Below are 57,314 nucleotides of genomic sequence, written 5' to 3' on the forward strand. Positions count from 1 at the left end.
AGGACCTTGGTGTCCGAGGTGCTCGCGACGATCTGCGCGGTCGCCTCCAGGCCGTCCATCTCCGGCATCCGTACGTCCATCAGCACGACGTCCGGGCGCAGCTCGGCGACCCTGGCGAGGGCTTCGACGCCGTCCGCCGCGGTACCGGCGATCTCGATGCCGGGCTGGGACGCCAGGAGCACGGCGAAACCCTCGCGCACCATCTCCTGGTCGTCAGCGATCAGGACTCTCACGGGGGACGGCTCAGCCATGGTCGGCGTCCTCTTCGCCGGCCTGCGTCACATCGGGCAGGAACGCGGTGACATCGAATCCGCCTTCGGCGGTCGGCCGCGTCGTCAGCCGCCCCCGGAGCATGGTGATCCGCTCGCGCATCCCGATGAGACCGTGGCCGGCGCCCGGCGAGGCCTGTGCCGGACGCTGCGCGGGACCGTTGACCACCCGCAGTCCGAGACCGGTCGTCACATAGGAGAGTTCGACGGTCACCGCCGCGCCGGGCGCGTGCCGCAGGACATTGCTGAGCGCTTCCTGCACGATCCGGTAGGCGGACAGTTCCACCCCCGGTGCCAGTACGCGCACCTTGCCGGTCACCGTCTTCGTCACCTCCGCCCCCGAGGCGCGCACCCCGGCGATCACCGGGCCGAGCCGGGCGAGGGTGGGCTGCGGAGCCCGGTTCCCGGGACCCGTCCCGGGCTCCGTGTCCGCCCGGATGACGCCCAGGATCCGGCGCATCTCGGCGAGTGCGAGCACGGCGTTCTCCCGGAGGGTGGCGAAGGTCTCCGTCAGCTCGGGAGGGGGGTTCTTCACCCGGTACTGGGCCGCCTCCGCCTGAATCGCGACCACCGACATGTGATGGGCGACGACATCGTGGAGCTCCCGGGCGATGGCGGTGCGTTCCTCCAGCCCGGCACGCCGGTCGCGCTCGTCCCGCGCGGCCGACGTCTGCTCGGCCGCGCGCCTTCCGGCCCGCTGCCAGCCGCCCATCAGTACGGCGAGGACTCCGGCGAGAGCGAGGGCGAGAACCTGGAACGACAGGGGTGTACCGATGCCGAGAACTCCACCGCCCCCGACCACGAATGCCCCGGTGATCAGCCACATCCAGACGGCGGCCCATGACCCCAGCCGCAGCGAGGCCACCACGAGCACCACCGGGCACGTGAGAAGCAGGAGTGACAGCCCCATGCCCCCGAGGTTCGCCAGGTCGACCGACCCGACGACGATCGCGAGCATCGTCAGCCACCAGGCCCCCACCGGCATCACCAGCGTCAGCAACACAGGTGCGCCGGTCAGCAGGAGGACGGGGAACCCGTGGGCGAAGCCCGAGATCCGGAACGCGGCCACCACCGCCAGCAGGGCGAGCACGGCGACCGCGAGGTGCGGTGCCCAGCGGGCGGCGTCGCGCAGTCCGGCCGGCAGTACCGAGCGGGCGCGGACCAGCGCGGGCGAATCGCTCAGCGGGGGGAGGGGACGGACGGTGAACGCGTGACGGAAGAGGTCGTCGCGCAGCGCGGCGAAGGCCGGGGAACGGCCGCCGCCCGCGGCGCTCTTCGTACCGCTGGGTGTGCCGCGCACCATGGCCGCCGTCCGGGGTGGTTCGAGGAGATCGGGTTTCACAGGAACGACGCTAAGAGAAGCCGCTCGTCGCGGCATCAGTCGCAGGTCCCGTTCGCCGATCTCATACTCACGACCTACGCGGGCGGCACCCGGCCGGCAGGCCGTTCCCCGGCTCCCCGGCTCACCGGCTCACCGGCCCGGTCGGCCGCGGGGAGGCCCCGGGGAGGCCACGGTCGGCCCGGGGTGCTCCGGGCCGAGGCCGCTATTCGTCGAACATCGAGATCCTGAAGATCGTGCGGGCGGTGGCCCCGTCGATGTGCCGCGACAACTCCGAGAGCGCCGACTCCCCGTACCGCAGATACCCGTGCGCCTGCGACGAACGGGCCGCCGTGTCCACCAGGTGCCAGAGCGCGGGGTTCGCGGCCAGCACCCGCGGGTCCAGCTCGGTCAGGCCCCCGTCGGCATCGCGGATGACGAGCCGGCGGACGACGCCACCGGACCAGCGGGCCGAGACGAGCAGGTCGGTCCGCACCCGCTGCCTGCGCAACGGACCGCGCGACTCCAGCCAGCCGTGTCCCGCGGTCACCCGGGGAGGCAGCAGGATCACGAACAGCAGCAGTGCCAGCCCGGACCAGAGGGCCACGCGTGGCGCGGTCAGTCCGCCGTCGCCCCCGTCGACGGTGAGCAGCAGTCCCAGGAAGAGCACCGCACAGCCGCACGCCGCCCGGAACTCACCCGGCCAGTGGCTGTCGTGGACCGTGCCGGGTACCGCAGGATCGTCATCGGGCGGCCGGATGTGCCGGGATGCGGGGCGTTGTCGCATGAGGCGACACTAGGAACGCTTCGCCGGGATCCGGAACGGTCTGATGCGCCTTTGACGCCGCGGTCGCCTGTCTTGACGGATATCTGACACCGCCGGCGCCCCGGCCCTGTCGCCCAGGCTGTCCACGGGGCGGGCCGTGCGGTTCCCAAGGGGCTCCCGTACCGAGCGCGTGGACAGACTCCTCGCGCGAATTGCTCTGAATGCGCCACTTCTGTGCAGGTTCCTCCCCGGCGCGCCCTACGTTGGCACTGTGCTCAACGTGCCGGAACTCCTCAAGCGCCTGGTGGTCGGCCGGGCGATGCGCAGCGAGGCACTGGGCGGGACGCTGCTCACCAAACGGCTGGCCCTGCCGATCTTCGCCTCCGACCCGCTGTCCTCGGTGGCGTACGCGACCCAGGAGATCCTGCTGGTCCTGACCCTCGGCGGTCTGGCGTACCTCCACTTCACGCCGTGGATCGCTGCCGCCGTCGTGGGCCTGATGACGGTGGTGGTCCTCTCCTACCGTCAGGTCGTGCACGCCTATCCGAGCGGCGGCGGCTCGTACGAGGTGGCCTCGACGAACCTGGGGCCGTCGGCGGGCCTGGTGGTGGCCGCCTCGCTGATGGTCGATTACGTCATGACGGTGGCCGTGTCCGTGGCCTCGGGCGTGGACAACATCATCTCGGCCGTGCCCCGGCTGGCCGAATACCGGGTGCCGATGGCGCTGGTCTTCGTCGCTCTGCTGAGCGCGATGAACCTGCGCGGAGTGCGGGAGTCCGGCCGCGCGTTCGCCGCCCCCACCTATCTGTTCATCGGCGGTGTGCTGATCATGGTCGCCACCGGGCTGTTCCGCTACGCGCTGGGCGACGCGCCGGTGTCGGAGAGCGCGGCGTACGGCGTCACACCCCGGCCGGGGGACGCCGATCTCATGGGCCTGGCCCTGGTGATGCTGGTCCTGCGGGCGTTCTCCAGCGGTTGTACGGCCCTGACGGGCGTGGAGGCGATCTCCAACGGCGTCCCCGCCTTTCGCCGTCCCAAGCCGAGGAACGCCGCGACCACCCTGGCCGCCATGGGCGTCATCGCGGTCACCATGTTCGTCGGTGTGACCGCGCTCGCGCTGATCACCGACGTCCACATCACCGACGACGCCTGCCGGCTCACCGGCCTCGATGGCGACTGCGCGGACCACACCCAGCGCACGGTCATCGCCCAGGTGGCCTCCGCCGTGTTCGGCAGCGACAGCGTCGGCTTCTACTTCATCCAGGCGGCCACCGCGCTGGTCCTGATCCTGGCCGCGAACACCGCGTACAACGGCTTCCCGTTGCTCACCTCGATCCTCGCCCAGCACCGCTACCTGCCGCGGCAACTGCACAACCGCGGCGACCGGCTCGCCTTCTCCAACGGCATCCTGGCGCTGGCCCTCGCCGCCGGTCTGCTGCTGTGGGGCTTCGGGGCCAATGTGACCAGCCTGATCCACCTCTACATCCTCGGCGTCTTCACCTCCTTCACGCTCTCCCAGTCGGGCATGGTCCGGCACTGGAACCGTGAACTGCGCACCGAGACCGGCGAGGCCGTGCGGCGCGGTCACCGGATCGCCCGTGTCATCAACGCCACCGGCGCGGTCGTCACGGGGCTGGTCCTGGTCATCGTGCTGGCCACCAAGTTCACCCAGGGCGCGTGGCTGGCCGTGCTCGCCGCGATCCTGCTGTGGCTGATGATGCGGGCCGTACGCCGTCACTACGACAGCGTCGCCGCCGAACTGGCCGTCACCGACGCGCACAGCGAACTCGCCCCTCCCTCCAGGGTGTTCGCGATCGTGCTCGTCTCCACCGTGCACAAGCCGACGATGCGGGCCCTGGCCTACGCCCGCGCCTTCCGTCCGGACCGGCTGGAGGCGCTGACCGTGGCGGTCGACCCGGAGGGGGTGGCCGAGGTCCGGAGCAAGTGGCAGGAGTACGACATCCAGGTGCCTCTCAAGGTCCTCGACTCCCCGTACCGCGAGATCACCCGGCCGGTGGTGGCGTACGTCCGCTCGATCCGGCGCGCCGGGCCGCGCGACGTCGTGGCGGTCTTCATCCCCGAGTACGTCGTCGGACGCTGGTGGGAGAACGCGCTGCACAACCAGACGGCACTGTGGCTGAAGAGCCGTCTGCTCTTCACCCCCGGGGTGATGGTCATCAGCGTGCCCTGGCAGCTGCACTCCTCCCGCCATGCCGACCGTCCGGCGGGCCGTGCCCCGGGCGCGGTCCGCCGCGGCGAACCCGCCCCGCCGGACCCGTCCGGCGGGGAGCCGGTGCGCCACGACGGCCCGGCCTGACCCCGCCTGCTCCTGACCCGGCCCGACCCCGCCTCCTGCCGGTGCTCCGGTGTCCGCCTCCGTTCCGCGCCCCGCCGGGCCCGGGGTCAGAGCCGCCGGCAGTGCAGGAACAGGTGCGGCTCGGGTTCCCCCTCCGGATGGTCGGGTGTGAACAGACTGCTCTGCTGCCACTCGATCGCGAACCCGGCTTCCTTCACCAGCGCGGTGAACTCCTCCGCGCCGAAACTGGTCACCCGCACCGGCTGCCCCATGAACACGACGCCCACGTCCTCCACGTCCAGCGGCACCGTCGCCACGACCAGCCGCCCGCCGGGCTTCAGCGACCGGCGGAACCTGTGCAGCAGCCGGGACTGGTCACCGCGCGGCATCTGGAGCAGCGAGAAATACGCACAGACCGCGTCGAACCCCGCGCCCGACTCCCCGCCCGCGCCCGCCTCCGCATCGGCTCCGTCCAGCGGCAGCGTACGGATGTCGGCGCACCGGAAGACCGCGTTCGGTACCTGCCGGGCCGCGATCTTGGTCATGACCGGTGAGACATCGACGCCCAGCACCCGGTGTCCCGCATCCGCCAGCGTCTGCGCGGTCGGCCGCCCCGTACCGCTTCCCACGTCCAGGACCCTGCTGCCGGGCGCGAGCTGTTCCCCCAGCCGGCGCAGCGAGTCGTGGTGGGCCGGTGAGGCGGCGAAGGCCCGCTCGTACGCGGCTCCCAGCGCGTCGAACGCGGCTGCGGCCGAGAGTTCGTGACCTTCACCCATGAAGACGATCCTTACGTCGGTCCGGCATTCCCCGGGATCGTCGCACCGATCGCTCCGGCCTTCAACGTCCTCCGGGGAACGGGCCGTTCCCACCGGGAGGCGGCTGCCGGCGCGGTGCGACACGGACGAGCCCCGTCCGGTAGGCGACGACCACCAGCTGGGCCCGGTCCCGCGCGTGCAGCTTGGACATCGCCCGGTGGACATGGGTCCGCACGGTCAGCGGGCTCAGATGCATGAGCTCGGCGATCTCCGTGTTCGACAGGCCCTCGGCCGCCTGAGCCATCACCTGGCGCTCGCGTGCCGTCAGCACGGCGAGGGCGTCCGGCGAGGAGATCCCGGCCGGCTCGGGGCGCGCGAGGTAACGGCCGATGAGCGCCCGGGTCGCGGCGGGGGAGAGGAGGGAGTCCCCGGCATCCACCGTGCGGATGGCGGTCAGGAGCGCCTCGGGGCCGACGTCCTTGCCGAGGAAGCCGCTGGCGCCCGCGCGCAGCGCCTGCGCCACGTACTCGTCGATCTCGAACGTCGTGAGAATGAGGACCCTCGTCGATCCGAGGGAGTCGTCGGCGCAGATCTCGGCCGTCGCCGCCAGGCCGTCGACACCCGGCATCCGGATGTCCATGACGATCACATCGGGGTGTGTCTCGCGCGCCTTGTCCACCGCCTCCCGGCCGTCGGCGGCGATGCCGACGACCTCCATGTCGTCGCAGGAGTCGATCAGCAGCCGGAAGGTGCCCGCCAGCAGTGCCTGGTCATCGGCCAGCAGTACGCGGATGGTCATGGGGCCGTACCCTCGCTCTCCTCGCCGCGACGCGCGTCGCTGCCCGCGCCGGCACTCGTGCCGGAATCCGCACGGCCGTCCGCAGCCGTGCTCCCGGTGGCCTGCCCGGTCCGCAGGGGCAGCTCCGTGGTCACCTCGAACCCGCCCTCCGCCCGGCGTCCGGCAAGCAACAGGCCGCCCACCGAAGCGGCCCGCTCCCGCATGCCGATCAGACCGTACCCCGGCTCCGACGCCGCCCCCGGCGTGCGCGGTGGCCGGCCCCTGTCGGTGACGGAGAGGGCCAACCGGTCGTGGGTGTAGGTGAGACGCACCGTCGCCGCCGACGTACCGGCGTGCTTGGAGACATTGGTCAGGGCTTCCTGGACGATCCGGTACGCCGTCAGGTCCACGCCCGGCGACAGGGGCCGCTCCTCCCCCTCCGTGACCACGGACACCACCAGACCGGACCGTCCGAACGAGTCGACCAGCGACGGGAGCCGGCCGAGCCCCGGAGCGGGGTCCAGCGGCGCCTCGGCGTCACCGCTCTGCCGCAGCAGCCCGACGGTCGCCTTGAGCTCGCGCAGCGCGGAGGAGGTGGTTTCCGCGAGGTGGTCCATGACCTGCTGGGCCCGCCCGGGGTCGGCGCGCATCAGATACGAGGCGGTGCCCGCCTGGGCGTTGGCGAGGGCGATGTGGTGCGCGACGACATCGTGGAGGTCGCGTGCGATCCGGATCCGCTCCTCGCCGACCCTCCGCCGCGCCTCGTCCTCCCGGGTCCGCTCGGCGAGCTCGGCCCGTGCCTCGACGGCCGCGACGTAGTCGCGTCTCGTCCGCACGGCGTCGCCCACCGCACCCGGCAGCAGGGCCCAGGCGATCAGCCCGATCTGATCGACGACGAAGACCGTTCCGGGCCCGAAGGCCATGGTGAGCGGCAGCAGGACGAGGATGGCAGCCAGCGTGAAGGTCCGGGACGTGCGGCGGTCGGTGCGGACGGCGAGCGAGTACAGGGCCACGACGACCGGGCCCGAGGTGAACACGGTCAGGGCGAATCCCAGCGACGCCAGTGCCGCGCTGCACAGCGCGGTCACGACCGTGACGGTACGCGGGTGGCTGCGGTGCCACATCAGCGCGGCGCTGGAGACCGCGCCGAGAAGGACGACGGGCACATACGGCGAGCCGCCGGAGCCGGTCCTCTGCCCGGCCCCGTCGAACGAGCCGACCAGGAACGTCAGGCCGAACAGGGCCAGCGCGAGTGCGGCGTCGGCCGTCCGGGGATGCCGGAGGGCCGGCTGCCGCCAGTCGGTGATCATGTGCGTTCCTTCAGTCGGTTCCGGACCATGGTCGGCCATGAACGGGGCAGTTCCCAAAGGCCACGGCCGCAGGCCGCGCGGCGCAGGCGGGGCGGTCGTGAGGCGCGGGCCGTGGTCCTTGGGCCCGTGGCCCGTGGCCCGTGGAGCACGGACCATGGGCCGCCCGCGTCGCGCGGGCGGCCCAGCGGACAGCTGTCGCCGTACCGGGGAGGTCAGACCCGGGTGGGCTCGGGCTCCGTACTGCTCCCCGGTCCGGGGGCGGCCGTCCGCCGGCGGCTGAGCCCCTCACCCTCGATGTCCACGTTCGGCAGGATTCTCCCGAGCCGTCGCGGCAGCCACCACGCCCGGTCGCCGAGCAGGGCGAGGACCGCCGGGACGATGGTCATCCGGACGACGAACGCGTCGAAGAAGACGGCGGAGGCGAGACCGAGCCCCATCATCTTGACCATCGAGTCGCTCATCCCGATGAACCCGGCGAAGACGGCGATCATGATCACCGCGGCGGCCACGACGACCCGTGCGCTGTGCCGGAAACCCGTCACGATCGCCTGCCCCGGGCGCTCCCCGTGGACGTACGCCTCCCGCATCCGGGTGACGAGGAAGACCTCGTAGTCCATGGCCAGGCCGAAGACGACCCCGATCAGGAAGATCGGCATCAGGCTCGACACCGGGCCGGTCTCCTGGATGCCCAGCGTCCCGGCGAGCCAGCCCCACTGGAAGACCGCGACGATGACTCCGAACGAAGCCCCCACGGACAGCAGGAAGCCGACCGCGGCCTTCACCGGCACCAGGAGCGAGCGGAAGACGACCATCAGCAGCAGCACGGCCAGACCCACGACGACCGCCAGATACGGCACGAGCGCGTCGGTGACCTTCTGCGACACATCGATGTTCACCGCGGTCGTGCCGGTGACGAGCAGGGTGGCGCCCGTGCCGGACTCCGGACCGGCCGCCTCGTCGCGGATCGTGCCGACGAGCTCCTTGGTCCCGGTGGAGCTGGGGCCGGTGCCGGGCGTGGCGGTGATCACGGCGGTGTCGCCGGCCTCGTTGAACGCCGCGGGGGAGACCGAGACGATCCCCTCGGTCGCGGCGAGGTCCTCGGCGGCCTTCGCGGCAGCTGCCTTCGGGTCGTCGGAGCCCTTCGCGTCGACGACGACGGTGAGCGGTCCGTTGAAGCCGGGGCCGAAGCCGTCGGCCAGCGCGTCATAGGCACGGCGCTCGGTGGTCGAGGTGGACTTCGTCTCGTCGCCCGGCATGCCGAGCCGCAGATCGAATGCCGGTACGGCGATCACACCGAGGCCCAGGACGGCGAGGACGAGAACGCCGAGGGGACGCCGGATGACCATGCGCGCCCAGAGCGTTCCCATGGCGGCCTTCTCCCGGGCGGGGTCCTGAGCACCGGACTTCGTCCGGCGCGCCCCGCGTGCGCCGCCCACCGGGCGCGCGGAGGCCGCCGAGCCCGGCTCGCGCGAGGCGCGCGGCAGCACCGCCCGCTGGGCGAAACCGAGCAGGGCCGGCAGCAGGGTCAGGGCGATCACGACGGAGATCACCACGGTCCCGGCGGCGGCCACACCCATCTTGGTCAGGACGGGGATGCCGACGACGGACAGTCCCATGAGCGCGATCACGACGGTGAGACCGGCGAAGACGACGGCGGAACCCGCGGTCCCGTTGGCGCGTGCCGCGGCCTCCTCGGCCGTGTGACCCTCCGCCCGCTCCGACCGGAAGCGGGAGACGATGAACACGGCGTAGTCGATGCCGACGGCGAGGCCCAGCATCATGGCGAGCGTGGCCGTCGTCGGCGAGAACCCGAAGGCGCTGCCCAGCGCGGTGATCGCGGCGATGCCCAGCCCGACGCCGATCAGCGCGGTGAGCAGCGGCAGCCCGGCCGCCGCCAGCGACCCGAAGGTGATCAGAAGGACGACCGCTGCGACGGCGACGCCGATGATCTCGGTCGCCCCCATCTCGGCTTCGGGCGTCAGCGCGGAACCGCCCATCTCCACGGTGAGCCCGGCCTCGCGGCCCGACTCCGCCGCGTCCGTGAGCGCTTCCCTGGTGGTGTCCGTGAGGTCGCTGGTCTTCGCCTTGTAGCTGACGGTGGCGTACGCCGTCGTGCCGTCCTTGCTCACCGCTCCGGTGTCGAAGGGGCTGAGAGCGGCGGCTACCTGCGAGCCGCCGCCCACCTCTTCGACGACGTGCTCGACGGCCGCCCTGTTCGCGCTCGCGGTGATCTTCTGGCCGTCCGGGACGACGAACACGATCCGGGCCTCGGCCCCGTCTGAGTTCACACCGGGGAAGCGCTGGTCCAGCAGGTCGAAGGCCTTCTGCGACTCCGTACCGGGAATCGAGACGCCGTCGTCCGCCGCCGCGGGCGCCTTGACCGCCGCGAACGTGCCGGCGGCGAGCAGCGCCAGCCAGATCAGGACGACGAGCCGTCGTCTCCGGAAGGACAGCCGGCCTAGCCGATGGAGGAAGGTAGCCACGAAGGAAGCGCTCCAGTCTGGATCGTGCGACGGGACGGTGCGGGGACACCCGCGGCCGGGCGACCGCCACGCGACAAGGCGGGACGGAACCGGATCCGGGGGAGTACCGCAATCCTTCGTGAAAGGGGGCGCCGCGTCGTCGTGCGCACGCAGGCAGTCCCCGCTACTGCCATCGCCGTACCTGTGGACCGGCGCGGACCGGGCGAAAGGCGTGCACGCGGCGTCCGGCGGGTGCGGGTCCCGGTGCGGCGGCGCCCCGGCCTGAGTACCCGCCGGGGCGGGACTGAGTATCCTGCCCGATCCACCGGGGCCCGGAAGCTGTTGGGATGAGGGCATGAACAACGACTCCGGGTCGCTGCGGCACCCCCGCATCCAGCACGTCACGACCGCCGGATCCGCCCTGGCGGTGACGCTGCTGCCGCTCGTGATCGGAGTCCTGCTGGCCAGGACGATGGCGGCGGACCCCATGACGTCGGTCAACGCGCTGGTCACCAACGGCGGGCATCGTGCCCGTGTGTCGCCGAATCAGTGGCGCACCTGCGGCCGGCACGCGCTGCGGCGGTGGAGGACCGCCGAGCGCGTCTAGAGGCGCTCCCGCCGGGGATTGCGGGAGCGCCTCCGGCGTGCGCCGGGGTCAGACCCCTGCCGAGTGCGACAGCCGTTCGACGGGGAGTTCACCCTCCGCGTACCGGCGGCGCAGCTCCTTCTTGTCGAACTTGCCGACGCTGGTCTTCGGGATCTCCGGCAGGGACGTCCAGCGTTCCGGGAGCTGCCAGCGGGCGACGCACGCACCGAGGTGGGCGTGCAGACCGGTGTAGTCGCCCGGATCGCCCGGGTCCGCGGCCCAGACCACCACGGCGAGCGGGCGCTCGTCCCAGCGGTCGTCCGGGACGCCGATCACCGCCGCCTCCCGGACCGCCGGGTGGGCCATCAGATGGTTCTCCAGCTCGACCGAGGAGATCCACTCACCGCCCGACTTGATGACGTCCTTCGCCCGGTCCGTCAGGCGCAGATAGCCGTCGGACGTGAGCGTGCCCAGGTCCCCGGTGCGCAGCCAGCCGTCGTTGAACTTGTCGGCCGGCGCCCCGACGAGGTGGTAGGAGCCGGTGACCCAGGGACCGCGGACCTCGACCTCCCCCACCGTCGCACCGTCGTCCGGCAGAACGGTGCCGTCCTCGCCGGTGAGGCGCAGCTCGACCCCCGCGGGGGGACGGCCCGCCGTGGAGCGGTAGAGCATCGCGCCCTCCGGGGAACGCACATGGTGCGGGGCCCTCGCGACCGTACCGAGCGGTGAGGTCTCGGTCATGCCCCAGGCGGCGACGACCCGTACCCCGTGCCGCTCCTCGAAGCCGGTCATCAGCGAGGGCGGGCAGGCCGCGCCGCCGACCAGGACCTCGCGCAGGGAGGAGACATCCCCGCCGTGCGTGTCGAGGTGGGCCAGGAGCGCGGCCCAGACGGTCGGGACCGCGCCCGCGGTGTGCGGCTTCTCGGTGGCGATGAACTCGGCCAGGGGCTCGGGCTGGAGATACGGACCGGGAAGGAGGAGGGAGGCGCCGGCCATGAAGGCGGCGTACGGCATTCCCCAGGCCATGGCGTGGAACATCGGCACGACCGCCAGAGCGCGTCGCGTGTCGTCCAGACAGAGGGTCTCCGGCATGCACACCTGCATGGAGTGCAGATAGACCGAACGGTGCGAGTAGACGACTCCCTTGGGGTCGCCGGTGGTTCCGGAGGTGTAGCACATCGCCGCGGCCGTGTCCTCGTCGATGTCCGGCCACTCGAAGCCGTCGGGTGCCCCGGCGAGCAGTTCCTCGTAGCCGTGGACCCGCACACCGGGGAGGTCCGGCAGCGGTCCGCCGCCCACGACGACGACGTGTTCGAGATCGGGAAGTCCGGGCAGCAGCGGGGCGATCAGCGGCACCAGGCTCGCGTCCGCGAGGACGACACGGTCCTCGGCGTGACGGGCGATGTGACTCAGCTGATCGGCGGGCAGCCGCAGATTGAGGGTGTGGAGCACCGCGCCCATGGACGGGACGGCGAGATACGCCTCCAGGTGCTCCTGGTTGTTCCACATCAGGGTGGCCACCCGCTGGTCGCCGGTGATGCCGAGGCCGCGCAGTGCCGCGGCCAGTTTCGTCGCACGGCGGGCGACCTCGGCATAGGTGGCGCGCCGGGCCGCCCCACCCGTCCAGGTGACCGCCTCGCTGCGGCCGTGCACAGCGGCGCCGTGGCGCAGCAGGGTGGTCACGGTCAGGGGATGACGCTGCATGGTGCTGAGCACAGGGGTCTCCTGGTGAACGGGAAGAGCGGCTTCGGGGCGGATGGTGCGGTGCTACGGGAGGACGCGGCAGCCCGTCCTGTTGGCGTTCGCCGGATCGAGGACGTCCATCACCTCGCGCAGCACCTCGGAGTCGATCCGCGTCGTGGCGTGCTGGGCCGGGTCGTACCAGCACATGTCCTGGGTGCGGACGTTGCGGACGCGCATATGACAGCACCGCGGCGCCGCGACCGCGAGGGCCGGCGCGCGGATCGGTTGCCGGGTACCAAGCAGGCGGGTGCCGTGTTGTGCGCCGTGCACAGTGGCGCGAGGCAATTGCGGTCGGGGGTCTCCCTTTTCGGGCCGGGTCGTGCCACCCTCACCGCCCATGGAGTCGATGGCGTTGTCACCCCGCACATCCGGTGCACCGCCCGTCGGCGTGCCTCTGCTCATCGAGGAGGTACGGGACGAGCTGCGGAGCCGGTTCGAGCCGGCGGCAGACCGGCTGGCCGCGCAGATCCTCGCCGAGGACCCCGCGTACGCCAGGCTGATCGGCCGGAAGGAGCTGGGCGACCGGATCCACCGCAACCTGTGCCAGGCGCTGAGCGGCATCGCCCAGGCGGCGCGGGAACAGCCGGTGGACCTCCATGACGCGATGAGCACCGGGAGCCGCCGCGTCGAACAGGGGCTGCCGCTCGCCTCCCTGCTGCAGAGCTACCGCCGGGGCGGCAGGCTGCTCTGGGAAACGATGTACGAGGTGGTCGCCGAGCGCTTCCCCGCCGCTCTGCCCACCCTGCTGCCCGCCGCCGCCGTCGTCTGGGACGTCATGGAACAGATCACCGACGCGGTCGCCGAGTCCTATCGGCAGGCCGAGGCGGCCCGCGCGGCGCGCGACCAGGAGCGGCGCCACTCACTGCTGGACGCCCTGCTGGACGGCTCGGGGGTGGCCGCCGGACTGGCCTCCGAGGCCGCCGCCCGGCTGGGGCTCCCCGAGCGCGGCCGGTACGCCGTCATCGTCCTGCGCACGGCCCCCGGCGCGCTGCCGCCCTCGTCCGACCCCGGCGCCGAGGAGCTGTCCGGTCCGCGCATCCTCTGGCGGATCAGGGCGGACGGCGAGACCGGTCTGGTGCCCCTGGGGAGCGGCAGCCCGGAGGACCTCCGCGAGCTGCTGGCCGGGTACGACGTACGGGCCGGGGTCAGCCCGGTCGTGGGTTCCCTGGCCGACCTCGGGCGGGCGCGCTGGCTGGCCGAACTGGCCCTGCGGACCTGGCGGCCCGGCGCGGCGTCGGCCGTACTGCTCGACGAGCGCCTGCCCGAGGCCCTGGTCGCGGCCCAGTCGGACCTGGCCGGACGGCTGCGTACGGTGGTGCTGGGACGGGTGCTCGCGCTGCCGGCCGAGGAGTGCGGCACCCTGCTGACCACGCTCGGCGTCTGGCTGCGGGCCGGGGGCTCCTCGGCCGTCGCGGCCGAGCGTCTGTACTGCCACCGCAACACGGTCTCCAACCGGCTGCGCCGTCTGGAGCAGCTCACCGGACGGACCCTCACCGACCCCGCCGGTGCGGTCGAGCTGTCACTCGCCCTGGCGGCCGTGGAGCAGTTCGGCGCGCGCTGAGCCTCAGGTCCGCCCGGCCGGGGAGTCAGCCGACGGGGTGTTCCTCGGCGGTGGCCGGGCGCTCGAACTGGGTGCGGTGCAGTTCCTCGTACCGGCCGTGGGCGGCCAGCAGTTCGGCGTGCGTGCCGCGTTCCACGACCCGGCCCTCCTCGATGACCAGGATCAGATCGGCGGCCCGCACGGTCGACAGCCGGTGGGCGATCACCACGGCTGTCCGGCCCGCCAGCGCTTCGGCCAGTGCCTCCTGAACCGCCGCCTCCGAGGTGGAGTCGAGATGCGCGGTCGCCTCGTCGAGGATGACCACCCGCTGCCGGGCCAGCAGCAGCCGGGCGATGGTCAGCCGCTGCCGTTCGCCGCCCGAGAGCCGGTACCCGCGCTCGCCCACCACCGTGTCCAGGCCTTCGGGCAGGGAGGCCACGAGCCCGTCGAGCCGTGACCTGCGCAGCGCGTCCCAGATGTCGTCCTCGGTGGCCCCGGGGCGGGCGAGCAGCAGATTGGCGCGTACGGACTCGTGGAAGAGATGCCCGTCCTGGGTGACCATGCCGAGCGTCTCCCGGATCGAGTCGGTGCTCAGATCGCGTACGTCGACGCCGTTCAGCCGTACGGAACCGGAGTCCGCGTCGTACAGCCGGGGCAGCAGCTGGGCGATGGTGGACTTGCCCGCCCCCGAGGAGCCGACCAGGGCGATCATCCGGCCGGGTTCGGCGCGGAAGGAGACGTCGTGCAGGACCTCGGTGCCGCCGCGGTTGTCGAGCGTCGTGACCTCTTCGAGGGAGGCGAGGGAGACCTTGTCGGCGGAGGGGTAGCCGAAGGAGACCCCGTCGAACTCCACCGAGACCGGCCCTTCCGGCACCCGGCGGGCGTCCGGCTTCTCCTCGATCAGGGGCTTGAGGTCCAGGATCTCGAAGACCCGCTCGAAGCTCACCAGCGCGCTCATCACCTCGACCCGGGCACCGGCCAGCGCGGTCAGCGGGGCGTACAGCCGCGTCAGCAGCAGGGCGAGGGCCACGACGGCGCCCGGTTCCAGGCTGCCGCGCAGGGCGTAGAAGCCGCCGAGCCCGTAGACCAGGGCGAGGGCCAGCGCGGAGACCAGGGTGAGGGCGGTGATGAACGTGGACTGCGCCACGGCCGTACGGATACCGATGTCCCGCACCCGGCCGGCCCGTGCGGCGAATTCCGCCGACTCGTCGGCGGGGCGCCCGAACAGCTTGATGAGGGTCGCTCCGGGTGCGGAGAACCGCTCGGTCATCCGGGTGCCCATGGTGGCGTTGTGACCGGCGGCCTCGCGCTGAAGTGCCGCCATCCTGGCCCCCATCCGGCGGGCGGGCACGACGAACACCGGCAGCAGGACCAGGGCGAGAAGCGTGATCTGCCAGGAGATGCTGAGCATCACGACGAGGGTCAGCAGCAGCGTGACGACGTTGGAGACGACGCCGGAGAGCGTGTTGCTGAAGGCGCGCTGGGCGCCGATCACGTCATTGTTGAGCCGGCTGACGAGCGCACCGGTCCGGGTCCTGGTGAAGAAGGCGACCGGCATCCTCTGCACGTGGTCGAAGACCGCGGTACGCAGATCGAGGATCAGACCCTCGCCGAGCGTGGCCGACAGCCATCGGGTGAGCAGGCCGAGTCCGGCCTCGGCCACCGCGATGGCGGCGATCAGCAGCGCGAGCTGGGTGACCCTTCCGGTGTCCCGGCCCTCCACGATCGCGTCGACCACCTGCCCCGCGAGCACCGGTGTGGCCACCGCGAGCAGCGCTGTCACCACGCTGAGCAGCAGGAAGCGGTTCAGCCTGCCGCGGTGCGGCCGGGCGAAGGCCATGATGCGGCCCAGGGTGGCCCGGGAGAAGGGCCGCCGGTCCTGCTGGGCGGTCATCGCGCTGTGCATCGATGTCCATGCCGTGACTTCCATGTCCATGGGGCGCTCCGGAATCTGGTGGCCGATGTGCGGATCCCGCCGACCGTACGGCCTCGGGTACGGACAGCACGCTAGGACCTCAGGCAAGGTTGAGGTCAACCGGGCGCGCGGCGGCGGGCCGTACCGTACCCTCTGGGCGCATGACGATGGAACACCGCGTGAGGGTACGTGAGTTGGGTGTCGAGCTGACCGGCGAGCCGGGACCGTGGAACGCGATCACCGATGTGCCGGGCGTCGAGGTCGGCTATGTGACCCTGGTCGAGGGCGACGGCGTACGGACCGGAGTGACCGCGATTCTGCCGCGCGGCCGGGGCGGGGTGGGCGTGCCCTGCTCGGCCGGGTGGCACTCCTTCAACGGCAACGGCGAGATGACCGGCACCGCGTGGATCGAGGAGAGCGGCTCGCTCGCCGTGCCGGTGGTCATCACCAACACGTACGCGGTCGGACCGGCGCACCGCGGGGTCATCGAGTGGGTGCGCGCCAACTGCCGCGGCATGGCGCCGGAATGGCTGCTTCCCGTGGTCACCGAGACCTGGGACGGGCACCTCAACGACATCCACGGCGCGGCCGTGGGACCCGGCCACGCGGCGGCGGCGATCGACGCGGCGGTGACGGGACCGGTCGAGGAGGGCTGTGTCGGCGGCGGCACGGGGATGCGCTGCTACGGCTTCAAGGGCGGCTCGGGCACGGCGTCCCGGGTGGTGGAGTACGGCGCGGACCGCTACACGGTCGGCGCGTTCGTCCAGGCGAACTTCGGCGCCCGGCGGGAACTGGTGATGGCAGGGGTACCGGTGGGACGCGAACTGACCGACCCCGCCGGCGAAGCGGCGGACGCCGCCGCTTCGGTGGGGGACGGGGAGCGCCCGGTGCCGCCCGGGGCGGGCTCGGTGATCGTCGTGGTGGCGACCGACGCCCCGCTGCTGCCGGGCCAGTGCAAGGCCCTGGCCCGGCGGGTGCCACTGGGGCTGGCCCGTACGGGAACCACCGGCAGCCACTTCTCCGGAGACATCTTCCTGGCCTTCTCCACGGCCAACCGGGGAGCGCTGACCAGTACGTTCCCCGAGGCGGACGGGCCCGCGGGCGCGCCGTACGAGTCCCTGCGGTTCGTGCCGTGGGGGCGGATGGACCCCTTCTACGAGGCGGTCGTCGAGTCGGTCGAGGAGGCGGTGCTCAACGTGCTCACCGGCGCCCGCGCGATGACCGGCCGCAACGGCCACCATGTGCCCGCGCTCCCGCTGGACCGGGTCGGCGCGCTGCTGGCGGCACGGGCACGCTGAGCGAGGGGCGAAGGGGCGAAGGGGCGAAGGGGCGAAGGGGGCGAAGGGGCGAAGGGGCACGGTGGCGCGGTGGCGCGGGGGGCTCCGGGCGTCGCGCGGGCGGCGTCCGGGCCCGGGGCGCCGTAGCGTGGCCCGGAAGCGACCGATACGCGAGTCCGGGCCCGGGGTGACGCCATGTGCTGGAGTGCGACCGCCGACCTGGTGGCGGGCACGGGCATCGCGGTGATCGGCGTCGCCGCCGTCGCGGGCACCCGACGCCCCCGCGATCTGCCGCTGGCCGCGCTGCCCCTGCTCCTCGGGGCCCACCAGATCATCGAGTCGGTGGTTTGGCGCTCCGACGGAGGGACCGGCCCGGCCACCGTCGCCTGGGCCGTCGTCGCGCTCCCGCTGCTGGCCGTGTGGGTGCCCCTCGGCGTGTACTGCGCGGCGCGGCAGCGGGTCCGCACGCGGCTGCTGGTGCCGCTCGCGGCCGGAGCCGTCACCGCCGTGTTCCTCGGGTACGCCCTCGCCGCCCGTCCGGTGACGGCCGAGGTCCGGGGCCACACCCTCGGATACGTACTCGACCTGCCGCACCCGCAGTGGCTGATCGCGGGCTATCTCCTCGCCACCGTGGGCTCGCTGCTGCTGTCGGGCGACCGTCGCCTGGTCGTCCTGGGGGTGCTCGTCGCGGTCGGTGCCGCGGTCTGCGCGGCGCTGTGGCGGCTGGAGTTCATTTCCACGTGGTGCGCGTTCGCGGCGGTGTGCTCCGTCGTCCTGTTCGACTGGGCCCGGCGGCGCCCGCGCGCCGTCGCCGGGGGCCGGGCCGGCGCGGTGGGCGGCGCCTGACCGCGCACGGCGGGATCGGCGGCGCGGGACGGTCATGCGGTGCTGGCATGATCAAGGGATGGACGAGTGCATCATCGCCGCGTGTGACGGGGCGTCGAAGGGCAATCCCGGGCCGGCCGCCTGGGCGTGGGTCGTGGCCGACGGGCAGGGGCGGCCGGAGCGCTGGGAGGCGGGCCCGCTGGGCACCGCCACCAACAACGTCGCGGAGCTGACCGCACTGCGGGAGCTGCTGGAGTCGACCGATCCCTCGGTACCGACCGAGGTGCGGATGGACTCCCAGTACGCGATGAACGCCGTGACGAAGTGGCTGCCGGGCTGGAAGCGCAACGGCTGGAAGACCTCGGGCGGCAAGCCGGTCGCCAACCGGGAGCTGGTGACGCGCATCGATGACCTGCTGAGCGGCCGGAACGTGACCTTTCGGTATGTGCCCGCCCATCAGGTGAACGGGGACCCGCTGAACGCGCTGGCCGACCAGGCCGCCAGTGAGGCCGCGGTGTCGCAGCGGGCGGCAGGCACGGCGCACGGCAGTGCGGAGCTGCCGGTCCCGGCTCCGGCCAGGGCGGTCAAGGGGCGGTCGGAGGCTTCGGGCGCGCCGGCCGGCGGGACGGCGCGGGAGACGACGGGAGCCTCGCGCGCGGGGCGTTCCACCGGCACGATCCGGGCCCGATTCGCGGGCCGGTGCCACTGCGGAAAGCCGTACGCGGCCAAGGAGATGATCGCGAAGAACCCGAACGGCTGGGGCCATCCGGAGTGCCGGACGGCCGTGGGCTGACCGGTACGGGAGGGCGGGACGGATCCTGCCCCGTATGCGTGACCGATGCCGATCGGCCGGTGCGCGGCCGGGCGAACCCAACCGGCGGGCGACGGCGTACGGCGGAGTGGGACCGGCGGTCCGATCCCGGGATCAGATGTCGGCCCAGACCAGCCGGCCCGCCAGGGCGGCGCGTGTTCCCCACCGCGCCGCCAGCGCGTCCACCAGCAGCAGGCCCCTGCCGTCCTCGGACAGCGCGGCGATCTCGGCCCCGGGGCCGGAGCCGTCGGTCGCGTCCGCCGCGCCGCGCGGTGGCCCCGCCAGGTCCCCGGGTGGGGTCGGAGCCGGGATGTGGGCCCGGCCCCGGTTCCACACACAGATCCGCACCCCGTCCGCCGAGCGGAGCAAGCGGCAGCGAATCCGCCGGGTACTGGTGTGCTGGACGGCGTTGGCGACCAGTTCGGTCACTATCAGCGCCGCGGCCTCCACACGGTCCGCGGGTTCTCCCCACGCCCGCATCGCCTCCTGCACGCGGTGGCGGGCATCCGGAACGCCTTTGGCGATGCGGGGGACCCACCAGCTGTGTGCCCTCGGGCCGCCCGAATCATCTGGAGCGCGTTTCGCGCAACTGACTATTTCCGACATGTATGTACTCTCGGTGCAAAGCGCATACTTTGCAAGCGACAGAATGTGCACCGTGCTCCACATCGGGGCCCAGCGAGGAAGGTCAAGAGCATGCGACCCCGATCCGGTCCCACCGTGGAGCACCGCGTCCTGGCGGTACGGCTCCGGCTGCTGCGGGAGCGGGCAGGCATCAGCCTGCAGACCGCCGCCGAGGCACTGGACGCCCACCCGGCCACGGTGCGGCGCATCGAACGGGCCGAGACCGGACTGGACGCCCGCCAGGTCGGAGAGCTCCTGGACTGCTACGGGGTCCCGGCCGCGGTCGCCGAACCGATCATGGCCGGTCTCGGAGCGGCGAATCTGCCCGGATGGTGGCACCGGTGGCGGGACGCGATGGAGACCTGGCAGCAGGACGTCATCGGCGTGGAATCCTCCGCCAGCCTCGTACGGACGTGGCACCCCGCCCTCGTGCCGGAACTGCTGCGTACGCCCGCGTACGCCGCCGCCCTGTACCGGACGCAGTACCCCGACGACACCCCCGCCCAGCTGGACCGGCGCGTCGAGCTGCTGCGGGAGCGCCAGCACCGTCTGCGCGAGCGGGGCGCCGCGCTGTGGGCGCTGATGCCCGCCGCCGCCCTGCACACCACGGTCGGCGGTCGCGCCGTCATGGACGAACAGCGCGAGAGGCTGACCGAGGCCGCGCGCCGGCCGCACCTCACCGTGCAGGTGGTGCCGCTCGACCATCCGCCGCACGCCATGACCGGCGTACCGCCCCTGCATCTGCTGCGGGTGCCCGCCCCCGAGATCGGTGACCAGGCCGTGCTGGAGACCCCCGGCGTCCGGGTGGACATCGTCGACGACCCGGAGACCGTGATGAACCACCGCATCCGGCTCGACGCGGCGTGTGCGGCCGCCCCGCACCCCGGCATGCCGCTGCCCGGGAACTGAGCCGCGCCCGGCCCTCCCGGCGCCCCCCACGGAGCCTCCGTAACACCCCTGCTGGACCGGGATGGCGGTGCGGGCCGGTGCCGGACAGGGTGGGGGAGTGGTGCAGCAGCGCAGAGCCCAGTGGATCCCCGTCGGGGTCATCGTGCTGGCCGTGGTCGTCGACCTCGTGACGCCGACCGCGGTGACCTCCGCACCGCTGCTCGTGGTGGCACCCGTCTCCGCCGCACCGCTGCTGGGGCTGCGGGGCATCATCGCGGTGGGCGTGGCCTCCATGGCCGTCCACGCGGCGCTCGCCCTGGTCGACGGGACGTTCGGCTGGCAGCGGGGGGTGGCCGAACAGCTCACCCTTCTGGCCGTAACCGTGCTCGCCGTCTTCGTCCACCGCACCCTGGAGGGCCAGCACGCGACGACCCGGCGCGCCCGTCAGGTCGCCGAGGTGGCCCAGCGCGCCGTGCTGCCCAGGCCCCCGTCGCGCCTGGGCGACCTGCTGATCGCGGCGCGGTACGTGCCCGCCGAGGACGAGGCCATGATCGGCGGCGACCTCTACGTCGTCCAGGACACGCCGTACGGCACCCGCGTCATGGTCGGGGACGTACGCGGCAAGGGGCTGGGTGCCGTGAGCGCGGTCTCCGCCGACCTGGGAGCCTTCCGTTTCGCCGCGGACGAGGCGGCGGACCTGCCCGGCCTGGTGAGGTCCCTGGAACAGGCGCTGCTGCGGGAGGGGGAGCGGCGGGGCGGCCAGGAGCAGGAGGAGGGGTTCACCACCGCCCTGATCGCGGAGTTCGCCGCGGACCTCACCTTCGTCCGCGTCGTCAACCGCGGGCATCCGGCGCCCGTGCTCCTGGACGCGCGGGGCGCCGCCACCGTGCTGGAACCGTCGCAGGCGGCACCTCCGCTGGGGGTGAGCGCGCTGGGAGCCTGGACGACCCCCGTCGACACCTTTCCCTTTCCGCCCGGTGCGACCCTGGTGTGCTTCACGGACGGCGTCACCGAGGCCCGGGACGGCAGCGGAGAGTTCTACGATCCCGCCGCGCGCCTGCCGGTCCTGGTCCGGCACCGCGCGCTCGTCGGCGACCCGGCCACCCCGGCGCAGATCCTGCAGGCCCTGATCGAGGACGTGGGACGCCACACCGGCGGTCGCGCCCAGGACGACCAGGCACTTCTCGCCCTGCACCGCCCCCGGCACTGACCGGGACCCGGCCGCCCGTACGGGTGCTGCCGCCCCATTCGTGGTTTCAGGTGCCCGTCGCCGGTCACCCGCACCGGTAGGACCGAGCAGAACCGAGACCCGAACCCCGGGAGTGAGTCACATGGAGAACTGGCGCATGGACGCGGCCTGCCGCGAGGAGGACCCCGATCTGTTCTTCCCCATCGGGAGCACGGGCCCGGCGCTCGTGCAGACGGTGGAGGCCAAGGCGGTGTGCGCGAGCTGCCCCGTACGGGAGCCGTGCCTGCGCTGGGCTCTGGACAACGGCCAGGATTCCGGCGTCTGGGGCGGTCTGGGCGAGGACGAGAGGCGCGCCCTGAAGCGCCGCGCCCGCCGGCGTGCCAGGGAGAACGGCTGACCGCCGCCACACCGGCACCATCGACACCGACACCCACGACACCGACACCCACGACACCGACACCCACGACACCGACACCCACGACACCGACCCCCACGACGCCGGCGCACGCGGCACCGGCGTCCCGGGCACACCGGCACCCCGGCCGGTCGGCCGCCCACGGGGCATGGCGGGGGCCGCAGGGTGCACGATGAACCATGGACACCACCGCTTGGCTTCTCCTCGGCGCTCTCGTCGCGCTGCTCACCCTGGGCGTGGCGGCGGTCCTCCTGGTCCGGGTCATCAGGGCCAGGAAGCTGCTGCTGGACGCGGGGATCCCGCTGCGCGAGAAGGCGCTGGTCTGGGCGGCGGTGATCTACACGGTGTCCCCGGTGGACCTGCTGCCGGACCCCGTCTACCTCGACGACATCGGGTTCCTGATGCTGGCCCTGCGCGCACTGCACGCCGCCGCGGACCGGACGGGCGCGGTGCTGGCCGCCCTTCGGAAGCGGGGAACCGCCGGGGACCTGTGAAACCGGACGCCCACGCGATCCGGGCGGGGCGGGACGCCTCCGCTCAGCCCGGGAACGGCGCGACCCGCACGCGCTCGCTCCCACCCTCGGAGAGGAACGAGGCGAGCTCCCCTCCCTGCTCGGCGACGTCCGCGCGGTCCGCCCGGGAGAACCGGCGCAGCGGGGTGACGGCCACGGTCCCGGCGTCGACGCTCCAGGTCGCGGAGACCCTGCCGTCGACCAGTACCACGCGCTCGCCGGCGACCGAGAGGCCGCGGTGGGCGTCGTCGATGATCCGGCCGCGGTCGTGGTAGCCCAGGATCGCGTTGTCGAACGCAGGCAGGAACCGTACCGGAGCGGGTGTGTCGGGAGCGGGGCGCGGCGCGTCGGGCAGGTCCAGCAGTTCCCGGCCGCGCTCGTCGCGGAAGGTCACCAGCTCCTCGCGCAGCGCGGCCACCGCGGCAGGCAGCCCGGCGAGTCCGCACCAGGCGCGCAGATCGGCGGAGGCGGCGGGGCCGAACGCGGCCAGATAGCGCCGCACCAGCGTCTGGCCCACCGGGTCGGAGGGGTCCGGGGGCAGCGGTGCGACCTCGCGCCCCAGCCAGGAGGACAGCATGACGTTGCGCACCCCCGCCTTGGTGCGCCAGAGCCCGCGCGGAGGCATCTGCGCGGTCGGCAGGAGAGCGGCGATCAGCATTTCGCCCAGTGCCCGCAGCCCCGGCTCCGGCCGGCTCACGGCGAGTACCCGCGCGATGTCGCTCATGGACCGGGGCTCGCCGTCGGCCATCACCGCCCGGCCCGCCGCCGCGAGCTCGTCGAGGTCGGTGCCGCCCAGCTCGCGGCGATAGGTCCCGAGCACCCGTTGGCGCAGCATGGCGTCGTGGCGGGCCCGCCAGGCGAGGACGTCGTCGGCGGTGACGAGGTGGACGGTGCGGCGCATGAGATGGGTCCGTACCACCTCGCGCCGGATCAGCAGGTCGGAGAGGGCCGCCGGATCGAAGGCGCGCAGCCGGGACCAGAGCCCGACGAACGGCTCCTGCGGTTCCTGCGCCTGGAGGCCGCAGAGGTGTGCGACGGCGTCGAGCACCGGCACGTCGGCGCGATCGAGCAGCAACTGGCGGGCGAGCGTCGCGCGGTTGAGCGCCCGGTTGTCGAGAACGGTCATCGTGCCACCGCGCCGGACCCGCCGGTGGCCGCCCGCCCGCGCGGGCCGTTGCCGTGGTCGCCGTCGTTCCCGTTGTCCCTGTGGTTCTTCACGGGACCACAGTCGCAGGGAAACAGGACAGGACGTGTCCTCTTCTCGCGGCAGGACGGAAGTTCGTGCCCCCGGCCCCGCCGGCAGCTGACGGTGACGGCTCGTCAGCACTGGGACGGTGCCGGCCCGGTCATCCGGTCGGCACCGCCCGAGTGCGGTCCCCCAGGGGTTACTTGAGGTACGGTCCCGCCGTCCCGATCTTCCCCGGGGCGGCGTTCCTTCCGCCGAGGTCGAGGACGTACACGCGCAGGTTGCCCTTGCCCGGTGCCGGGACGGCGAGCGTGCCGCCCGTCACGACCCGGGTGTCACCGGTGACGGCGTCCCGGTAGGTGCCGTCGGGGATGCCGGTGTACGTCGCGCCGCCGGACACCGTCACCAGGGCGAAGCTGTCGGTGCCGCTCGCGGCGTCGGTGTAGCGGCGCTTGAACGCCATCGACCCGGTGATGCCCTCGGTGGAGTACTGGCCCATCTGGAGCGCGGGCACCGCCCGGCGGATCTCGTTGAGCCGCTGGAGATGCCTGGCCAGCGGCTTGGCCAGGGTGCCGGCGACCGCTCCGGTGGCGGAGGTGACCTTGCCGAAGCCGGACACCTCCACCTCACCGGCGAGATGGTCGCCGAAGTAGGCGCGTCCGGTGGTCGCCAGCGGGCAGGAGGGCCCGCAGTCGATCTTCCTGCCCGCCTGGAATTCGATCTCCGATCCGTAGTACAGGGCAGGGATGCCGCGGAACGTCCACATCAGGGACATGTTCTCGGCCCAGGCGTCGGTGCCGCCCGTGTACCGCTCGCTGCTCTTGTTCGGTCCGTAGTCGTGGCTGTCGACGTAGACCACGTTGTAGGTCGCGTCGTTGTAGCTGTCGTCGGAGTCCTTGCCGTTGCTGTAGGCGTTGTTCGCGTCACCGAAGTTCATGTGCATCCGCATGTCGATGACGTTCATGCCGGAGAACCTGCTGTGATCCGGCATGTGGTACGCGTTTCCGTTCAGGAACGCGTTGTCGGAGACCGGCTGTGCACCGGTGCCCCGCTGCTGTTCGTAGTCGTACATCTCCAGGGCGGCCCTCTCGTCGTCCGCGCTGTACTCCTTGCGTTCCTTCCAGGTGTAGAACTGCGCCGAGTGATTGACCGAGCCGCGGTTCCACTTGTCGTTGACGAACGCGGCGACCTCACCGAACACGAAGAAGTTCTTCGCGGCCCCGGCGCCGAACCGCTCGGTGACCCGCTCCTGGATCGCGGGCAGGAAGCGGCGGTTCCAGGTCGTCCGGGGAATGTGCACGGCCGTGTCGACCCGGAAGCCGTCGACCCCCATGTCGATGTACTTGTCGTAGGCGCCGATCAGATAGTTCTGGACGGGCGCGCTCTCGGTGTTGAGGTCGGCCAGGTCCTCGTGGAGCCAGCAGCTGCGCGAGTCCTCGCCCTCCCAGTTGCCGATCCAGCAGTTGTGGTAGTAGGCCTTGGGGAACATTCCCGAAGTGGGGTCGGGCCACTGGCAGTTGTAGATCCGGTACCCCTCGGGCGAGGAACCGCCGGTGGGCTTGCCCCAGTTGAGACAGGTGTTGCCCGAGGGCTCGGCCGTGGACCACAGATCGCCGTTGTAGTACGACTTCCCGGACTTCGGCTCGACGGTGAGGCCGTCGTACTCGAACCCCTCGTCGCGCTCGTCGTAGTACCAGCTCCACTGGGTGTCCCGCACCCCGTAGGTCTTCGGGGTGAACAGCCCTTTGGCGCCCCAGCGCGATGAGTGGTTGTAGACGACGTCCTGGTAGATCTTCATGCCCTTGGCGTGGGCCGCGTTGATCAGGTCCTGGTACGAGGCGCCCGCGGACTCCAGCCGGGGGTCGACCCGGTAGAAGTCGTAGCCGTGGTAACCGTGGTAGTCGTAGTCGGACCGGTTCAGGACCACCGGGGTGATCCAGACGGCGGAGAAGCCGAGGCCCTTGATGTAGTCGAGCTTGTCGACGAGTCCCTTGAAGTCGCCGCGGAACATGGGGTCGTCCTGGGCGGCGTTGCCCGACTTCTCGTGCTGGCTCCCGCCCCGGTTGTTGCCGCTGTCCCCGTCGTTGAAGCGGGCGGTCAGCACGAAGTAGACCGGGTCCTTGCGCGGATCGGTGCCCAGGGGCCGGCCCGGGGCCGGAGCGGTCGGCGCCTCGCCCGTGGTCGCGGTGACGGCGCCCGAGGCGGCGGAGACATTGCCTGCCGCGTCCACGGCCCTGACGGTGTAGCCGTAGGCGGTCTTCGCCTCCAGTCCCGTGTCGGAGTGCACGGTGGAGCCGGCGTCGGTGACCATCGTTCCCCCGGCACCGCCGGTCCGGGTCACCTGGTACTTCGTCACCCCCCTGTCATCGGTGGACGGTTCCCAGGACAGCACCACGGACACCCCGTCCACCGCGGCCCTCACCTTCCCCGGAACGGTCGGGGCGGTGGTGTCCGGCACCTCGGCGGCGCAGGGGTCCTTCGCGTCGGTGGTGACCTTGCCGTCCCGCACCGTGGTGCGGCCCGCGGGGATCGTGTAGTCGCCGCCGTTGTTGTTGTCCCAGACCCCGTTGCCGTTGTTGAACGCGGCCCGCATCGCGGTGGCGTCGCCCAGATCGGCCGACCGCTTCACCCAGCCGGTGCAGGCGGCCTCCATGCCCACCCCCGGCAGGGCGCTCCAGGCGCCGCCGTCGGGCCGGTAGTGCAGATTGGTGGTGGTCCAGCCGACCGCGGTGGTCGAGTAGAAGACCTCGGCCGTGCCGGAGCCGCCGCCCGGGGTGGGCGTGGGGGTGGGGTCCGGACCCGGACCGGTGCCCGCGCACGGATCGCTGTGGGCCACCGCACCGTCCTTGACGGTGATGCTCCCGGTCCCCAGCTCGTAGTTCTTCCCGGCGTTGTTGTCCCAGACCCCGGAACCGTCGGTGAACGTCGCGGTCAGCCCGTCGGCGGAGCCGAGATCGACCGTCCGCTTCACCCAGTCCGTGCAGGCGGCCTCCATCCGTATCCCGGGTACGGAGGTCCAGGCGCCGCCGTCCGGCGCGTAATGCAGGTGGTACGCGGACCAGTTCCTGGTCCCGGTGTAGTAGAAGACCGTCGCGGTGTTCTCCGCGGCGGCCACGGGTGCGACGGCCGCGGGAGCGGGTTCCCGGGGCGCGGCGGCGATGAGCCCGATGAGCCCGGCGACCGTCATGGCCGCGGCCAGGGGGCGTCTCAGCAGCCGGTGTGGGGTGCGTTTCATGTGTGTCTCCAGGGAGGGGCCGCGGGCGGGTGGCCGCGGCTGCCGTCGGCGCCGGTGCTCCACGAGCACCGGCGTGGACCCCGCCGGAGAACCCTGACGCGCCTCGGGGTTCGGGCGAGCAGCGCGTTCCGGCAGCAAATGCTGTCAGAACCTTTCTGCAATCTCTTGCGGGAGGAAGTTACCGGTGCATGACATGGGCGTAAAGGGTTCCGGCGGGGCGGTGTGCGGCCGGAACCGAGGAATGGCGCGATGCGCGCCGGTGTTGCCACCGTCATGACGTTCTCTGTTGACGTGGCCGTCCGGGGCTACGAGCTCGACACCCAGGGCCACCTGAACCAGGCCGTGTATCTGCAGTACGCGGAACACGCGCGCTGGGAACTGCTGCGCGCCGCCGGACTGCCGCAGGACAAACTGCTGGCGAGTGGCGTGGGGCCGGTACAGCTCGAAGTGCGGGTGAGGTATCTGCGGGAGCTGCGGGGCGGTGAACGGGTCCGGGTGACCTGCCGTTTCGACTACGGCACCGGAAAGACGTTCACCCTGGCGCAGCAGATCATCAAGGAGGACGGCACGGTCGTCGCCGAGATCACGGGAGTGGCGGGCCTGCTCGATCTGACGGCACGCAGGCTCGTCGACGACCCGAAGGGGCGGCTGGCCGCACTGGCCGGCAATCCGGACCTGCTCACCGGCTGAACGGACACCGAGGGGACAGGGGCGGCTCGGGAGTCCGGCGCCCAGGGGGCGCGCCCGGCGGTGGCGGGAGCCGATCCCGGTCATGAGGGCCCGGCCCCGTATCCGAGGGACTGCCAGGGGCCCGCGCCGCCCTCGTCCGTGCCGCTCCCGGCTCCTCCCGCCCGCGCGGTGCGGGATTCAACCGGGCGGGCGGAGCGGGCTGTTGGGCGTACCGATGGCGCCGCACCGCCCGCCGTCACCCACCTCCCGGCCGGCGGCCGGGGCGGCCCCGGCGGACGCGCCGACCGGCTCGCGCGGTTCATGACGCGGGGCGCGCAAGTTCATTCGCCTGCGCGGCGCGCTCCCCCCGTCAGCCCTGTCGCTCCGTCAGGTCCCCCTCTGATCGATTGATTACTGAGTGTGGGTGACATGTTCCCGTGGGTTATGGGGGAGGTAGCGGGGGTCTGTTTCCGGTCCCGGAGCCGGCACCCCCTCGAATGCCCCGAACCGGTCATTGGGAGAACCTCGGTGGAGAACATGGAATCCGTACGGAGCTGTCCGTTCGACTATGCCCAGCAACTGGATTTCGATCCCCAGCTCCGGGAGCTGCTGACCCAAGCGCCGGTCTCCCGCATCCGTATGGCATACGGAGAGGGCGAGGCCTGGCTCGTCACCCGCTACGAGGATGTCCGGACGGTCACCACCGACCGGCGCTTCAGCCGCAGCGCGGTCCTCGGCCGCGACTTCCCGCGAATGACCCCGGAACCCATCGTCCAGGCGGAATCCATCAACCTGATGGACCCGCCCGACAGCAGCCGCCTGCGGAGCCTGGTCGCCAAGAGTTTCACCCCGCGCCGCGTGGACCACATGCGCCACCGGACCCAGCGCATCGTGGATGAGCTCCTCCAGGACATGGAGGACAGCGGCTCCCCGGCCGACTTCGTGGCCGGAGTGTCCGCACCGCTGCCGCTGATCACCATCTGCGAGGCGCTCGACATCCCCGAGGCGGACCGTCCGTGGCTCCGCGCCCACGCCCTGACCATGATGAACACCGGCGCCGCGGGCAAGGACGACGCGGTACGCGCCAAGGCCGAACTGCGCGCGTATTTCGCCGAACTGACCGCCGACCGGCGCCGCTCACCCGGCGAGGACCTCATCAGCACGCTGGCCACGGCCAGGGACGGCGCCGAACTGCTCGACGACAACGAACTGGCCGTCATGGCCATGGTGCTGCTCATCACCGGGCAGGACACCACGACGTACCAACTCGGCAACATCGCCTACACGCTGCTCACCAGGCCCGCGCTCCTGGAGTCGCTCCGGGCGGCTCCGGAACTGCTGCCCCGCACCCTGGAGGAGCTCCTGCGGTACATCCCGTTCCGCAAGGGGGTCGGCATCCCGCGGATCGCCACCGAGGACGTGGAGCTCAGCGGGGTCCTCATCCGGGCCGGAGATGTGGTCCATGTGTCCTACCTGACCGCGAACCGGGACGGCAGGAAGTTCGAACGCCCCGACGAACTGGACCCGGACCGGCCGTCCATCCCGCACATGACATTCGGCTGGGGCGCGCACCACTGCCTGGGTGCGCCGCTCGCCACGATGGAACTGGAAGTGGCCTTCTCATCGCTGCTGACCCGATTCCCGGCCCTGAGCCTCGACGTACCGCCCGAGGATGTCGAGTGGAACACGACCTCCATCTGGCGCTATCCGCTCGCCCTGCCCGTCACGTGGTGACGAGAGCCTCCGCATCACAGAACGAGGAGAACCCATGGCGACTCTGTGCCGGCCGGCCATCGCTGTGCCCGAACATGTCATCACGATGCAGCAGACCCTCGACCTGGCGAGGGAGACGCACGCCGACCACCCGCAGCGCGCCCTCGTCCTGAGGCTCATCCAGAACACCGGTGTGCAGACCCGCCACCTCGTCCAGCCGATCGAGGAGACCCTGAGGCACCCCGGATTCGAGGTGCGCAACAGGCTCTACGAGGCGGAGGCGAAGCGCCGCGTCCCCGAAGTCGTCCGAGGGGCCCTCGCCAACGCCGAACTGGAGCCCGCCGAGATCGACCTGATCGTCTATGTGTCCTGCACGGGCTTCATGATGCCCTCGCTGACGGCATGGCTGATCAACTCGATGGGCTTCCGCTCCGAGACCCGGCAGCTCCCCATCGCCCAGCTCGGCTGCGCCGCGGGGGGCGCGGCCATCAACCGCGCACACGACTTCTGCCTCGCCTACCCGCGGTCCAACGTCCTGATCGTGTCCTGCGAGTTCTGCTCGCTGTGCTACCAGCCCACCGACATCGGGGTCGGATCGCTGCTCTCCAACGGGCTGTTCGGAGACGCCGTCTCGGCGGCCGTGGTCCGCGGACAGGGCGGCAGTGGCATGCGCCTGGAGCGCAACGGCTCCCATCTGGTGCCCGACACCGAGGACTGGATCTCCTACGCGGTACGTGACACGGGATTCCACTTCCAGCTCGACAAGCGGGTGCCCGGCACCATGGAGATGCTCGCGCCCGTCCTCCTGGATCTCGTGGACCGGCACGGCTGGACGGTCCCGGCCATGGACTTCTTCATCGTGCACGCCGGTGGACCGCGCATTCTCGACGACCTCTGCCACTTCCTGAACCTGCCGCCGGAGATGTTCCGCTACAGCCGGTCCACACTCACCGAACGGGGCAACATCGCCAGTTCGGTCGTCTTCGACGCGCTCGGACGGCTGTTCGCGGACGGCGGTCCGGCGGAATCCGCCCAGGGGCTGATCGCCGGGTTCGGCCCCGGCATCACGGCGGAGGTGGCCGTCGGCCGCTGGGGCAGGCATACGGAACCCTCCCTGGAGGGCGACCGCAAGGACCGGGACCTCGCGCCGAGCGTTGCGCTGTCCGGCTGATACCGCTAAGGCACCCCCGGGGTGGGGACGAAGGAACGGGTGTTCGTGCTTCGCAGAACCGTCCCTTCTTTTCCCCGAACGATCCCCCACCCCGAGGAGAACGCATGCGCCTGCGCGCCCGCTGGGCACCAGCCGCTCTGCTGCTGATCGCCCCTCTGATCGGCAGCACCGAGGCCACCGCGGACACCGGATCGGGTGGTGTTCCGGTGCGGCAGTCCGCCAGGGCCGTCCCCGGTCAGTACATCGTCACCCTTGAGCCCGAACTGTCGACGGACACCGTCCTGCGGCAGTTCGGGCTGCGCGCGATGTTCACCTACGGTGACATCGCCCGCGGCTTCGCCGCCACGCTCACCCCCGGACAGCTCAGTGCGGTGCGCGCCTTCCCCGGTGTCCGCTCCGTCGAGGAGAACGGCGAGGTCGCCGTCGTACCCACGGCCTCCGACGCCGAGGCGGCCGGACTGCGGACCTCCGCCGCGACCTGGGGCCAGGACCGGATCGACCAGCGGCTGCTGCCGCTGGACGACACCTTCACCACGGCCGCCACGGGCCGCGGAGTGACGGCGTACATCGTCGACACCGGGATCGAGACCGGGCACAGCGAGTTCGGCGGGCGCGCGGTCAGCGGGTTCGACGCCGTCGCGGACGGCCGGGACGGTCAGGACTGCAACGGCCACGGCACCCATGTGGCGGGCACGGTCGGCGGAGCGACGTACGGAGTCGCCACGTCCGTCTCGCTCGTCGGCGTGCGGGTGCTCGACTGCCAGGGCCAGGGCACCTGGGCCGGGATCCTGGCGGGGCTCGACTGGGTGGTCGAGGACGCCACCGCCTCCGGGCGTCCCGCCGTACTGAACGCCTCGCTCGGCGGGGAGAAGTCGCAGACGGTCGACGAGGCGATCGACGCCGTCGCCGAGGCGGGCGTGCTGCCCGTCGTCGCGGCGGGCAACGACAGCGCGGATGCCTGCGACGTGTCCCCGGCCGGCGCCGGCCGCGTGGTGACCGTGGGCGCGACCGACGACGGGGACCGGCAGACCGCGTTCAGCAACTGGGGCACCTGTCTGGAGCTGTACGCCCCGGGGCAGGGCATCGTCTCGGCCGGGCTCGGCGGCGGCTCCGTCGCCCTCGACGGCACCTCCATGGCGAGCCCGCACGTCGCCGGAGTCGCCGCACTCCACAAGGAGGCGGACCCGGCGATGAGTCCCGAGACCCTGGCGAAGCGGCTGGCCGACGAGGCGACGCCGGGCGTGCTGACGTCCCTGAGCCCGGGTTCGCCGGACCGGCTCCTGTACACCGGTGGACTCTGACGGTCCTCCCGTACACCGCCCGGACCGTCTGCCGTACGCCGCCCGGACCGGGTCCGGGCGGCGTACGGCAGGATCGCGGGGGAGCGGGGGCTGCGGCAGAGTGGGCGTATGGATGACCTCAACGCCCTCGCCGACGAGCATCTGGCCGCGGCCCGTGAATCCGCCCATGGACGCAGTGCCCATCTCCTGCTCCAGCAGCCGCCCCTGCGCCAGTCGGTGATCGCATTGACCTCGGGGACGGCTCTGGACGAGCACAACGCGCCGCCCGCCGCCTCCCTCCAGGTCCTGCGCGGCTCGGTCCGGCTCACCGCGGGCTCCGGCGATGTCGAACTGACCGCCGGGACGCTGCACGCGATCCCGCAGGAACGCCACGGACTGCTGGCCCTCGCGGACGCCGTGGTCCTGCTGACGGCGGTCAACGACTGACCCCGGCCGGTGACCGGCGGGGTCCGCGCGACGGGACCGGTGTGCGTCGACGGGAAGGAGGCATGAGAGAAAGGTGCAGCCGGGGGCGTCCGAGGAGCGGACGAAGGATCCCGGCCCCGACGCATCTGCCCACGTCCCCGGAGTACGAGCTTGCCCAGCCGGACCGTCACCCCCGCCGCCGAACGCACGCCCCGCGCCACCGGGCACACCGGGCCGTCGGCCCGCTGGTTCGGCGCCCTGCGCCGCACGCCCGTCGCGATCTGGAACGACGACATCTCCGACTGGGCCGCCGCCCTGACGTACTACGCGATCCTCGCGCTGCTGCCGGCCCTCCTCGTCACCGTTTCGGTGATCGGCCTGGCGAACCCCGGGGCCACGAGTGCACTGATCTCCGACATCACCTCGTTCGCGCCCGCGGAATCCGGCGCGGCCCTCCGCCGGTCGCTGGAGGAGGCCACCCATGAGCGCACCGCTGTCTGGCTGCTCGTCGCGACCGGGACCGTGAGCGCGGTGTGGTCGGCGTCCAGCTATCTGGCCGTCTTCCGCCGGGCGCTGCACGCGATGCACCATGTCCAGGACACCCGGCCGGCGCTGCGCAAGGCCCACATCATCGTCGCCTCGGCCGTCGGACTGCTGGTGCTGCTGATGGCCAGCGCCTTCGCTCTCGTCCTCACCGGCCCGCTGGCCCGCCGGCTCGGGCACCGGATGGGCCTGGCCCACGCGGGCGAGGCGATGTGGGCGCTCCTCAAATGGCCCGTTCTGCTCTGCCTGGTCGCGTGTCTGATCCTGGTGCTGTTCCGTACCGGTCCGCGATCGGCCCGGGGGACGATCCAGGGGCTCCCCGGCGGCATCCTCGCCGCGTTCCTCTGGCTCGTCGCCTCGGCGGGATTCGCGTTCTACGCGACCCACATCGGCAGCTACAGCCGGCTCTACGGTTCGCTCGCCGGCCTGGTCGTCTTCCTGATCTGGGTCTGGTTCACCAATCTCGCCCTGCTGACCGGGGCGCAGTTCAACGTGGAGCTGGCCCGCTCCGTACGGGAACCCTCCCGCACGGCCGCCCCGGACCGAGAGGCGGCAGTGCGGAAGGGGAAAGGGTGAGGTGAGGGACCGGGACAGCCACCGGGCCGGGAGGCCGGGCCGGAACGTTCTACCGCCCCCGGACCCGCTCCCGGACCCGCTCCAGTACCCACAGGGCCGTGCTCACCGCGGCCAGTGCCGCGCCCAGGGCGCACACTCCCGGCCAGCCCGCCCTCGCCCACACCACCGCGGTCAGGGAGGCGCCCGCCGCACCGCCCGCGAAGAACAGCGTCATGAAGGCGGAGTTGATCCGGTTCCGGGCATCCGGGTTGAGCGCGTAGATCACGTTCTGACTGCTGTTGAGGCCCGCCTGCTGGGCGATGTTCAGCACGATCACCCCGGTCGCGAGCCACCACAGCGAGGTCTCGCCCGCGAGGAGCGGCAGCCAGGCCAGGGTCAGGAGAACGCCCGCGGCACCGGACACCGCCTGGACATGGCCCCGGTCGCCGAGGCGCGCCGCGAAGTTCATGCCCACCACGCCGATGACTCCCAGCAGCCCGAAGAAGCCGATGCCGGCGGCTGTCCACCCGTAGGGCCGCTGGGTGAGCAGGAAGGTCAACGCGGTCAGCTGCACGCTGTACGAGGCCATGGAGAAGGCGCCGATCGCGGCCCGTGAGCGCAGCAGGGGTTCCTGGCGCAGCAGGGCGAGCGTGGAGCGGATCAGTCCGCCGTACGAGACCGGCGCCGCGCCGGCCGCCGGGGACAGCCGGGGCAGCTTGAGGTGGAGGAGCACCGCCATGGTGATCATGAGCAGGGCGTTCACCCAGTAGACGGTCCGCCAGCCGCCCAGTTCGGACAGGGCGCCGGCCGCCGTGCGCCCCAGCAGGCCGCCGAGCAGCACTCCGGACATGACGATGCCGACGATCCGGCCCCGGGCCTCCGGGGCGGCGAGCGTGGCCGCGAAGGGGACGACGACCTGGGCGCCGACCGAGGTGAGGGCGACGAGCGCCGTGCCGGCGAGGAGGATCGGCCCGGAGGGGGCGGCTGCCGCCAGCAGCAGGAACAGTGCCGTCGCGGCGAACAGCCCCACGGCCAGGCGGCGTCGCTCGGTGATGTCGCCGAGCGGCACCAGCAGGATCAGGCCCAGCGCGTAGCCGGCCTGGGCGGTCGAGACGATCAGTCCGGCCATGGTGACGCCGATGTGCAGATCCCGGGTGATCAGGTCCAGCAGCGGCTGCGCGAAGTAGTTGCCCGCCGCCGACAGTCCGGCCGCCAGCGCCATCAGAAGGATGAGGCCACGCCCGAGGGAGGGGCTCGCGGCGCCGGCGGCAGCGCTGCCGGAGGCCGCTTTCGCCGCCGAAGGGGGCCGGGGGCTCCGGAGCGGGGTGCGGGAGGTGTGAGAGGAGGGGGACATGGACATCAGCGTCCCGCGGCACCCGGCGATCAGTCCAACACATGTTTTTCATTCCAGTCATCGTGATTCACGATGGTTGGATGGAACTGCAGCAGATGCGCTATGTCCTCGCGGTCGCCGAGACGAGGAACTTCACGCGGGCCGCGAAGCGGTGCCTGGTCGTCCAGTCGGCGCTCAGCCATCAGATCGCCCGGCTGGAGAAGGAGCTCGGAGCCCGGCTCTTCGACCGCTCCAGCCGTCATGTGCGGCTGACCGCGGCGGGGGAGGCCTTCCTGCCGGCCGCCCGGCAGGCACTGGACGCGGCGGAACGGGCCCGCGCCGAGGTGGCGGCGGCGGCCGGTGAGATCAGCGGGCGCCTGGCCATCGGGGCGATTCCCACGGTCACCGCGGTCGACATCCCGGGCGCGCTGGAGGAGTTCCACCGCCGTCATCCGAAGGTGGGGATCGTCCTGCGCGACGGGGCGAGCAAGGACCTGGTCGAGGACGTCCGGTCGGGCGCGCTCGACCTGGCCTTTCTCGGGGTGCTGCCCGACTACCGGCCCAAGGGAGTCAGCGACCACGAGCTGGCCCGCGGCGAACTGGCCGCGATCACGGCCACCGGCCACCCGCTCGCGGACGAGACCGAGGTGGACCTGGCGCGTCTGGCGCGGGAGACGTTCGTCGACTTCCCCGACGGCACGGCGGCACGGGCGCAGTCCGAGGAGGCGTTCACCGCGATGGGACTCACCCGGAACGTCGCCTACGAGGTCAGCGGCGCCGACTACATCGCCCGTCTGGTCCGCAAGGGGCTGGGGGTGGCCCTGCTGCCCGCCGCGTTCGCCGCGGAGGTGCCGGGCGTGCGGGTCCTGCGGGTGCGCAACGCGCCGGGGCGGGTGGAACGCCTCGTCTGGAGCCGCTTGCGCCCCACGCCGGCCGCCGCGGCGTTCCTGGCAGGCCTGGGGGTCGGGCCGCGGGACGCCGAGGCCGCGGGTGAGCGAGCGGGGTGAGCCTGACCGGGCCGCCCGTCACCTCCGGCCGCGGTACCCGGCGACGATGGGCAGGGTCGCCCGCAGCACGCGGGCACTGTCGTTCTCCGTGTCGCCCAGCCGGCGGCCCCGCCAGGTCCCCTGCGCGCTGGAGAACCGGCTGATCCGCTCGCAGTCGTCGCCGCAAGAGGACCGGTACGCCATGATCGTGTAGTACTTGCGGTCCTCGGTGACCCAGCCGGTGTTGTACGGGCGGGTGTGGCTCACGTCCATCGAGCCGTGCGCGTTCTCCTCGATGGTGACGCGGTCGTGGGCGAGGCCGAGGTTGTGGCCGATCTCGTGGCTCACCGAGTCCAGGGCGATGCCGTCGACATCGGCGACCGAATAGGCGTACTCGTCCGATGTGCTGTCGAGTGCCGCCGAGTAGTCCGCGGTCCCGCCGCCGCGCTCGGGCGGATCCACCATGAGGGTGACCAGATCGGCACCGTACCGGCCGCGCCGCTCGTCGGCCTCCCGGCCCAGGGCGGAGCCGGTGCGGTCCTTGAGGCTGCGGTAGGCCGCGTGGAACTGCTCCGGACCGTCGTACCCGGTGGCGGTGTACGGGTGGACGATCCGGATGGCCCCGCAGACCCCGCTCTCGCGGAGGGAGCGGTTCATCCGGGTGGCGATCTGCTGGGCGGAGGCCGCGACCCGGTGCACTCCTCCCACCCGCGCCGCGGCCTTCGGGGTGTAGACCGCCAGTACGTCGACAACGGGGCAGCGCGCCGCGGTGTGGCGGGTGGGGGCGGCCCGGGGCGGTGCGTCGAAGGAGGGGGCCGCGTAGAGCGACGCGCCGAGGGAGACGACCAGGGTGGTCTTCAACAGGGTCGATTTCATGGGGAGTTGTCTCCAACCGGGCGGCCGAAAGGACAATGACACGGAGTGCCTCATTTCTAACAGTCAGTGATGGCTTCTGCCTGGCGTGACCGTTGGCGGGTGCGGCGCGGGGGCGCCGGGGGCCTTCGCGCGCCATCGGTCTCACGGAACTCCCACGCGGGCGCCCGGGGTCGTTGCCCGGTGGCGCGAAGCCCGGCCTGCTTCCGCCGAATGCCTTGGGGGAGAAGAGAGTTGATGGAGCTTCGGAGTACCGGAGCGGTGGAGGGCGATGGCCGGCGGGGCAGCCGGTCCCCCTGAGGGGTCGGATGAGATGTGGAGACTTGTGTAGATCCATTGGGCGAATCGCCGAACGGTGCCGCCATCGGGAGTGTGGGCGCCCGCCCGGACCGGGTGAGTGCCGGAGTGCCGCGAGAGGCGTGAAGGCCTCTGCCCCGGCCCGGCGGCTCCCGGCGGGCCGGGGGATGCGGTGGCCGTGATGTGGGCAGGTACACCTGTGCGAGCACGGACGAGTGCGTCGGAAGTCGGTGGCGGAGGGGCGTGTGTGACGTGACGGAGCAGAGTCAGTGGCGGTTCTGCGACGACCGGGGCCGGCTGTCCACGGCCGCCCGGCGCCCCACACGGGTGCTCGCGTACCTGCAGGCCGGAGCCACGCTGTGGGACCACGGGATACGGCCGCACGGGATCTTCGGCTCCGGCCACGACGCCCCCGCCGCCGGGCCCGACCGCGCCAGGACCGGGACGCTTCCGCTGGACGAGGTCGCCTACTCCGGCGCGGGCGGTGCCCTGGACGTGGCGACGCTGCTGCGCGACGGGCCGGACCTCGTGGTCGGCGTCGGCTACGGCGGCGGCCAGGTCTACGGGCTGGCCCCGGACGTCGCCGAGCAGCTGGAGGAGCGGGTCCCCGTCGTCGTCCTCGACGTGGGCCGCACCCGCACGTTCGCCGGGATCACCGAGCGCTTCGCCGAGCTGGCGCGCTCCCTCGGCGCGGGGCCCATGCCCGCGGCGGACGGCGAGCTGGAGGCCGCCAGGCAACGGCTGCGCGCCGTGGTGGGCGAAGGGTCCGCCGACGCCGTCCGGGTGCTCGCCCTGTCCCCGGCCGGACCGGCCGAGGCCCATGTGGCCCGCCCCGGGATGTGGCCCGAGCTGCGGGTCCTCGCCGAGCTCGGCGTGCATCTCGTGGAGCCGGCCGCGGGGCCCGGTGCGAACTGGTCCACCCTCGGCTGGGCCTCGGTGGCGTCGCTGCGCCCGGACGTCGTGCTCACCGACGCCCGGTCCCACGCCACCCCGCTCGACGATCTCCGGGGGGCCGCCGGCCGGTCGACGCTCCGCCGGAGCGCGCCCATCGTGCCGTGGAACCCGGAGCCGCTGTTCGGCCCGGCGGCGCACGCCCGTTTCCTCGGCCTGGTGACCGAAGCGGTCGGGGCCGTCCGCAACGGGTGAGCGTCCCGCCCGCCGTCCGGCCCCCGTTCCCGCCGGGGCCCCGCACCCGGCAGGATCGGACTCCATGTGTCCGGGGCCGCGCCGCCTGCCAGGACACCGTCGTCACGGCACTCCAGGAGGCCCCCTCATGTCCCGCGAGCTCGACGGACCCGATCTGCTGGTCATCGGCGAAAGCGTGGCCGACATCGTCCGGCTGCCGGGCGCCGCCGACCGGGTGCACCCCGGCGGCAGCCCGGCGAACGTCGCGTACGGCCTGTCCCGGCTCGGCCACGGCGTGACCCTGCGCACCCAGCTCGGTCCGGACGCCAACGGCCGGCTGATCCGGGAGCACCTGGAATCCGCCGGGGTCGCGGTGCGGACCGACGCCGAAGCCGCGCCCACCCCGTCCGCGGCCGTGACCCTGGACGCGGCCGGCCGGGCCACGTACACCTTCGAGATCACCTGGACGCTGGGCCCGGCAGTGGAGGAACGGCCGCCCCGCCATGTGCACACGGGGTCGATCGCCGCGGTGATGGCACCGGGCTCGGCCACCGTCCTGGACGCCGTCGGCGCGCTGCGGAGCACCGCGACCGTCAGCTACGACCCCAACGTACGGCCGGAACTGATGGGCGATCACGCGGAGGCGGTGCGCCGCGTCGAACAGTGCGTCGCGCTCAGCGATGTGGTCAAGGCCAGTGACGAGGACCTGGAGTGGCTGTATCCGGGGGAGTCCCCGAGGACGGTCGCCGGGCGGTGGCTGGGCCGCGGTCCGGCCATGGTCCTCGTCACCCGGGGCGGCGACGGCGCCCTGGCGGTGATCCCGGGGGGACAGGTCGCGGTGGCCGCGCTGCCCGCCGAGGTCGTCGACACCGTGGGCGCGGGCGACGCGTTCATGTCGGGCACCCTGCACGCCCTCGCCCGGCGGGGGCTGCTCGGGGCCGACGGCCGCGCACGGCTGTACGCGCCGGACCGGGACACCGTCGCCGATGTGCTGCGCCACGCGGTGGCCGCCGCCGCTGTGACGGTCTCCCGCGCGGGCGCCAATCCGCCCGACCTGAGCGAACTGACGCAGGCACTCGCCCGGACCTGACACACGGCGCCACAGCCGCGTGGGCCAACTCGGTTTAAGTCGCGCGGAACAGGGCATAATTCTGTGCCGATTCCCCCGTTTGGCCCAATCGAACGCACCCCCGCCGAGCGCTGCACCGTTCGCCAACCGGTTGGCACGTTCGACAAGGGAATCGGGGCAGTGGGTGGCGAGGCGACGCGCAGTCGACAGCGGTACGGGGCCGGGTGCCCAACGGGGTGTCTTACGGGCCGGTACACGCACGGCGGTACTGGAGAGCGTGGCGGGGTGGGTGCCGGGGGAACCGGTCGGCAACGACCAACTGCCCGCGGCGTGGGGGGTGGACGACTCCTGGGTGCGCACCCGGACGGGCATCGGTAGCCGTCATCGGGCGGGGCCGGGACTCGCGACCGGCGACGTGGCGTTCGAGGCGGCCGGCCGGCTGCTCGGCAGGTACCCGGTACCCGGCCCCGTGGACGCCCTGGTCCTCGCCACCGCGACCCCCGACCACCTCTGCCCGGGAACGGCACCCGCCCTGGCCGCGCGGCTGGGGCTGGGCACCGTGCCCGCGCTCGACATCGCGGCGGTGTGCAGCGGCTTCGTCTACGGGCTGGCGGTCTGCCACGGGCTGGTGGCCTCGGGTCTGTACGAGCGGGTGCTGCTCGTGGGCGCCGATGTCTATTCGGCCTGGCTGGACCCGGCGGACCGCTCGGCCGGTGTGGTCTTCGGCGACGGGGCGGGGGCGGCTCTCGTGGCGGCCGGGCGGACCGGGGCGCCCGGCGAGCTGCTCGCCTTCGACCTGGGCAGCGACGGCACCGGGTACGACCTCATCACCGTACCGGGCGGGGGCGCCCGCGCCCGGTCGACGGACCGGCCCGCCGCGGCGGGCGACGAGTTCTTCCGCATGCAGGGCCCCACCGTGTACCAGCACGCCGTCCAGCGGATGACGGGATCATGCCGCGAACTGCTCGCCAGGGTGGGCTGGGACGCCGCGGAGGTCGATCACTTCGTGCCGCACCAGGCCAACGCACGGATCCTGCGCGCGGTCGCCGAACGCGTCGGCATCGGGCCGCAGCGCTGTGTCACCCATCTGGAGCGGGTCGGCAACACCGGTGCGGCCTCCATTCCCCTGGCCCTGGCGGACGCCGAAGGACGGGGCCGGCTCAGGGCCGGGGACCGGATCCTGATCACCGCCTTCGGGGGCGGATTGACCTGGGGTTCCGTGGCACTTCGCTGGCCGGGCACCCCGCAGACGATTTCTATGGAAGGAACACAGAATGGCGCAGTCCGCTGACAAGGACACCGGAGCCGGTACCGCTGTCGCGGTGACGGGAGTGGGCCTGGTGACTCCCGCGGGGGCGGACGAGCACAGCTTCTGGGAAGGGCTGTGCTCCGGATACTCCACCGCCCGGCGCTGCGAGGAACTGGCGGGGCTGCCGGTCGACTTCGCCTGCCCGGTCGACGGCCTGGACCTGGACGCGGCGGTGGGCGGACGCTCGGTGTGGCGGATGGCCCGGTTCGTGAAACTGGCCGTGGTCGCCGCCCGGCAGGCGGTCAGGGACGCCGGGTTCGACCCGGCCCGCTGGGACGGCACCCGGGTCGGTGTGGTGCTGGGCGTCGGCGTCGGCGGTGTGTCCGTACTCGTCGACAACGTCGCCAGGCTGGCGTCCGGCGGGCCGGACGCGGTGTCCCCGCTGCTGGTCCCGATGATGATCCCCAACGCGGCCGCCGGGGAGGTGGCCATCGCGCTCAAGGCGTACGGCCCCAGCCTGGCACCCGCCACGGCATGTGCCTCGGGGGCCACCGCGATCGCGGTGGCGCGCGATCTGCTGATCGGCGGCAGCTGCGACGTGGTGGTGGCCGGTGGCGCCGAGTCCGTACTGACTCCGCTCGTGGTCACCGCGTTCGCGCGGATGGGCGCCCTGTCCACCCGGATCGACGATCCGGCGGGCGCCTCACGCCCGTTCGCCGCGGACCGGGACGGCTTTGTGATCGGTGAGGGCGCCGCCATGCTCGTCCTGGAACGCGCGGACGAGGCCAGGGCCCGCGGCGGACGCCCCCGCGCCCTGCTCACCGGTGCCGGGTCCAGTACGGACGCCCACCACCCCACCGCGCCGGAACCCGGCGGCCGGGGTGCCCAGCGGGCGGTGGAGGCGGCCCTGCACCAGGCGGGCTGGACGCCGGGCGATGTCGACCACATCAATGCCCACGGCACCTCCACCCCGCTCAACGACGCGATGGAGACCACCCTCATCTCCCGGCTCTTCCCGCACCGCCCCCCGGTCACCGCGCCCAAGGGCGTGACCGGGCACACCCTGGCGGCGGCGGGCGCGATCGAGGCGGTGGCCACCGTGCTGACACTGGAGCGGTCGCTCATCCCGCCGATCGCCAACCTGGACTCCCTGCCGGACGCCTTCCCGCTCGACTGCGTGACCAAGGAGGCCCGCCACCAACAGGTCGAGACCGCGGTGAGTCACTCGTTCGGATTCGGCGGCCACAATGTCGCACTCGCTTTCCAACGGGTGTGAACGGTGCACATGTCCGGGAACGGCGAGGGGTGTCCTCGCCGTTCCTTGATCGTTCTACGTCCGTGACCGTAACCATGAACAGCGTGGCCCCTCCGTCCACCAAAGATCTGCTGACCCGGGTGCTCTTCGGCGACAACTTCCGTCAGGAGCACGGGTTCTGGCGTCGGCTGATCACCACAGAACCGTTCCGCCGTCTCGCGACCGGCACCCCCGAGGAGCGCCTCGCCCTCTCCTACGACCGGCTGAGGATCCTCAACGATTCCCTCGACAACCCCGCCCGGCTGGCCTCCGACCCCCGCGCCCTCGCCGCCCTGCACGAATGGCTCGGCCCGGTCGACGCGACACTGATCACCGTCGCCGGCATCCACTACAACCTCTTCCTCGGCAGCCTCCTCGACCACGACCCGGTCGACCGCGACCTGTCCGACTTCATCCGGCTGCGGCGCACCGGCACCTTCCTGTGCACGGAAGTGGCGCACGGCAACGACGCGCCCGCCGTGGAGACCACCGCGACCTACGACCGCGAACGCGACGGCTTCGTCCTGGACACCCCGCACTGCGGGGCGCAGAAGTTCATGCCCAACACCAGCCCGGCCGGGGGACCCAAGTCCGGGGTGGTGGCCGCCCGGCTGCTGGTCGACGGCACCGATCACGGCGTCTTCCTCTTCCTCGCACCGCTCACCGACGAGTCGCGCGCCCTGCCCGGCGTACGGGTGCGGCGGCTGCCGGCCCGGATGGGCAGCCCGGTCGACCACTGCCTGACCTCCTTCGACCGCTTCTTCGTGGGGCGCGAGGCCCTGCTCGCCGGAGCGCACGGGCACCTCGGCGAGGGCGGGGAGTTCAGCAGCGAACTGGCCAACCGCAGGCGCCGGTTCCTCACCTCCATCGGGCGGGTGGCCCCCGGCAAGATCTCCATGAGCGCCTGCGCGGTCGGCTCCGCCCGCATGATCCTGGCGATCGCCGTCCGCTACGCCGGTCACCGCTTCATCGCGGGGGTCCGCGGCTCCCAGCGGGTTCCCGTGTACGCCCACCGGACCCACCACGGCCCGCTCGCCGGGGCGATGGCGACGGTCTTCGCGATGAGTCTGCTGCACCGCCGGGCGCTCCAGCGCTGGGAGGAGCGCACCGATGCCGACCGGGACGACGCGGAGCGCCTGGTCGCCGTGGCCAAGGGGTGGATCACCTGGCAGGCCCGTAGCGTCATCGTCGAGTGCCGGGAGCGGTGCGGGGCGCAGGGGCTGCTGGAGAACAACGGCATGACCGAAGTGTTCACGGGGGTGGAGGGAGTGATCACCGCCGAGGGCGACAACCTCGCCGTCCACGCCAAGGCCGCCGCCGAGATGCTCTTCGGTGCCGAGCGGCAGAACGGGGCCGCCGCCCCCGCCGAGCCCGGTGAACTGACCGACCCCCGGTTCCTCGGCCGGCTTCTCGCGGCCGTGGAGGACATCTGGTTCACCCGGGCCGGGGAGCAGATGAGCGGGGCTCCCAACGGTGATCTGCTCAGCCGCTGGAACGCGGCGTCCGGCTCCGCCCTGCGCGGTGTGGAGGCGTACGCGTACCGGCAGGCGGCCGAGGCGTACGCCCAAGCCGTGGCCGGGCTGCCGGCGGGGCAGGCGCGGGACCGCCTGGCCGAGCTGGAACGGCTGTTCGCCCTCCAATGGGTGGCCCGCAACAGCGGCGACCTGCTCGCGGCGGGACAGGTGACCGCCGAACAGGTGAATGCGCTGCCGGACGCCATCGAGGAGCTGATCGCGGCGGTCGCCGAACACGCGCCCGCGCTGATCGAATCCTTCGCGCTGCCGGAGGAACTGCTCGCGGACCGGCCGATCGCGGGGCCCGGCTACGCGGACGCCTACGACGATCCCGAGGGCCCGTGGCACGGTGGCGGTGACCGGGCGACCCGAGGCCCGAGCGCGCCGGGGGGCGGGAGGGCGGCGCGGCCGACGAGGCCGGTGCAGCCGGTCCGTTCGGTGCGCAGGCGCCTGCGGGACCACGGCCGGCCGCTGCGCGAAACCGCGGCGTCGTTCGGTGTCGGAGGCCTCCTGCTGGCGTACTGGGGTACGACCTCCTTGCTCTCCCGCTGGTTGGAGAAGCCGCAGGTGAGCGTAGACGAATCGGTTCGCCGGAAGGCGTAACCGGAAGAAACAGATCCAGTTATTTCGTTGGTGGATCGCTGCGTTTACCGCCCACCGCCGAGGTACCTGCCGATGAGAGGAAGACCGTGAAGACCGCGAGTACCGTGAATACCGCGAATACGATGGAGAGGGAACGGGTGATCCACCCGACGATCACCGAGGTGCTGACCGGGACCTTCAAGGTACCCGCTGTCGAGATCCTCCCGGATTCCACGATGGACAGCCTGGAGATGGACTCCCTGGCCATCGCCGAGTTCGCCGTCATCATCAAGGAGACGCTGGGCGTCGAAGCCGACTCGGACAAGCTCTACAAGGACGCGACGCTCACCGACATCTCGGAGTTCATCCGCGAGGGCGTCGACGGTGCGGTGCCGGTGAGCCACGCGCGATGAACAGGCCCGCCATCGCCGTCACCGGCCTGGGGATGATCACCCCGGCGGGCAACGACACCGACACCACCTGGGACGGCGTCTGTGCCGGGGTCTCACCGGCCCACACCGTCCCGGAACTCGAAGGCTGCGCGGTCGACTTCGCCTGCACGGTCTCGGGCATCGATCTGGACGCCGCGGTCGGGGGCCGTACGGCGTTCCGGATGGGCAGATACGTCAAGTTCGCCGTACTCGCCGCGCGGGAAGCGGTGGCCGACGCCGGACTCGACCCCGCCGGTTGGGACGGGAGCCGGGTCGCCGTGGTCGTGGGCACCAGCAGCGGAGGCTCCGCCGGTCTGACCGAGCAGGCCGTCGCACTGGAACGGCGCGGCCCCGCGGCGACCTCGCCCTCGGGCATCCTGCTCACGATCCCGAACATGCCCGCGGCGGAGATCGCCATCCAGATGAAGGTGACCGGCCCCAGCCTCGCGCCGTGCACGGCATGCTCGTCCGGGGTCACCGCCCTCTCCGTGGCCCGGGACCTGCTGGCCACCGGCCAGTGCGACATCGCGATCGCGGGAGCCACCGAGTCGATCGTGTTCCCGGTCGCCATGACCGGCCTCGCCCGTTCGGGAGCCGCGGCGCTCCGGGACGGCGATCCGTCCCGGCTCTGCCGGCCCTTCGGCGCCGACCGGGCCGGACTCGTGATGGGCGAGGGGGCCGCCATCATGGTGCTGGAACGGGCCGAGGAAGCCCGTACCAGGGGCGCGGCCCTCCGGGCGCTGGTCGCGGGCACCGGTGCCACGACCGACGCCCACCATCCCACCAGCCCGCACCCCTCCGGCACCATCGCCCGCGCGGCCGTCGACGCGGCGCTGCGGGATGCCGGATGGCAGGCCGAAGACGTCGACCACGTCAACGCACACGGCACGTCCACACCGCTGAACGACGCCACCGAGGCCGCCCTCATCAGCCGGGCCTATCCGCACCGGCCGCCCGTCACCGCACCCAAGGGCGTACTGGGGCACTGCATGGGGGCGGCCGGTGCCATCGAGGCCGGGCTGACCATCCTCACGCTTCAGCACGGGCTCGTACCGCCGATCGCCAACCTCGACGCTCCCGCGCCCGGGTTCGACATCGACTGCGTCACCAAGGTCCCGCGGTGGCTGCCCGTACGGCGGGCCGTCAGCCACTCCTTCGGCTTCGGCGGCCACAACGCCGTGATCGCTCTGCGGCGGCCCTGAGGGACGGTACGAACCGGTGCCGTGCGGCCGGTGCGGCCGGGACGACCTCCCGGCCGCACCGGCCGGCCCACCGCGCCGGACAGTCCTGGCACCCTGTCCGGCGGAGAGCGCCGGCGGACGGCTGCCGGGCACCCGCGGGCGTCGCAGCCGGACGGGCCGTGAGCACGGGACCGTCCGGCAGTCGAGGACGTGGGAGCGGCCTCCGGCCGCGGTGTGCGGGAATCAGCGGCGGCGTCCCTGGCCGAACTCGCCGCCCATGTCCTTGCCGGTGCCCATGTCCTTGCCGTCCGCGTAGTCGATCTTCTCCTTGCGGATCTCGGCGGAGACCTCCTTCTGCTCGGTGACCTTGTTGGTCTCCAGGCGCACGCGCTCCACCGGGACGGCTTCCTTGCGGACGGTGGCCCGTTCGGCGTGCAGGGTCACCTCGACGTCCTGCTCACCGATGTTCGTCGTCCCGGCGCTCTTCTCACCCGGCTGGAGCGGCTCGCGGACCACCCGTACCTCTTCGTGGTAGACCGGCACGGTGCGGGTGACGTTCTCGGTCACGACGTACTTGCGCAGACGTGCCTTCCCGCTCTCGTACTCCTCCGTGCCGACGTGCAGCTGCTCCTCGGAACGGATCATCTCCTCCTTGCCGCCGTGACCGGCGGCGGACCGTTCGGCCCCCGCACCGGCGAGCGGCCGTGACGTCGCGGAGGTGTCCATGTCGCGGTTCTTGTCCATTGCGGTACCCGCTCCCGCCATCCCCGTGCCGGCCGCCCCGGCAGCCGCCGTTCCGGTGGTGGCCCTGCCGGTCGCCCGGTCCGTGCCGGCCGCGGCTCCCGCCGCTCCGGCCGTTCCCGCTCCGGCCGCGCCCATCGCGCCGGTTCCGGCGGCGGTCGGCGCGCCGGGGCCCGTACGGGCCTTGTCGCCGAGGTTGCCCGCCTTCCTGGTCAGCCCGTAGTGCCGGTACAGTTCCTCCTCCTCCGAGACGGACAGGTGCGCGTCCGCGTCCACCCTCGGGGCGTCCTTGACGCTGTCCTTCGGATGGGAGATGTGCAGGTCCGAGCCCACGCGCCGGGCTCCGGCGAGCGGGACGAAGCTCTCCTTCATGCCGAACAGGCCGGTCTTGACCGTGATCCAGTCGGGCCTGCCGGTGTCGTCGTCGACGTACACCCGGCCCACGCTGCCGACCTTCTCCCCTTCGCTGTCATAGACGGTCAGACCGTCCAACTCCCCGGAATCCGTGAAACCGTCAGCGGCTCCCATGACCGATTCCTCCTCGCCCGGACACGCCCTGTGGGTGGATCCACCAGGTGAGGCGCCTCCGGCTTCCATCGCGCCTCACCCGGATGGACGCTGCAACCTCCCGGCTCACGGGGCCGGGAGGCCGCGGCCCCGGTCCTGGGTCCAGGGCCCGTACGACACCGATACGGTTCCACGGCCGCGATTAGGCCGATCGGGTGAGCGGCGGACTGCCGCGGTCGTGGGTACCCCCGCGTGGCACGGTCCGCGCGGCTTCTATGATCGACGGACGGCTGTCGGCCGTCGTCCTGCCGTACCACCCGGGGGTGCCCCATCCGTTCCGCCAGTGCCCATCCGCCCGGACAGCGCGCGGTGCTGTTGTCCCGGCGGGAGGACGGACAGGACCTGCACCATCTGGTGTGGCGGCTGGGGCCCGGCGTACGGGTGTGCAGCAGCGCCGTACTCGGCGGCGGGATCGGCCCCCGCGAGTGGATCCTCAACGCACAGGTGCCCGGCGGCTATCCGCGGCTGGACCCCGACCGGCACCTGGCCGGGATCGCCGCGGCGGAAGGGCTCACCGGGCCGGGCGCCGGGCTGATGACGGCTGCCGATGTCACCGCCCGCGCGGAAGCCGCCGACGAGGGTGTCACGGCGACCGCCACCTGCGGCCTCGGTGTCCGGGGCTGGGCCGCCGCACCGGCCGGAGCCGCCGTCGGGGCACCGCGCCCCGGCACCGTCAACATCGTGGTCACCGTTCCCGTCGCCCTGTCCGACGCCGCCCTGGTCAACGCGATCGCCACCGCCACCGAAGCCAAGGTCCAGGCGCTCCTGGACGCGGGCCTCGACTGCTCGGGCACACCCACGGACGCCGTGTGCGTCGCGGCGCCGGAGCCGGGTCCCGACGGCGGTGAGTCCTTCGCGGGGCCGCGCTCGCCGTGGGGGTCCCGCATCGCCAGGGCGGTGCACGCCGCCGTCCTGGCGGGAGCACGTACCGAAGGCGGCCCGCGCCCGGACCACACCCCGGCCGCGGGGGAGGGCCCGGTCCGGGACGACGGTCCGGACCCGGTCCGGGTGAGCTCCGCCTGAGTGTCAGGCGCCGGGCGGGGGCAGCTCCGCGATCCGCTCCGTCGCGCCGCCGAACGCCAGCACCAGAGTGCGCGAGGCGAGCAGCCAGACCCCGTCGGTCCTGCGGAACGTGTCCTCGTAGTGGCCGACGTTGGCCGGCAGGCGGGGGGAGGGCAGGGTGTCCGTCGCACCGTCGACCCGGTAGGTCGCGAAATACGTCGTCGACGAGGCCGTGGTGGGTGAGTCGACCGTCACCAGAGTGTTCGTGCACATCCGACGGGAGAGGCGGTCCGAGGGACGGGAGCCGAAGTAGGACCGCAGCGCCTCCCGCCCCTGGACGCGGCGCTCGCCCGCGGGCCAGTCCCACCGGCCGTCCGGGGTGAACAGCTCGGCGACGGTGGACGGATCGCCGAGGTCGAGCCTGCGGACGAACTCGATGACGAGCCGTTCGCAGGCCCGTTCGGCCAGCAGCTGTTCCAACGGGTCGAGTGGGAGCGCTCCGGGAGTCATGACGGGTTTCTACCAGCCGCCCGCCGCTGCCCGCACATGTGTTTCCCCGGTCACACCACCGTCACCGGATGCCGGACCACCGCGTCGAACAGATAGCCCTGGGTGTTGTGGACCGCGGTCTCGGGCTGCGTACGTCCGGAGCGGTCCGTCGCGCGGGCGAGGAGCACCCCGGCCCCCCGGTCCCGGGGCACCCAGTCGGCCGACCACCGGACCCAGCTGCCGGCCCGGGGCTCGTCCCGCAGCCGGGCGCGACGCCAGCGGGTGCCGCCGTCGGTGCTGATCTCGACCGAACGCACGGGCGCCCCGCCCGACCAGGAGCGGCCCGTCAGCAGTACCGGGCGATGTGCCGGGAACGAGGCGCCCGGCTCCAGTTCGAAGGCGCTCTTCAGGCTCTGGCGGGTCAGCGGAGCGCTGCCCTCCGGCGGATAGCCGGGGCCGAACAGCCGGTACAGCCCCGTGTTCCACGGAGTGAGCAGCGGCTCCTCGCTCACCTCGATGTCGCCGACCCACTTGATGTTCGCGATCCCCACCCACGACGGGACGATCAGACGGACCGGATACCCGTGATCGGGCGGCAGCGGCTCACCGTTCATCTCGTAGGCGAGCAGTACGTCGTCCAGGGCCTTGTCCACCGGCAGCGGCCTGCGCACCCGGCCCAGGTTGACACCGTCGCTGATGACCTCGTCGTCCAGGCCGCGCGGCAGGACGTCGACCGCGTGCCGGCCCAGCCCCGCCCGGCGCAGCACATCGGCGAGCCGCACCCCGCGCCAGCGCGCCGTGCCGATCGCGCCCAGCGTCCACGCCGTACCACCGACCTGCTGGTTCTGCTGCGAGGCGTAGAAGCTCCGGGCGTTGCCCGCGCACTCCACGAACGCCGTGCGGGTGACGGCGGGCAGCGCGCGCAGATCGGCGTACGAGAAGTCCACCGGGTCACCCGTCAGCCCGCTGCCCCAGACGGTCAGCCGCCAGCCGGACACATCGATCCGGGGCGTGGCGGTGTGGTTGCGGACGAAGAAGCGGTCGGCCGGGGTGAGCAGGCCGGTCGAGCGCAGCGCCGCGAAGTTCGTCTCGGCGTTGGTGCCGCGCACCGTGAACAGCTCGGGCGGCAGCGGCTTCACCACCCCCGGCAACGAGGCCGCTCCCGGCCCCGGCTCCGGCACGGACGCCCGCGCGGGGGACGCGGCCGAGGCCAGCGGACCCGCCACCGAGGCCGCCGCGACCAGTTTCAGCAGATCCTTGCGGTCGATGCCGGCGGAGCGCGCATCGTCCCGTGCCCACTGACGAAGCCGTATCCGGTCGTACTGTTCCTCGGCGTCCGGTGCGGTGCCGGTACCGGGATCCGGGCCGGTGCCCGAGCCGGACAGGGGTGCGGGACTCATGGGCGCTCCTGAGGAAGGTGGGAGGGGCGGGGTGGAGGAAGCAACTCCCTCACTATCATGCCCACTTGACCGGTCTCGATGAGGAATCCGTCATGTCCGTACGGTGATTCCACGGTCCTGGGCCGGTCCGCTCCGGGCAGCAGCGCCGCCAGTTCCGCCTGCTGCCCCAACGGGTAGAGCCGGTCCGAATCGACACCCGCGACCAGGGCGGGCATCCCCGCACGGCGCAGTGCGGCGGCGACACCGCCCCGGCCCCGGCCGACGTCATGACCGTTCATCGCCTCCGTCAGCACCACATAGCTGCCCGCGTCGAACCGGCGCACCAGCTTGGCCGCGTGGTGATCGAGATACGACTCCACCCGGTAGCGGCCACCCCGGCCCGGCCGCTCACCCGGCTGCGGCTCCCTGCCGAACCGGGAGTCCAGCTCGGGTTCGCTGCGGTAGGTGACATGGGCGATCCGCCGCGCCTGGCCGAGGCCCCGGTGCGGACCCCGTCCCGGGGCCGCGTCGTGGTAGTTCCCGTCCCGCCATCCCGGGTCCGCGCGGATCGCGGAGACCTGTACCGACCCCCACGCGATCTGCTCGGCGGACGCGGCGGCCGGGGCCGCCAGCACGAGCAGGGAGCCGGTGCGCTCCGGACGGCTCACCGCCCATTCGAGGGCACGCATGCCTCCCATCGACCCGCCGACGACGGCCGCCCATCGCTCGATGCCGAGCGCGTCGGCGAGCGCCGCCTCGGCCGCCACTTGGTCACGGACCGTCAGATACGGGAACCCGCCGCCCCATCGGGCACCGTCCGGCCCCCGGGAGGAGGGGCCGGTGCTGCCCTGGCAGCCTCCCAGCACGTTCGGCGCGACGACGAACCAGTGATCGGTGTCGAGCGCCCTGCCCGGTCCCACCAGCGCGTCCCACCAGCCGGCGGTCGGATGCCCCGGGCCCGCGGGCCCGGCCACATGGCTGTCACCGGTCAGCGCGTGCAGGACCAGCACCGCGTTGCTCCCGTCGGGTGCCCGCCGTCCCCATGTCTCGTACGCCAGGCGCACGCCCGGCAGGGCGAATCCCGACTCCAGCGGCAGCGGCCGGTCCAGGACCACCCAGGAGCGGCGGCCGGGCGGATCCCCCTCCTGCCGTCCTCCGGCCGCCGGCGGGAGGGGAAGCGCGCGGGAGGCGGCCGTGGGGTTCAGGACGCCGCCTTCGCGGCCCGGAACCCCGCCTCCAGATCGGCCCTGAGATCGTCCACGTTCTCCAGCCCGACCGACAGCCGCACCAGACCCGCGGTGGCACCGGTGGCCGCGAGCTGCTCCTCGGTCAGCTGGCTGTGGGTGGTCGACGCGGGGTGGATGATCAGGCTCCGTACATCACCGATGTTGGCGAGGTGGCTGAACAGCTCGACCGCGTCCACGAACCGCCGGCCGGCCTCGGCCCCGTCCCGCAGCTCGAACGACAGCACCGCTCCGGCACCGCGCGGCAGATAGCGCTGCCCCGCCCCGTACCAGCGGTTCGACTCCAGTCCGGCGTAGTGCACGACCGCCACTTCGTCGCGCTGTTCCAGCCACCGGGCGAGCGCCAGCGCGTTGGAGGTGTGCCGCTCCAGCCGGAGGCTGAGCGTCTCCACACCCTGGATCAGCAGGAACGCCGAGTGCGGCGAGAGCGCGGGCCCCAGGTCGCGCAGCAGCTGGACGCGGAGCTTCACGGCGAAGGCACTCGGTCCCAGGTCCGGCCAGTAACGCAGCCCGTGGTAGCTCGGATCCGGGGTGTGGAAGTCGGGGAAACGCTCGGAGTGCGTACCGAAGTCGAAGGTGCCGCCGTCCACGACCACCCCGCCGAGGGTGGTGCCGTGCCCGCCGAGGAACTTGGTCGCGGAGTGGACCACGATGTCCGCGCCGTGCTCGATCGGCCGCAGCAGATAGGGCGTGGGCACGGTGTTGTCGACGATCAGCGGCAGCCCGGAGGCGTGTGCCACGTCCGCGACGGCGCGGATGTCCAGCACATCACCGCGCGGGTTGCCGAGCGTCTCCGCGAACAGCGCCTTGGTGTTGGGCCGGATCGCGGCCCGCCACTGCGCGATGTCGTCGGGGTCCTCGACGAACGACACCTCGATACCGAACCGGGGCAGCGTGTGCCGGAACAGGTTGTACGTGCCGCCGTAGAGCGAGGTGGAGGAGACGACATGGTCCCCGGCACCGGCCAGCGTCAGGATCGCCAGGGTCTCCGCCGCCTGCCCGGAAGCGAGCGCGACGGCCGCGACGCCGCCCTCCAGCGCGGCGATCCGCTGCTCCAGGACGTCCTGGGTGGGGTTGTGGATCCGGGTGTAGATATTGCCGGGCTCGGCGAGCGAGAACAGGTCGGCCGCGTGCTGGGTGTCGCGGAAGACGAACGACGACGTCTGGTAGATCGGCACCGCACGGGCACCCGTGGCGGGGTCGGGGGAGGCGCCGGAGTGGATCTGCTTGGTCTCGAACGACCAGGCGGGCCCGGCGTCCTGCCGCTCCTGGTCCTGGGGGGTGTGCCCTGCGGTGACGGAGTCGAGGGGCTGGCTCATGTGTTTCCTCGCACGCTGGTTCAGTGGCTGATCGTCAAGAAGCACGCGCTGGCGACGGGCTGATTACGGACCGTAGAGGCGTTCGCGCGGTCCGAGAAGCCTGTCGGCCGCTTGGCCATGAACCTGCAACGCGGAAGCAACACAAGGGCGCCGGCGGCTACTCCTGGGTGAGCATCCCGCTGCGCAGTTTGTGCAGCATGCGGCTGAGCAGCCGTGACACATGCATCTGGGAGATGCCGAGCTCCGCGCCGATCTGCGCCTGTGTCAGTTCCTGACCGAAACGCATGTCGATGATGCGCCGCTCACGGTCGTCGAGCTCCCCGAGCAGCGGGGCGAGCGTGTGCAGATTCTCCACGTTCTCCAGGGCGGGGTCCGGTTCACCCAGCACATCGGCGAAGGTGCGCCCGCCCGCGTTGTGGCGTCCCGACTGCGAGGTGTCGGTCGGCATGTCCAGCGAACCCGCGGTGTAGCCGTTGGAGGCGACGATCCCCTCGGTGACCTCCGTCTCCTCGATCCCCAGGTGCTCGGCCAGTTCGGGCACGGTGGGGTCCCGGTCGAGATCGCCCGCGAGGGATTCCTTCGACTTGGCGAGGTCGACCCGCAGCTCCTGAAGGCGCCGGGGCACATGGACGGCCCAGCTGGTGTCCCGGAAGAATCTCTTGATCTCTCCGACGATGTACGGCACGGCGAACGAGGTGAACTCGACTTCGCGGGACAGGTCGAACCGGTCGATCGCCTTGATCAGACCGATGGTGCCGACCTGGACGATGTCCTCCATGTCGCCGCTGCCCCGGTTGCGGAACCGTCCCGCGGCGAACCGGACCAGGGACAGGTTCATCTCGATGAGCGTGTTGCGCGCGTACTGGTGCTCCGGCGTTCCTTCCTCCAGGACCTGGAGGCGGTCGAAGAAGAGCTTCGACAGCTTGCGCGCGTCCCTCGGGGCGATCTTCCCGGCGTCCTCGATCCACGGGAGCCGGTCCGTGTCGCCCGCCCGTCGCGCTGCGTCCGGCAGTTCCGCGGCGCCGGTGACCCCGGTGGTCCCGGTACCGGTGATCCCGGTGGTCCGCGCGGTGTGCGCCGTCATCTCGTCACGCTCCCCTGGTCGTAGGCCATGAGGTGTGAGCGCCTGCCCCGGGGCATCACTCCCATGCGTGGTGCGAGCGTCCATCCGGTCGAACAGAGGGAATTGGCCGAAAGGCGAGGGGTTCGGCGCTCCGAGGCGCCGTCATGAAGAGGTGAGGGGCCGGCGGGAGAGGCGGCGCGGCGCGGCGGCCGGCGGGAAGCGGCGTCGGCGGACGCGCGGAACCGCCCCACCGGTACGGGGGAGCCCGGTGGGGCGGTCGGCACCAGAGTGCCACAGCCGGGCGGCTGTTGGGGACCGACCGGCGCGTATTGACCGGTGGTTGAGTCGATTTCGACGGTTGCCCGGCTCCGTGTACGCGTGTCAACGGCCCAGGTGCACGCGGGTCGGGGGTCGGGCGCACGGGTGTCGGGGGCCGGGCGCACGCGTGTCGGCGGTTCGGGCGCAACGCGTGTCGGCGGTTCGGGTCCGCTCCCCGTCGTCCGGTGCCGTCACCGGACGCGATGTGCCGGGCGCGCCGTTCCGCGAGGCCGGCGAGGGTGCGGAAGCCGCCTCCGCCGCACCGGCCGCCGGCGGCGTGAACGACCGGACGGATCCGTTGATTGCGTGTGCGTGAACAGTTCGCCGGCCCGGGAATACCGGGCGATCTCCCTGGCTTCTGGCTGCTGTCGGCGGCCCGCGGGCCGCCGGAAGTCCGCCGAGATGGACCGGAACGAGGAGCCCATGGCCAAGGTGTACATATTCCACCGCTACGGCGGTCCCGAGACGGAAGCCTTCGTCGACCTGCCGGTGCCCGTACCGGGGCCCGGTGAGCTGCTCGTCGCCGTCCGGGCGGCCGGGGTCAACCCCGTCGACTGGAAACGACGGTCCGGCCGGCTCAGGCCGGGGAGCGGGCCGGCGCCCCTGCCGGGGGTGTTCGGCAGCGAGGTGTCGGGAACGGTCGAGGCGGTCGGACCGGACGTCGAGGGCTTCGCACGCGGTCAGGCCGTCCTCGGCTCCCCGCTGACCGGCGGCTACGCGGAGTACGCGCTGCTGGCGGCCTCCGCCACCGCCCACAAGCCGGACGGGCTGTCGTTCACGGACGCGGCGGTCCTGCCGGTGGCGGCGGCCACCGCGTACGACGGACTGCGCCAGCTCGACCCGGCTCCCGGCTCCACGCTCCTGATCACCGGGGCGGGCGGCGGCGTCGGCGTGGCGGCGGTGCAGCTCGCCCGGCACTCCGGGATCCGGGTCATCGGTACGGCGAGCGAGGCGAAGAAGGCCCTCGTCGAGTCCCTGGGCGCCGTCCATGTGACGTACGGACCCGGAGCGGCGGACCGGATACGGGCCGTGGCCGCCGGGGGCGTCGACGCGGCCTTCGACCTGGCGGGCGGCGAGGCGCTGACCGTCGCCGCGGACCTCGTGACGGACCGGAAGCGGCTGATCAGCGCCGGGTCGCCCGAGGAGGTCGCGGCGCTCGGCGGCGCCGCGGTGCACCGGAGCCGTAGCGCGGCCGTCCTCGACGAACTGGCGCGCCTCGTCGTCGGCGGTGCCCTGCGCACGCATGTGACCGGCACGTTCCCGCTGGCCGAAGCGGCGCGGGCGCTGCGTACCGTGGAGAGCGGTCACGCACGCGGAAAGACCGTGATCGAGGTGGCCCGATGAGCCCGCCGGCTCCCGCCCCGGCTCACTCTCCCGCCCCCGCCCCCGCCCACGTTCCCGCCGCCACTGAACCCGAGACCGGAAAGGCGTCCCCGCCCGTGCATTCCCCCGGCAGCGACCTGCCCCACCAGCCCCGTCCGCTCCATCGGCCCCACCCTCTGGACAATCCGGCCCGCTCCTCGCTGACCGGCCCGCACGCCCACTTCGCCGAGCGCCGCGGCCGGGTCCTGCGCTATCCCGTCGACGTCACCCCGTGGCTCGCCCTTCCGGATGCCCCGGACGACCAGGACTGGGCCGATGTCGCGGCACTCGCCGGTCCCGGCGCGTCGGTCACCCTGACCGCGTTCCGTGAGCCGCCCCCCTCGGACTGGGAGATCGTCTTCCACGCCGAGGGCGTCCAGCTCGTCGACGAGTCCGTGGCCGCGGCACCCGACGCGGAGGCCGTCGCCCTGGGACCCGCGGACGTCCCCGAGATGCTGGACCTGGTGGCGCGCACCCGGCCCGGTCCCTTTCTGCCGCGCACCGTGGAGCTCGGTACCTACCTGGGCATCCGCCGCGACGGCGTCCTCGTCGCGATGGCCGGGGAGCGGCTGCACCCGCCGGGCTGGACCGAGATCAGCGGGGTCTGCACCGACGAGTCGGTGCGCGGTCAGGGACTGGCGGGCCGGCTCGTCCGGGCCGTCGCCCACGGCATCAGGGAGCGGGGCGAGACCCCGTTCCTGCACGCGGCCGCCTCCAACACCAGCGCCATCCGGCTCTACGAGGCACTCGGCTTCCGGCTCCGCCGCCGTACGCAGTTCCTGTCGGCCCTCGTCCCCCCGAAGGCTCCCGGTCTCCGCGCGGACGCGGGCCGGGAGCCGGTGCCGGTGCCGGGCCGGCCGTAGGCCCCGCGCACGCGCCGAGGACCTTCGGCCCGGGACCCAGGGCCGAAGGACCCGGGCCGAAGGTCACGAGCGGGACCTTCGGCCCGGTCTCGGGGCCGTAAGCCTCGTGTGCCGACGCTCCGGTCCCGGTCCACTGGATGAAGAACCGTCCCGAGGGCTGTCCTGTCGGTGAGTACAGGGACAGCCCTCGACGACGGCCGACCCAGGACCGAGGACCGAGCAGGAGGCACACCGTGACCATGGGGCTTCAGCGAGCGGCGGCGACGCGCACGCCAGGGCTGCCGGGAGCGGACGCCGGCGAGGCGGCGGCGGGCGCGCCCCGTGTCGGGAACTGGCCACTGGCCGGAGGCCTGGCACTGCTGACCCTGGCGATCGTGCTCCTGCACGTCTTCTCGGGCGACGACTTCGAGGTCGCCCCGCTGCTCGTGGTCGTCCCCGCGCTGGCCTCCGTGTTCTGCACGGTCCGGCAGACGGTGGGGGTGGCCGTCTGGATCATGATCGTGGTCGTCGGCTCCCGGCTGGCCTCGGACGGGTCCTTCTGGGACCTGGTGCTCGGCATCGGTTTCACGGTGCTCGCCTGTGCCCTGGGTGTCGGTTCCTGCGCGGCGCGCATCCGGCACGCCACCCAGATCGCCCGGCTGCGCTCCGCGGCCGTCGCGCTCCAGCGCCAGATACTGCGCCCGCTGCCGGTGCTGACCGACCAGATCTTCGCGTACGGGCTCTACGAGCCGATCGAGGAGGACCGGTTCGTCGGCGGTGACATCTACGAGGTCGTCGAGTCGCCGTACGGCACCCGGGTGATCATCGGCGATGTCCAGGGCAAGGGGCTTCCCGCCATCGGCGCGGGCTTCGCCGCGCTCGGCGCCTTCCGTGAGGCGGCCATCCGTGAACCCACGCTCACCGGAGTGGTGGCCGCGCTGGAGGACGCGGTGGTGCGGCACAACGAGTTCTCCTCCCAGACCGGTGAGACCGAACGGTTCGTGACCGCGCTGGTGCTCGGCTTCGACGGCGGGGACCGGGTGCAGGCGGTCAACTGCGGTCATCTGCCGCCGCGCCTCCTGCTCAACGGCGAGGCTTCGATGATTCCGCTGCGCCGCACCTACGTCCCTCTCGGCATGGCCGAACTCAGCGAGGAGGAGCGTACGGCGGAGTGGTTCGGCTTTCCGCCCGGCGCCACGCTGCTCGTCGTGACCGATGGTGTCACCGAGGCCCGTGACGCCTCCGGCGCCTTCTACCCGCTGGACGACCGGCTCGGCGCGTGGGCGCGGCGGGGACCGCGCGAGGTCCTGGACGCGCTCCACGCCGACCTGGAGGAGTTCTCCGGCGGTGTCCGGCGCGACGACATCGCCGCGCTCGCCCTGCGCAGGGCCCCGTCCGGCAGTGGGCCCGGCCCGCGCCGCCCCGAGGACGCCCGCGAGGACGCCCGCCGGGCCACCGAGCCCCTGCACGACCGGTAACCACGACCGGTAGCAAGGCCGACCGCCGACCCGCGCGGCCCGCGCGCCCCCGCCCCGGTGGCCGGTACACCCCGACCGGTGGCCGTACGCCCCCGCCCGGTGGCCGCGGCGCACCTCCGTGATCCCTCGCACAATGTCCTCCTGGGACGAATGTCGCACGGGGACATTTTCAGGTGTACGGTGCAACTATGAATCCGGAACGGAAGACCCCGGAGAGGCGCAGCCGCAAGGCCCGCCGGACCCGGGACACGCTGGCGCAGGCCGCGTTCGAGCTCGTGCTCGACCGGGGACTGCGGAACGTGACGGTCGAGGAGATCGCGGAAGCCGCGGACGTCGACCGGCGCACGTTCAGCCGGTACTTCACGAGCAAGGAGGACGCCGTCCTCGACTCCGTACGGGGCGACGGCGACCGGATCAACGACGCCCTGCGGGCCCGCCCCGCCACCGAGTCACCCCTCACCGCCTACCGGCGCGCCGTGCTCGACTGGCTCGGCGACCCGGTGGCGGAACCCTGGCACC

The 57,314-nt window shown here is 72.6% G+C and carries 50 protein-coding genes (2 of these 50 cut by a window edge); 29 read left to right on the forward strand and 21 right to left on the reverse strand.

Annotation, left to right across the window (positions count from 1 at the left end; genetic code table 11):
• The 3 genes from ABT170_RS30380 to ABT170_RS30390 form a co-directional block, all read right to left on the reverse strand.
• Positions 1–251: the start of a response regulator gene (locus tag ABT170_RS30380; RefSeq protein WP_351872654.1), read on the reverse strand. 475 nt of this gene lie to the left of the window's left edge; 251 of the gene's 726 nt are visible here — the first part of the coding sequence; its start codon is at positions 249–251; the stop codon falls past the left edge of the window.
• Complete coding sequence (locus ABT170_RS30385) at positions 244–1,611, reverse strand: sensor histidine kinase (protein WP_329945197.1); 1,368 nt, start codon at positions 1,609–1,611, stop codon at positions 244–246. Before ABT170_RS30385 ends, ABT170_RS30380 begins: the two co-directional genes overlap by 8 nt.
• A 202-nt stretch (positions 1,612–1,813) precedes the next feature.
• On the reverse strand, positions 1,814–2,374 hold the full coding sequence (locus ABT170_RS30390) for a hypothetical protein (protein WP_329945196.1): 561 nt from the start codon (positions 2,372–2,374) through the stop codon (positions 1,814–1,816).
• Positions 2,375–2,672: 298 nt separating this feature from the next.
• On the opposite strand from ABT170_RS30390, the gene ABT170_RS30395 reads away from it, so the two are divergent.
• Positions 2,673–4,670 (forward strand): APC family permease, encoded by a 1,998-nt coding sequence (locus ABT170_RS30395; RefSeq protein WP_351872744.1) that lies wholly within the window; start codon positions 2,673–2,675, stop codon positions 4,668–4,670.
• Positions 4,671–4,756: 86 nt separating this feature from the next.
• Here ABT170_RS30395 and ABT170_RS30400 read toward each other — a convergent pair whose 3' ends face one another.
• From ABT170_RS30400 to ABT170_RS30415, 4 genes are all read right to left on the reverse strand, one after another.
• Entirely contained in the window at positions 4,757–5,425 is a 669-nt protein-coding gene (locus ABT170_RS30400; protein WP_351872659.1) for a class I SAM-dependent methyltransferase, read from the reverse strand.
• A gap of 61 nt (positions 5,426–5,486) precedes the next feature.
• Complete coding sequence (locus ABT170_RS30405; RefSeq protein WP_351872662.1) at positions 5,487–6,203, reverse strand: response regulator transcription factor; 717 nt, start codon at positions 6,201–6,203, stop codon at positions 5,487–5,489.
• The gene (locus tag ABT170_RS30410; RefSeq protein ID WP_329945193.1) at positions 6,200–7,492 is read right to left on the reverse strand and encodes a sensor histidine kinase; all 1,293 of its coding nucleotides are present in this window, start codon (positions 7,490–7,492) and stop codon (positions 6,200–6,202) included. Before ABT170_RS30410 ends, ABT170_RS30405 begins: the two co-directional genes overlap by 4 nt.
• 212 nt (positions 7,493–7,704) lie before the next feature.
• Complete coding sequence (locus ABT170_RS30415; RefSeq protein WP_351872665.1) at positions 7,705–9,975, reverse strand: MMPL family transporter; 2,271 nt, start codon at positions 9,973–9,975, stop codon at positions 7,705–7,707.
• Between the two features lie 334 nt (positions 9,976–10,309).
• On the opposite strand from ABT170_RS30415, the gene ABT170_RS30420 reads away from it, so the two are divergent.
• Positions 10,310–10,561, forward strand: a complete 252-nt coding sequence (locus ABT170_RS30420; protein WP_329945191.1) for a hypothetical protein — start codon at positions 10,310–10,312, stop codon at positions 10,559–10,561.
• A 48-nt stretch (positions 10,562–10,609) separates the two neighbouring features.
• Here ABT170_RS30420 and ABT170_RS30425 read toward each other — a convergent pair whose 3' ends face one another.
• Both ABT170_RS30425 and ABT170_RS30430 read right to left on the reverse strand, forming a co-directional pair.
• Complete coding sequence (locus ABT170_RS30425) at positions 10,610–12,256, reverse strand: fatty acid--CoA ligase (protein WP_329945190.1); 1,647 nt, start codon at positions 12,254–12,256, stop codon at positions 10,610–10,612.
• Between the two features lie 51 nt (positions 12,257–12,307).
• On the reverse strand, positions 12,308–12,460 hold the full coding sequence (locus ABT170_RS30430) for a hypothetical protein (protein ID WP_351872669.1): 153 nt from the start codon (positions 12,458–12,460) through the stop codon (positions 12,308–12,310).
• Between the two features lie 211 nt (positions 12,461–12,671).
• On the opposite strand from ABT170_RS30430, the gene ABT170_RS30435 reads away from it, so the two are divergent.
• Positions 12,672–13,844: a PucR family transcriptional regulator gene (locus ABT170_RS30435; RefSeq protein ID WP_329945188.1), complete on the forward strand. Its 1,173-nt coding sequence runs from the start codon at positions 12,672–12,674 to the stop codon at positions 13,842–13,844.
• A gap of 25 nt (positions 13,845–13,869) precedes the next feature.
• Here ABT170_RS30435 and ABT170_RS30440 read toward each other — a convergent pair whose 3' ends face one another.
• Positions 13,870–15,759, reverse strand: a complete 1,890-nt coding sequence (locus tag ABT170_RS30440) for an ABC transporter ATP-binding protein (RefSeq protein WP_351872672.1) — start codon at positions 15,757–15,759, stop codon at positions 13,870–13,872.
• A 140-nt stretch (positions 15,760–15,899) separates the two neighbouring features.
• On the opposite strand from ABT170_RS30440, the gene ABT170_RS30445 reads away from it, so the two are divergent.
• The 3 genes from ABT170_RS30445 (at position 15,900) to ABT170_RS30455 (ending at position 18,633) form a co-directional block, all read left to right on the forward strand.
• Positions 15,900–17,036: a DmpA family aminopeptidase gene (locus ABT170_RS30445; protein WP_351872675.1), complete on the forward strand. Its 1,137-nt coding sequence runs from the start codon at positions 15,900–15,902 to the stop codon at positions 17,034–17,036.
• 174 nt (positions 17,037–17,210) lie between these two features.
• Positions 17,211–17,861: a DUF6629 family protein gene (locus tag ABT170_RS30450; RefSeq protein ID WP_329945185.1), complete on the forward strand. Its 651-nt coding sequence runs from the start codon at positions 17,211–17,213 to the stop codon at positions 17,859–17,861.
• Between the two features lie 58 nt (positions 17,862–17,919).
• Positions 17,920–18,633, forward strand: a complete 714-nt coding sequence (locus ABT170_RS30455) for a ribonuclease H family protein (protein ID WP_351872678.1) — start codon at positions 17,920–17,922, stop codon at positions 18,631–18,633.
• A 132-nt stretch (positions 18,634–18,765) separates the two neighbouring features.
• On the opposite strand, the gene ABT170_RS30460 is transcribed toward ABT170_RS30455, so the two are convergent.
• A complete protein-coding gene (locus ABT170_RS30460; protein WP_329945260.1) occupies positions 18,766–19,176 on the reverse strand; it encodes an ATP-binding protein in 411 nt (136 codons plus the stop codon).
• 171 nt (positions 19,177–19,347) lie between these two features.
• On the opposite strand from ABT170_RS30460, the gene ABT170_RS30465 reads away from it, so the two are divergent.
• From ABT170_RS30465 to ABT170_RS30480, 4 genes are all read left to right on the forward strand, one after another.
• Positions 19,348–20,184, forward strand: coding sequence for a helix-turn-helix domain-containing protein (locus tag ABT170_RS30465; RefSeq protein ID WP_351872681.1), 837 nt, complete (start codon positions 19,348–19,350; stop codon positions 20,182–20,184).
• A gap of 97 nt (positions 20,185–20,281) precedes the next feature.
• The gene (locus tag ABT170_RS30470; protein WP_329945182.1) at positions 20,282–21,373 is read left to right on the forward strand and encodes a PP2C family protein-serine/threonine phosphatase; all 1,092 of its coding nucleotides are present in this window, start codon (positions 20,282–20,284) and stop codon (positions 21,371–21,373) included.
• A gap of 121 nt (positions 21,374–21,494) precedes the next feature.
• Positions 21,495–21,749: a WhiB family transcriptional regulator gene (locus ABT170_RS30475; protein WP_351872684.1), complete on the forward strand. Its 255-nt coding sequence runs from the start codon at positions 21,495–21,497 to the stop codon at positions 21,747–21,749.
• A 197-nt stretch (positions 21,750–21,946) separates the two neighbouring features.
• Complete coding sequence (locus ABT170_RS30480) at positions 21,947–22,261, forward strand: DUF1232 domain-containing protein (protein WP_351872687.1); 315 nt, start codon at positions 21,947–21,949, stop codon at positions 22,259–22,261.
• A gap of 43 nt (positions 22,262–22,304) precedes the next feature.
• Here ABT170_RS30480 and ABT170_RS30485 read toward each other — a convergent pair whose 3' ends face one another.
• Positions 22,305–23,405 carry a winged helix DNA-binding domain-containing protein gene (locus ABT170_RS30485; protein ID WP_329945179.1) on the reverse strand — a complete coding sequence of 367 codons (1,101 nt, stop codon included), beginning with the start codon at positions 23,403–23,405 and terminating at the stop codon, positions 22,305–22,307.
• Between the two features lie 259 nt (positions 23,406–23,664).
• Entirely contained in the window at positions 23,665–26,700 is a 3,036-nt protein-coding gene (locus ABT170_RS30490; protein ID WP_351872690.1) for a carbohydrate binding domain-containing protein, read from the reverse strand.
• 273 nt (positions 26,701–26,973) lie between these two features.
• On the opposite strand from ABT170_RS30490, the gene ABT170_RS30495 reads away from it, so the two are divergent.
• The 6 genes from ABT170_RS30495 (at position 26,974) to ABT170_RS30520 (ending at position 33,078) form a co-directional block, all read left to right on the forward strand.
• Positions 26,974–27,390, forward strand: coding sequence for an acyl-CoA thioesterase (locus tag ABT170_RS30495; RefSeq protein WP_351872747.1), 417 nt, complete (start codon positions 26,974–26,976; stop codon positions 27,388–27,390).
• Positions 27,391–27,906: 516 nt separating this feature from the next.
• Positions 27,907–29,103 (forward strand): cytochrome P450, encoded by a 1,197-nt coding sequence (locus tag ABT170_RS30500; protein WP_329945258.1) that lies wholly within the window; start codon positions 27,907–27,909, stop codon positions 29,101–29,103.
• Positions 29,042–30,253 carry a type III polyketide synthase gene (locus ABT170_RS30505; protein ID WP_329945177.1) on the forward strand — a complete coding sequence of 404 codons (1,212 nt, stop codon included), beginning with the start codon at positions 29,042–29,044 and terminating at the stop codon, positions 30,251–30,253. The genes ABT170_RS30500 and ABT170_RS30505 overlap by 62 nt, the downstream gene beginning before the upstream one ends.
• Positions 30,254–30,357: 104 nt before the next feature.
• Positions 30,358–31,554 (forward strand): S8 family peptidase, encoded by a 1,197-nt coding sequence (locus ABT170_RS30510; protein ID WP_329945176.1) that lies wholly within the window; start codon positions 30,358–30,360, stop codon positions 31,552–31,554.
• Between the two features lie 108 nt (positions 31,555–31,662).
• Positions 31,663–31,980: a cupin domain-containing protein gene (locus ABT170_RS30515; protein WP_266928804.1), complete on the forward strand. Its 318-nt coding sequence runs from the start codon at positions 31,663–31,665 to the stop codon at positions 31,978–31,980.
• A gap of 150 nt (positions 31,981–32,130) precedes the next feature.
• Positions 32,131–33,078 carry a YihY/virulence factor BrkB family protein gene (locus tag ABT170_RS30520; protein ID WP_329945175.1) on the forward strand — a complete coding sequence of 316 codons (948 nt, stop codon included), beginning with the start codon at positions 32,131–32,133 and terminating at the stop codon, positions 33,076–33,078.
• Between the two features lie 49 nt (positions 33,079–33,127).
• Here ABT170_RS30520 and ABT170_RS30525 read toward each other — a convergent pair whose 3' ends face one another.
• Positions 33,128–34,411 carry an MFS transporter gene (locus ABT170_RS30525; protein WP_351872695.1) on the reverse strand — a complete coding sequence of 428 codons (1,284 nt, stop codon included), beginning with the start codon at positions 34,409–34,411 and terminating at the stop codon, positions 33,128–33,130.
• A gap of 80 nt (positions 34,412–34,491) precedes the next feature.
• On the opposite strand from ABT170_RS30525, the gene ABT170_RS30530 reads away from it, so the two are divergent.
• On the forward strand, positions 34,492–35,397 hold the full coding sequence (locus ABT170_RS30530; protein WP_329945173.1) for a LysR family transcriptional regulator: 906 nt from the start codon (positions 34,492–34,494) through the stop codon (positions 35,395–35,397).
• Between the two features lie 18 nt (positions 35,398–35,415).
• Here ABT170_RS30530 and ABT170_RS30535 read toward each other — a convergent pair whose 3' ends face one another.
• On the reverse strand, positions 35,416–36,252 hold the full coding sequence (locus ABT170_RS30535) for a M12 family metallo-peptidase (protein WP_329945172.1): 837 nt from the start codon (positions 36,250–36,252) through the stop codon (positions 35,416–35,418).
• 546 nt (positions 36,253–36,798) lie between these two features.
• Between ABT170_RS30535 and ABT170_RS30540 the strand changes: the two genes are divergently transcribed.
• From ABT170_RS30540 to ABT170_RS30570, 7 genes are all read left to right on the forward strand, one after another.
• Positions 36,799–37,692, forward strand: a complete 894-nt coding sequence (locus ABT170_RS30540; protein ID WP_351872700.1) for a substrate-binding domain-containing protein — start codon at positions 36,799–36,801, stop codon at positions 37,690–37,692.
• Between the two features lie 127 nt (positions 37,693–37,819).
• The gene (locus tag ABT170_RS30545) at positions 37,820–38,761 is read left to right on the forward strand and encodes a carbohydrate kinase family protein (RefSeq protein ID WP_329945170.1); all 942 of its coding nucleotides are present in this window, start codon (positions 37,820–37,822) and stop codon (positions 38,759–38,761) included.
• Between the two features lie 163 nt (positions 38,762–38,924).
• The gene (locus ABT170_RS30550; RefSeq protein WP_329945169.1) at positions 38,925–40,031 is read left to right on the forward strand and encodes a beta-ketoacyl-ACP synthase 3; all 1,107 of its coding nucleotides are present in this window, start codon (positions 38,925–38,927) and stop codon (positions 40,029–40,031) included.
• Positions 40,015–41,265 carry a beta-ketoacyl-[acyl-carrier-protein] synthase family protein gene (locus ABT170_RS30555; protein WP_351872704.1) on the forward strand — a complete coding sequence of 417 codons (1,251 nt, stop codon included), beginning with the start codon at positions 40,015–40,017 and terminating at the stop codon, positions 41,263–41,265. The genes ABT170_RS30550 and ABT170_RS30555 overlap by 17 nt, the downstream gene beginning before the upstream one ends.
• A 74-nt stretch (positions 41,266–41,339) precedes the next feature.
• Positions 41,340–43,400 carry an acyl-CoA dehydrogenase family protein gene (locus ABT170_RS30560; RefSeq protein ID WP_351872750.1) on the forward strand — a complete coding sequence of 687 codons (2,061 nt, stop codon included), beginning with the start codon at positions 41,340–41,342 and terminating at the stop codon, positions 43,398–43,400.
• A gap of 122 nt (positions 43,401–43,522) precedes the next feature.
• Positions 43,523–43,792, forward strand: coding sequence for an acyl carrier protein (locus tag ABT170_RS30565; RefSeq protein WP_329945256.1), 270 nt, complete (start codon positions 43,523–43,525; stop codon positions 43,790–43,792).
• Entirely contained in the window at positions 43,789–45,012 is a 1,224-nt protein-coding gene (locus tag ABT170_RS30570; RefSeq protein WP_351872707.1) for a beta-ketoacyl-[acyl-carrier-protein] synthase family protein, read from the forward strand. Before ABT170_RS30565 ends, ABT170_RS30570 begins: the two co-directional genes overlap by 4 nt.
• Before the next feature lie 222 nt (positions 45,013–45,234).
• Here the strand turns inward: ABT170_RS30570 and ABT170_RS30575 are convergent, their stop codons facing one another.
• Positions 45,235–46,260: a PRC and DUF2382 domain-containing protein gene (locus ABT170_RS30575; RefSeq protein ID WP_351872710.1), complete on the reverse strand. Its 1,026-nt coding sequence runs from the start codon at positions 46,258–46,260 to the stop codon at positions 45,235–45,237.
• A 348-nt stretch (positions 46,261–46,608) separates the two neighbouring features.
• On the opposite strand from ABT170_RS30575, the gene ABT170_RS30580 reads away from it, so the two are divergent.
• On the forward strand, positions 46,609–47,322 hold the full coding sequence (locus ABT170_RS30580; protein WP_329945165.1) for an adenosylcobinamide amidohydrolase: 714 nt from the start codon (positions 46,609–46,611) through the stop codon (positions 47,320–47,322).
• Positions 47,323–47,325: 3 nt separating this feature from the next.
• Here ABT170_RS30580 and ABT170_RS30585 read toward each other — a convergent pair whose 3' ends face one another.
• From ABT170_RS30585 to ABT170_RS30605, 5 genes are all read right to left on the reverse strand, one after another.
• Positions 47,326–47,811, reverse strand: a complete 486-nt coding sequence (locus ABT170_RS30585; protein WP_351872713.1) for a nuclear transport factor 2 family protein — start codon at positions 47,809–47,811, stop codon at positions 47,326–47,328.
• A gap of 50 nt (positions 47,812–47,861) precedes the next feature.
• Positions 47,862–49,190 carry a sulfite oxidase gene (locus ABT170_RS30590; RefSeq protein WP_351872716.1) on the reverse strand — a complete coding sequence of 443 codons (1,329 nt, stop codon included), beginning with the start codon at positions 49,188–49,190 and terminating at the stop codon, positions 47,862–47,864.
• Entirely contained in the window at positions 49,187–50,374 is a 1,188-nt protein-coding gene (gene metX / locus ABT170_RS30595) for a homoserine O-acetyltransferase MetX (RefSeq protein WP_351872753.1), read from the reverse strand. The genes ABT170_RS30590 and metX overlap by 4 nt, the downstream gene beginning before the upstream one ends.
• A complete protein-coding gene (locus tag ABT170_RS30600; RefSeq protein ID WP_329945162.1) occupies positions 50,371–51,732 on the reverse strand; it encodes a bifunctional o-acetylhomoserine/o-acetylserine sulfhydrylase in 1,362 nt (453 codons plus the stop codon). The genes metX and ABT170_RS30600 overlap by 4 nt, the downstream gene beginning before the upstream one ends.
• A gap of 157 nt (positions 51,733–51,889) precedes the next feature.
• A complete protein-coding gene (locus ABT170_RS30605) occupies positions 51,890–52,816 on the reverse strand; it encodes an RNA polymerase sigma factor SigF (RefSeq protein ID WP_351872719.1) in 927 nt (308 codons plus the stop codon).
• 720 nt (positions 52,817–53,536) lie between these two features.
• Between ABT170_RS30605 and ABT170_RS30610 the strand changes: the two genes are divergently transcribed.
• From ABT170_RS30610 to ABT170_RS30625, 4 genes are all read left to right on the forward strand, one after another.
• On the forward strand, positions 53,537–54,457 hold the full coding sequence (locus tag ABT170_RS30610; protein ID WP_351872722.1) for an NADP-dependent oxidoreductase: 921 nt from the start codon (positions 53,537–53,539) through the stop codon (positions 54,455–54,457).
• A gap of 95 nt (positions 54,458–54,552) precedes the next feature.
• Positions 54,553–55,338, forward strand: coding sequence for a GNAT family N-acetyltransferase (locus tag ABT170_RS30615; RefSeq protein WP_351872725.1), 786 nt, complete (start codon positions 54,553–54,555; stop codon positions 55,336–55,338).
• Positions 55,339–55,577: 239 nt separating this feature from the next.
• Positions 55,578–56,795, forward strand: coding sequence for a PP2C family protein-serine/threonine phosphatase (locus tag ABT170_RS30620; RefSeq protein ID WP_329945254.1), 1,218 nt, complete (start codon positions 55,578–55,580; stop codon positions 56,793–56,795).
• A 188-nt stretch (positions 56,796–56,983) separates the two neighbouring features.
• Positions 56,984–57,314: the beginning of a TetR family transcriptional regulator gene (locus tag ABT170_RS30625; protein ID WP_351872728.1), read on the forward strand. 338 nt of this gene lie beyond the right edge of the window; the window shows 331 of its 669 coding nt (coding positions 1–331); its start codon is at positions 56,984–56,986; the stop codon falls past the right edge of the window.

The organism is Streptomyces sp. NPDC001787 (assembly GCF_040297465.1).
GTDB lineage: Bacteria > Actinomycetota > Actinomycetes > Streptomycetales > Streptomycetaceae > Streptomyces.

Bases quoted from the DNA above. Each gene is read 5' to 3' on its own strand.
- ABT170_RS30390 (WP_329945196.1), bottom strand. From the start codon at position 2,374: ATGCGACAACGCCCCGCATCCCGGCACATCCGGCCGCCCGATGACGAT.
- ABT170_RS30395 (WP_351872744.1), top strand. From the start codon at position 2,673: ATGCGCAGCGAGGCACTGGGCGGGACGCTGCTCACCAAACGGCTGGCC.
- ABT170_RS30400 (WP_351872659.1), bottom strand. From the start codon at position 5,425: ATGGGTGAAGGTCACGAACTCTCGGCCGCAGCCGCGTTCGACGCGCTG.
- ABT170_RS30405 (WP_351872662.1), bottom strand. From the start codon at position 6,203: ATGACCATCCGCGTACTGCTGGCCGATGACCAGGCACTGCTGGCGGGC.
- ABT170_RS30410 (WP_329945193.1), bottom strand. From the start codon at position 7,492: ATGATCACCGACTGGCGGCAGCCGGCCCTCCGGCATCCCCGGACGGCC.
- ABT170_RS30420 (WP_329945191.1), top strand. From the start codon at position 10,310: ATGAACAACGACTCCGGGTCGCTGCGGCACCCCCGCATCCAGCACGTC.
- ABT170_RS30430 (WP_351872669.1), bottom strand. From the start codon at position 12,460: ATGCGCGTCCGCAACGTCCGCACCCAGGACATGTGCTGGTACGACCCG.
- ABT170_RS30440 (WP_351872672.1), bottom strand. From the start codon at position 15,759: ATGGACATGGAAGTCACGGCATGGACATCGATGCACAGCGCGATGACC.
- ABT170_RS30445 (WP_351872675.1), top strand. From the start codon at position 15,900: ATGACGATGGAACACCGCGTGAGGGTACGTGAGTTGGGTGTCGAGCTG.
- ABT170_RS30450 (WP_329945185.1), top strand. From the start codon at position 17,211: ATGTGCTGGAGTGCGACCGCCGACCTGGTGGCGGGCACGGGCATCGCG.
- ABT170_RS30455 (WP_351872678.1), top strand. From the start codon at position 17,920: ATGGACGAGTGCATCATCGCCGCGTGTGACGGGGCGTCGAAGGGCAAT.
- ABT170_RS30465 (WP_351872681.1), top strand. From the start codon at position 19,348: ATGCGACCCCGATCCGGTCCCACCGTGGAGCACCGCGTCCTGGCGGTA.
- ABT170_RS30475 (WP_351872684.1), top strand. From the start codon at position 21,495: ATGGAGAACTGGCGCATGGACGCGGCCTGCCGCGAGGAGGACCCCGAT.
- ABT170_RS30480 (WP_351872687.1), top strand. From the start codon at position 21,947: ATGGACACCACCGCTTGGCTTCTCCTCGGCGCTCTCGTCGCGCTGCTC.
- ABT170_RS30485 (WP_329945179.1), bottom strand. From the start codon at position 23,405: ATGACCGTTCTCGACAACCGGGCGCTCAACCGCGCGACGCTCGCCCGC.
- ABT170_RS30490 (WP_351872690.1), bottom strand. From the start codon at position 26,700: ATGAAACGCACCCCACACCGGCTGCTGAGACGCCCCCTGGCCGCGGCC.
- ABT170_RS30495 (WP_351872747.1), top strand. From the start codon at position 26,974: ATGACGTTCTCTGTTGACGTGGCCGTCCGGGGCTACGAGCTCGACACC.
- ABT170_RS30500 (WP_329945258.1), top strand. From the start codon at position 27,907: ATGGAATCCGTACGGAGCTGTCCGTTCGACTATGCCCAGCAACTGGAT.
- ABT170_RS30505 (WP_329945177.1), top strand. From the start codon at position 29,042: ATGTCGAGTGGAACACGACCTCCATCTGGCGCTATCCGCTCGCCCTGC.
- ABT170_RS30510 (WP_329945176.1), top strand. From the start codon at position 30,358: ATGCGCCTGCGCGCCCGCTGGGCACCAGCCGCTCTGCTGCTGATCGCC.
- ABT170_RS30515 (WP_266928804.1), top strand. From the start codon at position 31,663: ATGGATGACCTCAACGCCCTCGCCGACGAGCATCTGGCCGCGGCCCGT.
- ABT170_RS30525 (WP_351872695.1), bottom strand. From the start codon at position 34,411: ATGTCCCCCTCCTCTCACACCTCCCGCACCCCGCTCCGGAGCCCCCGG.
- ABT170_RS30530 (WP_329945173.1), top strand. From the start codon at position 34,492: ATGGAACTGCAGCAGATGCGCTATGTCCTCGCGGTCGCCGAGACGAGG.
- ABT170_RS30535 (WP_329945172.1), bottom strand. From the start codon at position 36,252: ATGAAATCGACCCTGTTGAAGACCACCCTGGTCGTCTCCCTCGGCGCG.
- ABT170_RS30545 (WP_329945170.1), top strand. From the start codon at position 37,820: ATGTCCCGCGAGCTCGACGGACCCGATCTGCTGGTCATCGGCGAAAGC.
- ABT170_RS30555 (WP_351872704.1), top strand. From the start codon at position 40,015: ATGGCGCAGTCCGCTGACAAGGACACCGGAGCCGGTACCGCTGTCGCG.
- ABT170_RS30560 (WP_351872750.1), top strand. From the start codon at position 41,340: ATGAACAGCGTGGCCCCTCCGTCCACCAAAGATCTGCTGACCCGGGTG.
- ABT170_RS30565 (WP_329945256.1), top strand. From the start codon at position 43,523: ATGGAGAGGGAACGGGTGATCCACCCGACGATCACCGAGGTGCTGACC.
- ABT170_RS30570 (WP_351872707.1), top strand. From the start codon at position 43,789: ATGAACAGGCCCGCCATCGCCGTCACCGGCCTGGGGATGATCACCCCG.
- ABT170_RS30575 (WP_351872710.1), bottom strand. From the start codon at position 46,260: ATGGGAGCCGCTGACGGTTTCACGGATTCCGGGGAGTTGGACGGTCTG.
- ABT170_RS30585 (WP_351872713.1), bottom strand. From the start codon at position 47,811: ATGACTCCCGGAGCGCTCCCACTCGACCCGTTGGAACAGCTGCTGGCC.
- ABT170_RS30590 (WP_351872716.1), bottom strand. From the start codon at position 49,190: ATGAGTCCCGCACCCCTGTCCGGCTCGGGCACCGGCCCGGATCCCGGT.
- ABT170_RS30600 (WP_329945162.1), bottom strand. From the start codon at position 51,732: ATGAGCCAGCCCCTCGACTCCGTCACCGCAGGGCACACCCCCCAGGAC.
- ABT170_RS30605 (WP_351872719.1), bottom strand. From the start codon at position 52,816: ATGACGGCGCACACCGCGCGGACCACCGGGATCACCGGTACCGGGACC.
- ABT170_RS30610 (WP_351872722.1), top strand. From the start codon at position 53,537: ATGGCCAAGGTGTACATATTCCACCGCTACGGCGGTCCCGAGACGGAA.
- ABT170_RS30620 (WP_329945254.1), top strand. From the start codon at position 55,578: ATGGGGCTTCAGCGAGCGGCGGCGACGCGCACGCCAGGGCTGCCGGGA.